The sequence below is a fragment of the Parachlamydia sp. genome (assembly GCF_050255895.1).
GTDB classification, from domain to species: domain Bacteria; phylum Chlamydiota; class Chlamydiia; order Chlamydiales; family Parachlamydiaceae; genus Parachlamydia; species Parachlamydia acanthamoebae.
In genome coordinates this window covers 1-49008 of the sequence record NZ_JBFWIR010000010.1, presented here as the reverse complement: position 1 = coordinate 49008, position 49008 = coordinate 1, and the positions used below count along the sequence as shown (strand labels likewise).

Below are 49008 nucleotides of genomic sequence, written 5' to 3'. Positions count from 1 at the left end.
TATGACAGAGTGCCTTTATGCTTATGAACTTCGATTATGAATATGAAGATCCGCTGTTTTAGAGAGCTGCGACCAGGTTTTAAATTAAAAATTACGTGTTGTATATTGACCTATGCCACCTATTTTATATAAATAGTTATTTCCCATTTTAAATTTTCCGAAAAATTGTTGATTGATCCCATCCTGCTGTGAAATTCAGCTTTAAAATTTTGATGCATTCTCAAAAGAATGCGGGTGTTTTAAAAAAAAGCGTGAATAAAGGGGATTTTGGGTGATAAAATATTTTTAGCTACCCGAGAACTCCAATTTTTTGTATGTTAAGAATAATTTTTTAGGCTCATAATCCTTACGAGATCATTATATTTTATCCAGAATGTTCAATTAAGAATACTTTAGCTTTTTGATTGAAAATTATAAGGAATTAAGGTATAGTCTCTCTATGGATAAAATCCTGTTTATATGATTCTATTATCTTAAATTTTAGGAATCCTCATGGCACATGCTCTTCATCAGATCTTAGATATCCAAGAACTGGATATGCAAATGATCCAACTTATGCGTTTAAAAAAAGAAAGACAAAATGAGTTGGCAAATCTGCAAGCAATTAAAGCAGATCTTCACAAGAAATCTTCAGTTAAAGAAGGCGAAATTATCGAATTGAAAAAAGCAATTCGCTTGGCTGAAGGAGAAATTTCTCTAATTCAAGATAAAATCAAGAAGTTTGAATCGCAGCAGCATTCAATTAAAAAAGTAGAAGAGTTTAATGCTTTGAGTCATGAAATTTCTCAAGCTGAAAGAGAAAAGCAAACTAAAGAGCAGCGATTAAGCGATTTATATGATAAATTGGCTGCGGAAGAAGAATTGATGAAAAGTTTAGCGGAAAGTCTTTCATCCACAGAAGAAAGTTCTAAAGTTTTAGAAGGTGAAATTCGTGAAGGAATTGACCGAATTAATTCTGAAGGAAAAGAGCTAAAAGCTGAAAGAGATCGCCTCGTTGAAAAAGTTGATCCTGAAATTTTCGGTATTTATGAGAGACTCTTGCGCAACAAACGAGATAGAGTTGTTGTTGCAATCGAAAATCGTTGCTGCAGTGGTTGTCATATTATGTTAACTGCGCAGGATGAAAATCTTGTTCGCAAAGGTGAGAGAATTGTCTTCTGCGAACATTGCTCACGTATTCATTATTGGCCAGAAAGCCAGGCTTTGGAAGGAACAGTTGCGGCACCAAAACAAAGACGCCGTCGTTCAGTAAAAGCTTAACATTTATTCTGAGAAGACAAGCAATCGCTTTTACATGAAAGTGTAGAGGAGGAAAGTCTGGACTTTATAGGAGAGGATGCCAGTGAAAGACTGGGGGCCGCAAGGCTACGGAAAGTGCCACAGAAAACAAACCGCTAACAAGCTATGCTTGTTAGATAGGGTGAAATGCCTGCTTTAGGAGCATGGCCTTATCTAGAGAAATTTAGAAAGTGGTAAACCCCATCCAAAGCAAGACGGAAATAAAGCGATACAGTTCTCCGCTGTGCTTTAGAAAAGTCGCTTGAGGGTTTCGGTGACGGCGCCCCTAGAGGAATGATTGCTCGTCTGCTTTGCAGACCGACAGAATCCGGCTTATCGTCTTCTCAGATCTTTTTTCCTAATTCCTGATTACGCTTATAAGTAGCCAAAAATGTTTCCATCAAAGCAGATCGCAGTCCTTTTTCCTCTAGCTTGAAAAGCCCTGCGATGGTTGTCCCTCCTGGCGATGAAACTTTCCATTTAAGCTGACCTGGATGCATTCCGGTTTCTTTCAAAGTTGTAATAGTCCCAGTAAAAGTTTCGATAAGAATATTTAAACCTTCTTCAGCATTTAAACCCATGGCAATTGATGCCTCCGTTCCGGCTTCCATGATGGCAGCAGCAAAAGCCATTCCAGATCCCGCCAGTGCAGAAAGGGCGTCAATTTTGGCTTCATCTACCCAATGTATCCAGCCTAGCAATCCGAAAAGTTCTTCTATGATTTCTTTTGAAAAAGGTGGATGAAATTGTTGATTTGTCAATCCTATAACACCTTGTCCATAATTTAACGCAATGTTAGGCATGACTCGAAGTAATTGGCCATGGGGGAAATAGCGTCTTAGAGTATCAAGTGTAACTCCTGCTAAAACACTAGCTAGAAGTTGGTTAGATGTTAAAGCTTGAGAAAAAGATTCTGTAGCAGAAGTAAGATTTTGGGGCTTGAAAGCCAGAAGGATCAGGTCGTTATCTTTAATCGCTTCGAGAATTGTTGGACAAGCCGCACAATTCGAAGAAAGATCGGCATTGAGCTTTTGGGCAAGCTTTTCAGCCTTTGCAAAAGTACGGTCGAACAAAAAAAGTTGGTGGGATTTAGCCCATTGAGAGGCCATGCCGCTTCCGATAGTCCCACAGCCGATAATTGCAATTTTCATTTTACGATTTCCTTGTATGATAGTTTCCTCGAGCAATCCATTTATAGCTTGTTAACTCTTTCAATGCCATTGGACCCCGTGCATGAATTTTTTGTGTGCTAATGGCGACTTCGGCTCCCAAGCCAAATTGGGCTCCATCGCTAAAGCGAGTCGATGCATTGACATAAACGCATGCTGAATCTACTTTTTTGATAAATTCTTCGGCATGTTTATCATTTTCTGTCAAAATGCCATCACTATGCCCTTGACTATGCTTTTGAATGTGCTGAATTGCTTCCTCCAGATTCTTTACGACGTGCAGACCCAAGGTCAAGCCTAACCATTCAGTATCCCAATCCTGATCTTGAGCCAAGTGGCAGCATGCTGGGAATGCCAAATTTTTTAAAGCCATCTCAGTTTCTTTGCTAACTGGAAAAACCACGCCTTTTTTACCAAGCCTTTCTAAAACCGCCGGAATAAATTCTTGGGCAATGTCTTGATGAATCAAAAGCGTGTCTAAGGCATTGCATGCACTAGGTTTTTGCAATTTCGCATTACAAATAACCTCTAAGGCTTTAGATTGATCGGCTGAAGAGTCGACAAACAAATGGCAGATACCCATGCCACCGGTAATGACTGGAATCATGCTATTTTCTTTGCAATATTGATGGAGACCTACGCCACCCCGGGGAATAATTAAATCGATATATTCATGTGCATGAAGCAGATCTTTAATATAGTGACGCTCTGTTTTATCAATAAATTGGACAGCATTTAGGGGGATAGCAGCTTCCGCAAGGGAATTCTGTATAACCTCAACAAGCTTTAAGTTAGTTCGTAGAGTTTCCGATCCACCACGCAAAATGACGCTATTGCCTGTTTTTATCGTAAGGGAGGCAATGTCAATTGTTACGTTAGGTCTAGCTTCATAAATGACACCAATGACACCGATTGGAGTTCTTTGTTTATATAGATGCAACCCATTTGCTAAAACAGTTGAATCAAAAATCTCCCCAACAGGATCTGGAAGTTTAGCGACTTGCTTGACGTCATGGGCTATTCCTTCTAAACGATCTTTAAGACTTAGACGATCTAAAAATGCATCTTGAAGACCTGCATTGAGAGCTGTATCCAAATCCAATTGGTTTGCTTCCAATATAGTTTTTTGATGTTTAAGCAAGTTATCTGCAAGTGTATTTAAGGCCGCATTTTTTTGTTGTGTTGAGATTGTGGCAAGTTGATAGGCTGCTTCTTTGGAAGCTTTTCCGATTTTTTGGATAAAAGCAGGGTCTTTCATGTTAGCTCGACTCTTTTATTATTTAATCATTGTCATATTATCTCGGTGAACGACTTCCGGTCCATAGCTGAATCCTAGTACTTCTTCAATAGATTGTGAGTGAATTTTTTTTATCGTTTCTATTTCTGAAGAAGAATAATTTGTGATTCCTACAGCTAGAGGGTGTGTTTCTGATTCTATAGATATAATATTGCCTCTTTCAAAATTAGAAATCGCTTTTATAATTCCTGCAGGGAGAAGGCTTGCTCCGGCATCCATTAGATGTTTTGCAGCACCGTGGTCTATCACGATTTTACCCTGAGGTTTTTCTGAAAGCAACCAACGTTTGCGGCTTTCTCGGAGTGTTGTAGTCGCCAAAAATCGAGACCCAACAGATTTTCCTGCCACAATATCTAATAAAATATCCGGATGGTTTGAAGATCCAATTATTGTCGAGGTACCACTTTGTGAGGCTAATTGGGCGGCCTCAATTTTTGTAATCATTCCGCCCGTACCTTGGCCTAAAGCATCGGATGGTTTGCCAGCAAGGCGATAAATGTTTGCGTCAATTTTTTCAATGAGGGGAATTAATTGGGCTGTAGGATTTAGGCGAGGATCTGCTGTGAATAAGCCCCCCTGGTCAGTTAACAAAATCAAGTATTCAGCGGCAATAAGATTGGCCACGAGAGCAGATAAGTTGTCATTATCGCCAACTCTAATTTCTTGTGTTGCGACCGTATCGTTTTCATTAATGATAGGGATAACATGGTGTTTCAGCAAAGAATGAAGAGTATCACGACTATTGAGATATCGTTTGCGATTTGAAACATCATCACGGGTTAATAAAACTTGTCCAACAACAATATCGAATAAAGCAAATAGTTCACTCCAGATGTGCATTAAGTGAACTTGTCCTACGGATGCAAGCATCTGTTTTCGAGGGAGCAGGCGGTCTAATTTGGGGTCTTTCATTATTTCTCTACCGGCAGCCATAGCTCCTGAGGAAACAATGACAATTTGCTTTCCTTGTTCGTGAAGTATCGAAATTTGTCGTACGATATCCAACATTTTTTTACGGCAAAGCTTTTTAGTACCTTGGGTCAAGGTGCTGGTTCCAAGCTTAATGACGATGGGGCGACTATGTTTCATACCATTTTCCTGATTAAATCGAATGCATGGACCATACAAGACCGGGGGGATTAACACCTCCCAAGCTTAAATTAATCGTTAATCCACTTGAAACATAGAATAGTCCGACGACATCATTTTGTGAAAGGTTTACATCTCCTGCTAAGACGACCTGTCCTGTTCCTAAAATCACTCTTAAAGTTAGAAGAAGGAGAATATTGACATCTAATACCGGAATGTTTCCCGTAAGTAAAGTTGTTGTTGTCGGAGAGGTTCTTCTGATAGCGAAAGCAGGGTTTACTCCTGCGCCAATTTGAGCGCTAAGAGCCGCAGTTGCGTTGTAGTTGATTGTGACTTTAATCGCATATCTACCGGTTGAAGGAACTGTAAAATTCCCAGTGGTGGCGTTGAATCCTGTCCCTGTGTAATAGGGGTCAGCTGTCGACCAACCTGCGATTTGTGTCGTGGCGGAAGTTAGGCTAAATGATGAAATGGATGCAGAAAACTGTAAAGAGGTTCCAGATGGTCCAGTAGGACCCGTGGCCCCGGTAGCTCCAGTTGCCCCAGTAGCACCTGTTGGACCTGCATCTCCGGTTGCTCCAGTTGCACCGATCGGGCCGGTTGGCCCTGTAGGACCTGTGGTTCCGGTAGCACCAGTGTCGCCAGTAGCACCTGTGGGTCCTGTTGGACCTGCATCTCCAGTTGCCCCAGTGGCTCCGGTTGGGCCGATTGGCCCAGTAGGACCCGTGGCTCCAGTATCGCCTGTGTTGCCAGTAGCACCTGTGGGTCCTGTTGGACCTGCGCCTCCGGTAGCACCTGTTGCCCCAGTAGGACCCGTGGCTCCAGTAGCTCCAGTGTTACCGGTAGCGCCTGTTGGTCCTGTTGGACCTGCGCCTCCGGTAGCACCTGTTGCCCCAGTAGCACCTGTTGGTCCTGTCGGACCTGCGTCTCCGGTTGCTCCGATTGGCCCAGTAGGACCCGTGGCTCCAGTAGCTCCAGTGTCGCCAGTCGCACCTGTGGGTCCTGTTGGACCTGCATCTCCAGTTGTCCCAGTGGCTCCGGTTGGGCCGATTGGCCCTGTAGGACCCGTAGCTCCGGTAGCTCCAGTGTTACCGGTAGCGCCTGTTGGTCCTGCTGGACCTGCATCTCCAGTTGCCCCAGTGGCCCCGGTAGCGCCTGTGTCGCCAGTAGCACCTGTTGGTCCTGTCGGACCTGCATCTCCGGTGGCTCCAGTTGCACCGGTTGGGCCGGCTGGCCCTGTAGGACCCGTGGCTCCAGTAGCTCCAGTGTCGCCAGTCGCACCTGTGGGTCCTGTTGGACCTGCATCTCCAGTTGTCCCAGTGGCTCCGGTTGGGCCGATTGGCCCAGTAGGACCCGTAGCTCCGGTAGCTCCAGTGTTACCGGTAGCACCTGTTGCCCCAGTAGCACCTGTTGGTCCTGTCGGACCTGCATCTCCAGTTGTCCCAGTGGCTCCGGTTGGGCCGACTGGCCCTGTAGGACCTGTGGTTCCGGTTGCCCCAGTAGCTCCAGTAGCTCCAGTATCACCTGTGTTACCGGTAGCGCCTGTTGGTCCTGCTGGACCTGCATCTCCAGTTGCCCCAGTGGCTCCGGTTGGGCCGATTGGCCCAGTAGGACCCGTGGTTCCGGTAGCGCCTGTGTCGCCAGTAGCACCTGTGGGTCCAGTTGTCCCAGTGGCTCCGGTTGGACCGGTTGGTCCTGTCGGACCTGCATCTCCGGTTGCCCCGGTGGCTCCGGTCGGGCCGGCTGGCCCAGTAGGACCCGTGGCTCCGGTAGCTCCAGTGTCGCCAGTAGCACCTATGGGTCCTGTTGGACCTGCATCTCCGGTTGCTCCAGTGTTACCGGTAGCGCCTGTTGGTCCTGCTGGACCTGCATCTCCAGTTGCCCCAGTGGCTCCGGTTGGGCCGATTGGCCCAGTAGGACCCGTGGTTCCGGTAGCGCCTGTGTTACCAGTCGCACCTGTCGAGCCGGTTAATCCAGTGGGACCTGTAGCTCCGGTAGCGCCTGTGTTGCCAGTAGCACCTGTGGGTCCTGTCGGACCTGCATCTCCGGTTGCTCCAGTTGCACCGGTTGGGCCGATTGGCCCTGTAGGACCCGTAGCTCCGGTAGCTCCAGTGTTACCGGTAGCGCCTGTTGGTCCTGCTGGACCTGCATCTCCGGTTGGCCCGGTGGCTCCGGTCGGACCGGCTGGCCCTGTAGGACCCGTGGCCCCGGTAGCTCCAGTATCGCCTGTGTTACCAGTCGCACCTGTCGAGCCGGTTAATCCAGTGGGACCCGTGGCTCCAGTAGCTCCAGTGTTACCGGTAGCGCCTGTTGGTCCTGTTGGACCTGCGTCTCCGGTAGCTCCAGTATCGCCTGTGTTACCAGTCGCACCTGTCGAGCCGGTTAATCCAGTGGGACCTGTAGCTCCGGTAGCGCCTGTGTTGCCAGTAGCACCTGTGGGTCCTGTCGGACCTGCATCTCCGGTTGCTCCAGTTGCGCCGGTCGGGCCGATTGGCCCAGTAGGACCCGTGGCTCCAGTAGCTCCAGTATCGCCTGTGTTACCAGTCGCACCTGTCGAGCCGGTTAATCCAGTGGGACCTGTAGCTCCGGTAGCGCCTGTGTTGCCAATAGCACCTGTGGGTCCTGTCGGACCTGCATCTCCGGTTGCTCCAGTGGCTCCGGTTGGGCCGATTGGCCCAATAGGACCTGCGTCTCCGGTTGCCCCGGTTGCGCCGGTCGGGCCGGCTGGCCCAGTAGGACCTGTAGCTCCCATTAATCCTGGTGCTCCAGGATCTCCTTTCGGTCCTGTGGGACCTGTTGGACCGACAGGACCAGGAGGGCCTCTTTTAGGTTGTTTGCATCCGCTGAATAGATCGACAAAATTTTCGGCTAATTCATGCCCATATTCAATCTTTGTGATTTCATCGATTGCGAAAAGTTGTTCATATGACTTTAAAGAAATCAGATGGTTCGTGATTATAACCGCTAGTTCATTAACAAATGCTTTTTCATTAAGATGGGCTAAATAATTTTTAGTTGTAGAGGAGGGAGTGGAAGGAATATTTTCAGCGGAATGTACATGGGCGTTTTCATCGACTTCGTAATAAAGGCAATTGTAAGGCTTCCCTTGATTGAAAAATTCTTTTTTTAAAAGTAAGTTGGAGCCATTTTTATATTGATTAACAACTTGGTTCCCTTCGGAGTCAAATTCTTTGATTAATAGATTAAGTCCATCATTTGAATATATTTTTGTAAGAATCCGACAGTTTGCATTTTTTGACTTTAGAAGCTGTCCGCGTGGATCGACATCCAAAAACGCCATTTTAGCATCACCATCAATGGAATATTCTCTTTCTTCAACAACATTTCCATTTAAATCGTATTTATAAGATGTGTAGGCGAATACGTTATCTTCCCCATCAGATGAGCTTTTGGCTAGCAATAGGCCTACGTTTTGTTCAGTATTTCCCCAAAATTTCCGATCGATTTGATAGGGTGTATTTTTTGAGTCAAATTTGATAATTGCGAGTAATTGTTCACGTTCATCAAACTCGTAACGGTATCGATTTTTATAATGGTCGTATACATCTGTATATTGATCCTCGTACAGGAAGTAGTGACTTTTGGAATTAGCCTGATTAAAATCTGAATGGTGAATGTTGCTGACTTTTCCTAAATGGTTATATTGAATGTCAACGGAATTCAAATCTTCGGATGTCTCCTTCACAAGTAAACAAAGATGATCTTTGATTTGGTATTCATATGTTTTGTCATTTAGGTTTGTTCCAGTAACTTGTATCAATTCACAAATCTCAGTACCATCAGCAAAATGAAATGAACTAAAAAGATATTCGATTGTTTGCTGATCACTTGTTGTAATCGTAACAAACGGTTGTTGTTGATCGAAAACATATTCAAAATGGAGATCAAAAAGATTTTGTTGTGATGAAGAAAGAATTTCAATGGTTTTGAGGTGTCCATTTACATCATACGAAAAGACTGCTCGATTGCCATTTGGGAAGTTTTGTTGAATTAAATGAAAGTATTCAGGGATGTCTACTTTTTGGGCGAGGCAAGGAAGTAGCTCTTGTCCTAGCATGGGATTAGAAGGTTCTACGCATTTCTCATATATTTTTTTTGTCCCATCTCCAAGGTGCAAAATACATCGATTCTCCTCACAATATAAACGACTATTTCGGTGGTTGTATTTACCACTCATTTCCTGTGTCGATGTATTGACAATTCCCATCCCATCCTGAAGCATGTTAATGGCTAAGGGGCCTTTCCCAGTCCCACTAAAGCTTAGTATTCCGCCAGACGGCATTCCGACAAAAGCATATTTTTGTGCAAAAGTACGCTCTTTTAGAGTTTCTGGGGCGTTGCCTTTGATCAGAAAAAATTGAGAAAAAAGTCGCCAGCATCCGGATCCTTGTCCAGTCACATAGTTTCTTGCATTGTAATGTCTTTCTAAACAAAAATTATCTGCGTATGGAATTTCTAAATCGACTACAGATTCGCAATAGTCCCCGTTCACGACATTCACAGAATTCATGATGCAGGCATCTAGATCTGACTCCGTTGACGAAATAAGGTAAATGGGTAAATTTGTATAAGCGTTAAAATTCAAGGCAATGAATATGCAAATCAAACTTGTATAATGTTTAAATGTAAGAAATAAATGCATGTGACATCCATTTGTCTAATTTAAAATATAGATTGGTGGAATGGTAACACGATTAAATTTTTTTATATAGGTATTTTTTGTTTCTAATCACCCTCTGTTTAAAAGTGAAAAAATGACTCTCACCAGAGGGGGATAAATTGAGCGGATGCAAATCCATCTGTAAAAAATTTACAGCTACTGATTTGACTTATACGAATTCTGAAAGACATTTTACGAAGATTCGTTTAATCAAATAAAAGTTTTAAATGTCTTATAAGGAATACGATTCTTATGGAATGCGCATCATGATTTTTTATTTGCATTTTTATGGAAATAATCCGCGACGTCTACAGATTTTTTGATGCAGTCATTCACAGAAACGCCAAAAAAAGAAGATCCTAAAACTTGGAAATGCGGGTGTATGTTGGCCGCGATCTGTTGGATCATTTTCACTTTTTCATGATGTCCAACTAAATACTGAGGAATCGCCTGTGGGATTATTTTAACGGCGCACGTATCAGGTGGTTGAAAAATGTCTAAGTGTTTTTCAACGGCTTTACAGGCAAGAGCAATAAATTGTGAAGCATCTAAGGTTGCAAAATGGTGTGGGCAAAAAAGGGCGCCTCCGATCATGACAGTTAAACGCGTTTGGTTGGGAATCGTATTTTGTGTGGGGAATACAGAAGAATCCCAAACAATACCTAAAATCTTTTCTTTTTCTCTAGACGGAATCAGAAAACCAAATCCTTGCTGTTTCAAAATAGGTTGATGCCAGCCTAGATTAACGACGGCAATTGGAACGTGTGGGATAGACGTTAGCTGCTCGATGAAGGGGGCGTGATCAGTAAGCTTGGCTAAAGCATGAGAGGGGAGTGTGGAGAATAAATAATTGGCTTCTAGTGAGCGCTTATCGTTGAGCTGAATTCGAATGGCATCGTGATCGAAATTCAAAGCTGTAACAGTGTGGTTTAATTTAAGCTCAGCAGTAAGGTGTTTCGAAAGCTCTTTTGGTAGAGTCTCAATCCCTTTTCGAAATGAAAAAAGACTCGTTTTTTGCATTTTACTCTGAAAATCGCTTAAGGAATAACTTTTTTTGGGAGAAAGTAAAAATCCTTTTACTAGCGAGCCGTAGGTTTGCTCCATTTCATGAAAAAGGGGAAAACAGGATCGGATGGAAAGTTTTCGAATATCTCCTGCGTAAATGCCGTTGACAAGCGGATCAATGAGCGTTTCAGCGATTTCGGGTGAAAAGCGACGATTAAAAAAAGAAAAAATGCTTTCGTCAGCTACTTTTGTTTTAGGCCTTAGAAATTCTCTTGCGATCGGCCAAATGGTTTTTTTTGTAAGAGGAGAAGTCAAAAATGAAAAAAAACCATTCGGAAGAGGATGTAAAGTTTGATCCTTCCAAAGGTATCTTTTTTTTGCTTCAACATTTTCGGTAATGATGTCATTTTGCAGCTGCAAACTTTCGATAAGTTTGAGCGTTTCCAATCCTGCTCCAGACGGGCGACAACTTCTAGGGCCATATTCAAATAAAAAACCATCTTGATGGTGTGTATGCATATATCCACCAGATCGATTTTCTTTTTCAAGAATCGAAATGTGGATATTTGTGCCCAATCTTTGTTTTAGCGACCATGCGAGAGTGAGCCCACTAATGCCCGCTCCGAGTATGACGATATGAGGCTTTTTAACGGTCATTTTGGACACAATCCACTAAAGTATGAACCGCTTCCATGGGAGTATCAGGATGAATTCCGTGACCTAAATTAAAGATATAGCCAGGGTCTTGGTGCATATCTTTGAGCATTTGTGAGACATGTTGCCGGATTGTTGGGTTTGGGGCGTACAAGATGTCAGGGTCCAGATTTCCTTGTAGGGCAATCTTGGAAGGAAGCATTTGTCGCACAGCTTTTAAATCGCTATTCCAGTCCAAACTAATGGCAGCAGGTCGGAGTGAGGCAAGTGAGGGTGCAAATACTGAAGAACCTCGGCAAAAGAGAATAATGGGAATGTTGGTCGAAGCAAGTGCATCTACGATTTTTTTGAGATATCCAAGGGAAAATTCTTGAAATTGAAAATGTCCCAAAACGTGCGCCCAAGAATCGAAAATTTGGAGGGCTTTTACACCCGACTCAATTTGGAGTTTCAGATAATCAACGGTTAAATCAGCCAGACGATTCAAAAGTTGATGAAAACTCGCAGGCTCTCGCAGCATCCATTGTTTTGTTTTCTTTAGGGTTTTGCTTGATCCTCCCTCTATGAGGTAGCTGGCTAGTGTAAAAGGTGCGCCGCAAAAACCTATAAGGGGGACTTTTAGATGCGGAAGCATTGTTTTGATTGCTTCGGAAACGTAGCTCAAGGCCTCGGGAATGTGGACGTTAGGAAGATTTTGAATATCCTCTAAAGTATTAAGAGGACGTTCTATGATAGGGCCTTTCGTTTCTTCAAATCGAAGCCCCACTCTGAGGGCTTCTGGAATAACCAGAATGTCAGAAAATAGAATGGCTGCATCCATACCAAATGTTTGAATTGGCATTAATGTGACTTCAGTCGCCAGCTCGGGTTGGTGGCACATGTCTAAGAAAGAATATTTTTCTCGCATGGCTCGATACTGAGGCATATAGCGACCCGCTTGGCGCATGAGCCAAACGGGAGGGCGAGCCTGATTTTTGCAGTTTAGGGCATCAAGAAAAAACGAATGGCTCATGGAGTCCTTCAATTTAGAGGATTTGTTCTAGGATTGCATTAACAGTAAATCCAAATTCAGTTGCTAGCGCACTAGCAGGAGCCGAAGCACCATAACTTTCCATGCTGATTGCAATGCCTGATCGGCCAATATATTTATGCCATCCTTGCTCTACCCCTGCTTCGATGCTTACCCTTTGACCAAGATCTCCACCAAAAATGGACTCTTTGTATTCTGGGTTTTGTTTTTCATAAAGTTCCCAACAAGGCATAGAAATGACTCGCACGGATTTACCAATTTTTTCTAGTTCTTTGGACACATCTAGCGCTAGGGAAACTTCAGAACCTGTTGCGATAAGTGTAAAGTTAGGAGGAGAAGAGACCTCTTTCTTGATGATGTACGCACCTCTTACAACACCTTCCGAATAAGGCACATTTGTGGAATCAAGTGTTGGAAGATTTTGTCTTGATAAAATGAGAGCTGTCGGTCCTTTATAATTGAGCGCTGCAATCCATGCCATACGCACTTCATTGGCATCGGCTGGGCGAATCACATGCAATTGTGGCATTGCGCGTAAAGCCGCCAGATGTTCAATCGGTTGGTGTGTTGGACCATCTTCTCCTAAGAAAATCGAATCGTGTGTGAATTGGTAGATAACCTGTTGTCTCATCAAAGAAGCTAAGCGGATGGCATTTCTCATATAATCGGAGAATGTTAAAAATGTTCCGACAAAAGGAATGATCATTCCCGTTTGCGACATCCCCGTTGCCATTGTTGCCATTCCAAATTCGCGGATTCCAAATTTGATGTTGCGTCCTTTAAAGTTGCCTGGTGTGACAATCGGGAATTGCTGAATCATTGTTAAATCGGATACCGACAAGTCCGCTGAACCACCATAGAGGAAGGGAAGAAGATCTGCCAATTTTTCTAAAACAACTTGGGACGCTTTTCGGCCCGCAACAGGACTCTTGATTTCTATAGCTTTCAGTTGCTCTTCCAGATTAACTGGCAGCTTTTTATGAATCATGATTTCCATTTCTTTTAAAAGCTGAGGATTTGTTTTTGCCCATTCTTCAAATTCTTTTTTCCAATCCTCTTCCACTTGAGCTTGTTGCTTTTGTCTTACTTTAAAGAAATCGTAAACAGCTTGTGGAACAAAAAAAGGCTCTTCAGGAATCCCTAAAGCAATTTTTGACGCTTTAACTTCTTCTACACCAAGAGGTGAGCCGTGGGCCTGAGATGTCCCTGCTTTATGTGGAGAGCCTTTCCCGATGATTGTATGGGCAATAATGAGCGTGGGTTTTGTTTGATTTTCTCTGATGTGCGAAATGGTTGTATGTAGTTCATCTAAATCATTGCCATCAATTTCATACACATCCCATCCATAGGATTTATACCGTTCAAACGTATTTTCGGAGCCAGATTCCTGGAGAGGACCATCCAGTGTGACATGGTTTGCATCATAGATGGCGATTAAATTGTCGAGTTGAAGGTGTCCCGCGAATGCCGAAACTTCTGAAGTCACACCTTCCATGACACAGCCATCACCCATCAAAACAAAAACTTTAGGGTTCAGAATTTTTTGCTTAGGCGTATTAAAGCGGGCTTCCAAAAGTTTTAGACCTAAAGCTTGTCCAACGCCATTTCCTAATCCTTGGCCGAGCGGACCCGTTGTTGTTTCAACACCATCTGTATCGAGAGATTCAGGATGACCTGGAGTTTTAGAGTGAAGTTGTCTAAAATTTTTGATGTCTTCGAGGGTGACTTGGTAGCCAGCTAAGTGCAAGCAGGAATAAAGAAGCATAGATCCATGACCGGCGGAAAGGATAAAGCGGTCACGATTCATCCATTTGGAATCTTTGGGGTTTTGTTGAAGGGTGTGTCCCCATAAATAGGCCCCAATTTCTGCGCAACCCATGGGAAGTCCTGGATGTCCAGAATTGGCTTTTTGAACAGCATCCATCGATAATCCGCGGATCGTGTTCGCGATCTTACTTAGAATTTGTTTAAGATTGGGGTCTAAAATCTTTTTCTCCATGGAGGGCTCCAGCTATTGTTAAATGGGATTAATTCCTACACTGTAGCTGCCTTTCTCAAATCCAGCAAGCATGTTTTTATTTTTGAGAGCCTCAGAAAGGCAAAATCGAGCAGTGATATTTATTTTTAATTGTAAAGTATTTGTATATGGGGTTGTTAATTAACAATAATGCTTATTTATTGGTATAATATAATAAAATAGGGGTGTTTATGAAAGTGTCATTTGATCAAAATCGTTGCTATTTCGGTTCTTTTACAGCAGAAGATGATGAAGGATCCAAACACAGGAAAAAGTGGGGTTCGTTATTATAAATTTCCGGTTAAATTATGGGGCGCGATTCCTGGGTTACTCAAAAATTGTCTATGTCAACCGTAATAGTTTAGTTAACTGGTTAGATCGACACAAAAAAGAGGCTTCGAATCCACAGGAATTTGCTGGATATCTAAAAAAGAACGCATTTCAAAAAGCCATTGAAATGATCTGCAAAAATGTTCAAAAACCATCGACCAATTCTGTTCCTGTAAAAAATCCTAAAGGGAGAGACTTTGGAGCTTCTTCTGTCACAAAAAATCCTGAAGTCCGAAATGAAGAAAAACGAGGAGAAACTCTGCCTCCGGCTGTTGTCTATGTGCAGGATCCTAGTGATGCTCCATTCTTTAATCGCATAGAAGGATTAGGGAAGATTTTTGAAAAGCTGACTGGTTCTAAAGCTGTTGAGTATAGACCCATTCAAGTAACCCAAGAAAAAAATATCATTTTCCCTTTTGTGATAAATGACCGAATTCAGGATTTTTTTAAGTTTGAAAAATTTATTCAAGATCTCAAACATAATAATCCTCATGCAAAGATCATTTTATTAGTGATCAGCCAATCATCAGAGGTCTTCAAGAAACTAGAGGATTATGGGCAACATGAGAATGTTTTAGGGCTTTATTCTAGTACGCCGGACATGAGTGGTCTAGGGGGGCCAGGGACTGCACGTCTTCACGATACAGATCAAGTTTTAGCTGACCTAACAGCAGCCGTTACAGCTAAGAAATAAATTTAGCTTTTTTTTGTTTTTCTATAAGGCTTTGAATGCCTCGACGCATATTTTCCGCGCCATTGAGGTTGATGTCGATAGTGGGAAAAGAGGAATTCAAAGCTTTTTCAATAATTCTACGTAACCGATCGGGAGCTAACTCCTCTGGAGAAATCACCTGCAGAATGTTTTTAAGTGCAAACTGTTCTGCACGTATCCGTTGCTTGCTGAATTTTGAAGGATAAGGATAGATAATTCCTGGTGTTTTGGTTTCACACAAATCAATAATCGTGCTCCCTCCTAAGCTGATCGAAAGTGCACATTTCTGTAATTCCTCTGTGAAATTTGAAAGAAAAGGAACAATGCGGATATTGCCTCCAATGATCTGTTGAAATTGCCATAAATCTTTTGCCAAGTTTGGGTGGGCCTGGGGTCCAATGACTAGCAAAAATTCATAATCAGGAAAAAAAATCGAAACTTCTGCGGCTGCTCGCAGGAGTTCTCCCCCAATAGATCCTCCTCCCATCGTCACCATAATGCGTTTTAACCGTTCGCCTGTCGATTGTGGTACTGCGTGACCACTGGAAACGTAGCCTGTGTAAACAAGTTTATTCCCTAGCTTTTGAGCTAGCGAGGATGTTTCATGGAGATTGAGAATTTGCGGATCACAATGAATGAAGACTTTGTCATAATAGCGATCAAGGATGGGATAAATCGATTCGATTTGTTTGGAATCCGTGGGGATATAATCTAAGCATGAGCAAATGATTAGGCAATCTGGGTTGATTTTTTTTACACGCGAGATGATATCTAAAACTTCATTCTTAAAATCGTGTTTTCCCATGGGAAAGGATTGAGAAACAAAGAACTGATAAGGAAGTGTTAAAAATGCCTCCAGATAATCACGTCGTTTTTTTAAGATATATTCGTAGGATTCTACCGCACTAGGGATGTGGGAAATAGCAGGAAGAGGAATTTTATGAAAACGAGGGGATGGAAGGGTTTGATGGATCTCTCGACCACCCTGAAGGAAATCGATATCAAAATTTTGCACAAGGCTTTGGCACAGACGTAACCCTCGTACTAGGTGGCCTATTCCCAAAAGATACTGACACCAAAAAAGTCCTCTCATCGGGTATCCTTATTCATTATGAAATGTGGATCACTTTTAAAAGATTGTCATTCACCACAATAATTTTATTCCCATCGCAATACTCTTCTTTGAAAAAGACAAGCACTTGGGCTACCGGCTCTTGTCCCTTAAACGGAGGCAACTGACCCCAGTAATAAAACTGACCTCCAGGGGCTTTGAGCCATTTGGGGACAATCTGTTTCGTTTTTCCCGCATTAAAATTCAAAAAAAACCGCTTGATATAATCATCGTGAGCCTTCTCTAAAACCGGATGATAGACGTAATATCCGCATTGTTTTCTGATCATTTCAATTTTTCTTGGATCTCCATTTGAGGCAATAATAGCATCCCTTAATTCAAGCGAATTAACCTCTCCAAGGTGCCCATGGAACATCGGATGTGGAATCAAAAAAAATGGCGTATGGCGTCCAAAAAACCGTTCATGCGGATCCATAAAATTATTGTAAAGCCCATAACGTTTACCACTTTTCCCGACAACATACCAGTGTACACGGCCTTCAAAAGGAGAATCCCACCAAGCCAACTTCTGTGCATTCCAAAGGATTTTTTTAGGTAAGAGGAAAATCAAAAGAAGCGCAAAGATAACCGCATTCCACGGTTTAAATAAGGCACTTGAAGCCTCGAAAGGAAGAAAATGGAGAATGTTCATAAAGGCAAAATGGATCAAAATCGACTGCCAAAAAAAGATTCCCGACAAGGCAAACACCAGAAAATGAAAAAGGATTGCTTGGAAACACCATATTTGAGCCAATAGGGAGGAAAAGCCGCAGACAACCCATCCACACTCGAAAAAGAGCGTGCCAAATTGAAAAAGACGATCATAAGGAGCGATTTTTTGAATCCATTGTAATCTAGTTTGAACATTCTGTTGACGCATCCATCCCCAAAGATAAGCTGAAATGGCTAGGTAGTGAATCCGATTATCCATGGCCCAGCTATACCAATGTTTGCCCAACTTCATTTTTGCCACACCCGAATAAAAGTAATGGGCGGCAATCACCCATAAAAAGAGAAACATAGGGACTGCCAAGTGTGGAGGGTAGGGGGTGCGCAAGAAAAATTGAATTCCATTAATTAAGGCTGTTGTCGCGATTAAAGAGGCAAACATTTGCAATATTCGTAGAGCCATAAGCTGGTGATGATACCAGGAGCGGTTATAATGGATGGCGAGAAAGATGAATAGCACAATGAATCCAGGGTAAAAATAGACACCACATAAGGCGCCTATTAAAGCTAAGCGGGATGGGATGCTTGGCTTATCCGTGACAAGATCGCGATCTAACGTCGCTGCTTTCCAGGTGATAATGGCGCAGATGAAAACAATAAAAAATCGCACAATTTCTGTGTCATCAAATGTCTGCCAGTTTAAAAACGGCCAAAATATACCGCTCAATCCAGTTAAAAAAAGGGGGGGAACCCATCGATAAAAAAAAATATCGTCGATTTTGCTTAGGTGTTTTTCGGTCTGCGCTCTAAAAAGATCAGATTCTGAATGTAACTTAGTGAGATCGCCTGAAAAGCACAGAATGCCTCTGTTGACTAAAGGAAATAAAACAAAAGAACAAAGAATGAGGACATAATCAATAGGATTCATGTTTGCAGCTCACTGAAGAAGTATGCCGTTACGTTTTCCTCATTCAATTTTTTTAATAACAGATCGAGAAAAGAAAAATCTAAATCATCCATCATGGCATGATGTAAGAGGATTCCATAGGGATGTAAGGAGCTTTTCCTCACTTCGTCAAGAATGAATGTATGAGGAATATATAACTTGCGTTTACTTGAATGTAAGCTTAATGCGACGTCCAGATTTTGAATGCCTACAGCAGGCGTTGTGTGAGAAGCATCGCTTCGAGACAAAATTTTATATCCGACCTTAATCAAAGTAGGTACGAATTTATCCGGAAGGTTATTCCAAGGAGGGGTAAAAGCAGGAAAATAGAGATTTGGAAATAGCTTTTCCAGGATTTCTTTCCCCTCGCCCATTTCTTTTTCAACATCTTCCAGTGAGCGGGTTTCGTCAAATTCACAACGTTTGCCAATGGGGATACGATTGACGTGCGCATAGCCATGTGTGTGGATTTGAAGAATATTTTGTTGATCTGCAAAAGTTTTTGGAAGATAAAGCTCTTCGCAACTGCGTGGAATAGCAGCGACATTTAACTTTGTTTGATGAGAAGCAAAAAGATTGAGCAGCTTTTGAAAGCGCTCTCGATTCCATCCTAAATCATCATCACGAAAAAAGATTTTCATTTTTTATTTAAAAGCTCAAGTAATAGTTTAGCTGAATTTTCTGCACCATTCCCATTGATTTGAATGTCGGGGAACGGTGTCGCAATTCGATCTCGAATGAGTTTGATTAATCTTTCTGGTTTTAAATCTTCAGCGCTTAACACAGTCACAACTCCTTTTTCTGCAAATTTTTGAGCTCGAAAAGGTTGTTCACGCGTTTTGGGTGATACATAAGGATAGACAAGACCAGGTGTACGTGTCTGACACATATCTGCAAGAGTACTTCCTCCAAGAGTGATCAATAAAGCGCTGCGACTTAAATGCTCGGTAAAATTCGGTAAAAAATGGGAGATTTGGATGTTGGAGGGATGGAGCATTTTTTGCATCACTTGCAAATCATGATGAATCGTTTTGGGAGAATTAGGGCCTAAGACAAAGTTAAATTCATAATCGGGAAAGAAAATCGTGATTTGCGCAACTGCGTGCAAAAGCTCAGAACATACAGCTCCGCCACCCGCAGATATCAGAATTTTTTTGGATTTTTCTTTCGGGATATGCTCTGGAGGTGGTGTTGCAACGTAGCCTGTGTAAAAGATTTGATTTTGGGACTCTCGTACGACACTTGAGGTTTCTTCTAAGCGGACAAAATTAGGATCTGAGTGGACAAACAGATAGTCATAGAAATTATGTAAAATATCACCTGCTTCTTTACAATTTCCTCCTCCATTATAACAGACGTCGTTGACTGAGCTGATGATTAGACAATGGGGATTAGCTTTTTTGAGAATGTCTATAATTTCCAAAATTTCTTCCGTAAAGGCTAATTTTCCCAAGGGGAAGGAATCTGTAAAGAAAAAGGAGTAAGGTTCCTGGGTTTCTTCTAATAGCGAACGAATTAAACGTCTTCTTGCTTCGAAAGTACTAAAAATATTGCGTTTGGAAGCGAGAACCCCAACAATTGGGTCTTGGTCAATATTTGAAATAGCAGGAAGAATGAATTTATTGAAACGAGGGGAATCGAAGGATAGATAAACATCCCTTCCTCCTTGAAAAAAATCGATATCAAAATGCTTTGTAAGCGCTTGACATATGCGTAAGCCTCGGACAAGATGGCCGATCCCCAAGACATATTGACACCAAAAAAGTCCTTTCACCGTCTATACCCCATCGCTATTTTTTGTCTGTCAATTAAACGTCACATTGCGGGTTCAAAATTTTAAAATCAAATTAAAATTTGTCTTTTTGAGGTTTTGCTGAATAGGCATTTTTTTTGTTTTGATTGACTGAGATTTCCAAGAGGTTTCTATCAATTTATTCAAGAGATTAGGTATAGTCAAAAGATGCGAAAAATGGAAAAAGTAGGAAAATAGCGATGCCAGATAATAAGTCTCCCTCCCACTTTAAAGGAAAAGATGCCATTGACCATGTTGTCGAAGCGCAGGCTGAAGGATTAATGGCTTCTGCTGAAATTCACGGGGTAGAAATGCCAGGTCATTTATCCGCGGGAACAGATGCCGCACGAGAAATGGCGCTAGGGCTTTTACTCCTTGGAATTGTGCTATTTAAAAGCGGATTGTATCTGGGCACAACATGGAAATTACTGCTCATTTTTGCTCTATCCTGGGCGATCTGGAAAGCAGGGCGTAGCGCTTGGCTTGGTTGGTCAAGGCTTGAGCGGTTACACCGGGTGCTTAAGCAAGAGAAATGGGAAATTGAACACAATCGAGCACAAGAGAAAGAAGAGCTTAAAGATTTATACGCCGCGAAAGGATTTGATGGTCAGCTATTAGAGGATGCTGTGGATGTCTTGATGGCCGATGGAGATCGTCTCCTACGTGTGATGGTTGAAGAGGAATTGGGTCTATCCCTAGAAAAAACAGAACATCCTTTGATGCAGGGCGTTGGTGCTCTGGTGGGAGCTCTTCTTGGCGCTACGATTTGTTTGCTGACTGAATGGTTAGTCCCCTATTATGGCCTGATAGTTGGAAGCTTTGTTGTTGGTGGTGTGGCTTCAGCTTACGCGGCTTATCAAATTGGCAATCGTTATATCCCCGCTATCGTATGGAATTTAGGCCTTTTCTGCTTAAGCGCTGGTTTTCTCTACTTTTTAATCCCCTATGTTTTAGGTTGATCGATACATGCATCCTTCTATTCCCGCAGAATCTGCACATTTAAAACGTCCTGTTGTGTTTGATGACTTTTTTGATTTTGATGAACAGGAATCCGCCAGCCCTTTTCTGACTCCAGAATCAAGATCTTGGGCAATTAATCTCACATTAAAAGCCTCCATTTGTGCTGCATTTTTGTTGGCCGCTGCTTTTATTTGTTCCTTTTATGCGCATTTACAGCCTATTTCCCATATTTTGCTTGTATCCGTGTATTTTTTAGCGGGTATTCCAGCCTTAATTGAGTCTTTGGAAGATTTGGTTGATCTGGATATTAATATTGATATCTTAATGACACTGGCGGCTTTCTCCTCTATTTTAATCGGAAGTGGGATGGAAGGGGGCTTGCTTTTGGTTTTGTTTGCTTTGTCGGGATCTATGGAAGATGCGGTGACAACGAAAGCCAAAGGGGCCATGAGTAGTTTATATAAGCTTTCTCCTACACTGGCTTGTGTGGTGACACCAAAAGGAACTTTAATTGAAAGATCTGTCAAAGAAATTCTGGTCGGAACACGCATTCTCGTTAAAGCGGGCCAAATTGTTCCGCTAGATGGCAAGGTCATTGATGGGATTTCATCTGTCAATTTAGTGCATTTAACGGGTGAGAATTTTCCTATTACAAAAAAAGTGGGGGATTCGGTGCCGGCTGGAGCGCGTAATCTGGATGGGTTTTTGACTTTGGAAGTGACTCATACAAGCAACGATTCGACCTTGTCTAAAATCATTCAATTAGTGACCCAAGCGCAAGAAGCTCGACCGAGATTGCAGCGCTGGTTTGATGCGGTCAGTCGTCGCTATGCCATTACTATTATCTTAGTCTCCTTTCTTTTTGCCATCAGTTTGCCCTGGCTGTTAAATCTACCCTTTTTGGGAATGGAAGGCTCCATTTATCGGGCGCTGGCCTTTTTAATCGCGGCTTCACCTTGTGCTCTGATTATTGCCATTCCCATCGCTTATTTAAGTGCAATAAGTGCTTGTGCGCGTCGGGGAATTTTGCTTAAGGGAGGCCTTTCGTTAGATGCTTTAGCTTCATGTGCGGCGATTGCTTTTGACAAAACGGGCACATTGACGACAGGGGATTTAACATTTGAAGCAATGGAGCCCGTCGGGCAGACTACCCATGCTTTTGAAGAGGCCCTTAATGTGGCCTATACCTTGGAAATGAATGCCGTCCACCCAATAGCTAAAGCCATTTTAAAACATGGTCATCAAACGAAGGCTTCTCCCTTGCCAATCAGTGCCTTCAAAAGCGTTCCTGGATATGGATTGGAAGCTTATATTTCAAGCTCTAACGGGGAAATGAAAACTTATTTAGGACGTGCTGAATACATGCTACCTCATTTGCCTGCAGATAAAGTGCAGATGCTCCAAGCCAAAATTGCAGAGCATCAACAAAAAGGAGAGCTTATTGCGGTTCTATTGATCGGGCAAGATGTTTTTCTTTTACGTTTTCGGGACACCCCACGCGATTTGATCAAGGAAACATTGCAAAAGATTAAAGAAGAATGGCATTTGCTTTTAGTGATGTTGACGGGGGATCACCAAGCTAGTGCAAAGCGTGTGGCAGATGATTTAGGTATTTCGGAATATCATGCTGACCTGACGCCCGAAGATAAACTTAGGCACGTCTCTCAATTAGCTCAGTCAAAAGGGCTTGCCATGATTGGAGATGGGGTTAATGATGCTCCTGCGTTAGCGCGTGCAACTGTCGGAATTTGTATGGGGAAAGTGGGAAGTACAAGTGCAATCGATGCCTCGGATATTGTCTTGTTGCAGGATAACATCGAACAGCTGAACTGGTTGATTGGGAAAGCTCATCAAACTCAAAAAATTGTGCGACAAAATTTAACGCTTGCAGGATTAGCCATTGTACTGGCCAGTTTGCCTGCCCTATTAGGATTTATTCCCCTTTGGCTAGCCGTAATTTTGCATGAAGGCGGCACTGTACTTGTTGGGCTTAATGGATTACGTCTTATGCGAGATTGAAATAAAATGGGTTGACATTTTGTCATGCTTAATTTACGTTTCCCATACAAAAAACTTTTTGGAGGTTGTACTATGTTTGAGCAGTACACAACATTAGATTGTATAGGAGATGTGGTAAGTATTCTTCCTGTTTCTCAGCAGCTCGTTGGAGGAGTTGGAGTTCCTTTAAACTGTGCAAAATTGTTTTGGCATACTTCGATTTTAATTCGTAAGCACAGTCTACTGTGGATGCAGTCGATTGGTGTTGATGCAGAAAGAATGGCAAAAATTCAGTTGAAGAAAAAAATGTTGAATAAGCAAGCTGTTTCAGCGTTAAATTCTGATTTAGAAAGAATCATCGTGAATATTTTTCGCATTATTCCAATCGTTGGGACATTGACTTCAGCCATGCGCTTAGGTTTTAATACTTTTGTTTTCTTAGTAGATGCAAGAGATTAAGATTCTTGTGAGGATCTAAAAAAAACTTTGATCCTTCCTTCCTTCATAAATTCCTTCGTCTCTATCTCTGCCATTTAATTTTTAAATATGTGAGATTGATCAAATTACCATGAATAACTATGATCCAAATTAGGATTAATCGTTAAAAAGACTCTCTTTGCTCCAGGAGCTCGCATGGAAAATACAAAGCCTCTTACATTATCTCATGAGCAACTTGCCATCGCTGTGCAAAATGAAAGCCAGAAATTTCAGGGGTATTATCAGTGGCTTGAACGCGCCATGTCCCCTGCTTTTTTTGAAGATATCAGCGAAGAAAATATTATGCTGATCACCCACAGTTTAATGGGGTTCCACGTCCAGGAGTTTTTTTCTACCATCCACTTAAAGCACGCCGCTATTGTGATGTGCTTAGACAGTGCAGATGCTGATTTACGTATTTTGAAAGATTATGCTCTGTACGGAATCAAAAATTATCAAACGTACGTTTCCAAAATTGCATTGCCATTTCCAGGTGTAACCGCTAATTTACGCATCGCCTCGCTTTATTTTACTGAAGCCATTGAGCCAGCGGCTCCAGCTTATCCCCCTAAAGAAAAAGAGGAATTACGCGCGCTTGTGAAAGAGCGTAATCCGCAAGTTTCGGATGAAGAATTTGAGCGCCTTTTATCAGGGATCAATAATCGTTTTCTACGCGCTCTTCCTGTTGATCGTTTGATTCTGGCACTAGACATGTTTTTCAGAGCCAAAACACGCGACAATTGCCAATATGAAGTTCGCTACAATGAAGATTGGCAAGAAAAAGGGTCGGCTTCGATGCAAATCGTTTTGGCATGGCGTAATACTCCAAAATACAATTTCTTATATCGTTTAGCGCGTACCATTCAGCGGCATGGACTTGTCATGAAAAGGGTCAATGCATGCTATATCGATCCCTACAGTAAAAATAGCATTTTGCTCATGGTGCTAAGCCTGCATGGAAGTAACGGAGAGGCTGCTTGGGATGTGGCCGATATCCCTAACTTTTTACGTGAATTTGTGACAGTGAAATACTTCGCGAGTTTTGATGCAATCGACCAGCAATTAATTAGTAGAGGCGTCATCACGGGGGCGATGGGGAATTTTCTTAGAGCCGCCGTCAGCTTTATTCACCAGGGATTGATGAATATCGATGCACACTTGTATACACCTGAAAAAATAGAAGAGGATTTGTGTCGACATCCCGAACTCACGGCACAGATTTGTGAGGCATTTAAATCGAAATTCGATCCAGATACTTGCAATGTAGAAGCGTATTTGAAAATTCGGAAGAAGTTCTTGGAAGATGTCGCGAATTTGGATACGGGACATGAAGAGAATGACTTGCGTCGTAAAAATGTTTTAAGGCAGGGAATGAATTTGGTGCATTATTGCTATAAAACTAATTTCTATCGCGTCAACTATACCGCTTTAAGTTTTCGATTGGATCCCCATTATCTGGATGATATTCCTTTTGATAGACAAAAGAAATTTCCAGAGCTTCCTTTCGCCATTATTTTCATCAAAGGGATGCATTTTTTTGGTTATCATATTCGCTTTAAAGATTTATCGCGCGGTGGATTAAGAACGGTTTTCCCTTCTCAGACAGAACACATGGTAAGTGAAAGAAATAAGGTCTTCGCAGAATGCTACAACTTAGCCTATACTCAACATAAAAAGAATAAAGATATTCCAGAAGGGGGAGCGAAAGGGGTTCTATTTATCAAGCCATTCGATCGTTTAGATTCGGAAACGTTGATCTTGAAAAAAGAATTAGAGGCTTCCTTAACGGATCCGTTGGGGATTGAAGAGAACCTCGAAATGTTTAGAAAAGAGCAATCAGAGGAATTTCTTTATCAGGCTCAGAGATCCTATATTGAAAGTCTGCTAACGATTGTCAATTGTAATCCCGATGGCACATTGCGAGCCAAGTATATTGTTGATTATTGGAAAAGGCCTGAATATATTTATTTAGGGCCGGACGAAAATATGCACGATTCCATGATTCAATGGATTGCCGCTTTTAGCAAGAAATATGGGTATAAACCGGGCGGTGCATTTATCTCAGGTAAGCCTATCGTAGGGATTAACCACAAAGAGTATGGTGTGACATCTTTAGGTGTGAACGTCTACATGGAAGCTTTGCTTCGCTTTGTTGGGATTGATCCCACGAAGGATAAATTTACAGTGAAAATGTCTGGTGGGCCTGATGGCGATGTGGCGGGTAATCAGATTTGCAATTTACATCGTTATTTTCCAAATACAGCTAAGTTGTTAGCCTTAACCGATATTTCTGGGACCATTCATGATCCCTATGGATTGGATCTGTCCATTTTAGTCGAGCTTTTTAAAGAACGAAAGTCCATTCGTTACTACCCACCAGAAAAATTGAATGATGGGGGCTTTTTAGTCGATAAGGAGTCAAAACGAAGTCAAACAGCTTTTACTCAGCAGGTGCTTTGTTGGAAAAAGCAAGATGGTAAGTTGGTGGAAGACTGGATTTCTGGAAGTGATATGAATCATTTGTTAAGACATAACGTGCATCAGACCAAAACAGACGTTTTTATTCCGTCAGGAGGAAGGCCGCGTACGTTAAATCAATCGAATATCGATGATTTCTTGGATGATACAGGGATTCCGACTTCTCGTTTGATTATTGAAGGAGCGAATCTGTATTTAACACCTCAAGCTCGTCGTTTTTTAGAAGAGAATGGGGTTCTGATAGTCAAAGATAGTTCCGCCAATAAAACAGGTGTGATTTGCTCTTCTTTTGAAATTTTATGTGGTTTGGCTCTCAGTGATGAGGAGTTTATCGCCAACAAAGATCAACTTGTCATGGAGATTTTAGACCGTTTAAAAAAATGTGCATCTAACGAGGCGCAGCTGCTTTTGCGTACATTGGCGGAGCAAGGGGGGTATTTAACGGATATATCTGAGCTAATCTCTAAACGGATCAATCAGTTTACCTATCAATTGTTGGATTTTCTCGATGAAATGGAACTTTCGAAAGATCCACATGATCCCTTAATTCGTCGGTTTTTACGTTATTGCTTGCCAACTCTGCGAGAAAAATTTCAGGAAGACTTGTTGCGTGAAATTCCAGAACACCACAAAAAAGCGATCGTTGCCTGTTCCATTGCATCGGATTTAGTGTATTCGCGCGGCGTATCTTGGTTACCTACGATTGTTGATAACCTTCCTCTTTTGCTCGAGCAAAAGGAGGAACATCTCTATCCTCCGAGAGGAAAAGCCTTGCAAAACAAGGAAATCAGCACTTAAGTGCCTAGACTGCTAAATCTGACTTGACCTGTTTTTGCTTTCTTTGTATACTTGGGTATAGAAAACAAGGAGAGCTTTTGTGAAAGTGCCAGTCGCTTCTAAGAAAAGTCATAAGTCTAGTCGAGAAAAGCAAGTTTTGCTGGGATTGGTCGAGTTTTACCTCAATACAGGGAAACCCGTCGGTTCGCATACTTTGCAAGGAGCTGGATTTGATAATATTAGCTCCGCGACTATTCGCAATTACTTTGCAAATCTCGAGCAAGAGGGATATCTTTCTCAGCAGCATGCTTCTAGTGGAAGAATTCCAACGAATAAAGCTTTTAGACTTTATACCGAGGAATATATCGATGCAGCAGTTATTGCGCCCGAAGATGAAAAAGTTTTACAGGCTTTACGGCAAGTTGAGACGCGCGAGATAGCCTCTTATTTGCAGTACGCCGCAGAAACGTTATCTCAATTAAGCAATCAAGCCGTTTTTTTATCGGCTCCTCGTTTTGATCAAGATTACTTAGTGGAATTAAAGCTCGTTTCAATCGATCATTCCCGCTGTTTATGCGTCCTCGTGACAGGATTTGGAATCATTCAAACAGAAATCCTTTACGTGAACAAGAAATTAAATGCTTTTACTGTTAAAAGGCTTGAGCTTTACTTTCATTGGCGTTTGACAGGACTTGATAAGCCCACTTCCTTGACAAAAGAAGAAGAGCTCTTAGGGCAAAAAATGTATAATGAGTTGATGGTTCGCTATATCGTCGGCTACTCCAATTTTACAGATGAAGAAGTCTACCGTACAGGATTTTCTAAACTAGCGACCTATGCAGACTACCAGACACCCACATCCCTTGCAGTAAATTTGGCGTTATTCGAAGATGCTCAAAGCATGCGATTGCTCTTGCGCGATTGCATGAAGCATAATCGCTTAAAAGTTTGGATAGGAGAGGATTTACTTCCGTTTTCTACCGAGACTCCCACATGCAGTGTGCTTGCGATTCCCTATCGCATTAATCAACATAATGTAGGTGCTATCGGGATTTTAGGTCCCGTGCAAATGCCCTATCGAAGATTATTTGGAATTTTAAAAGTTTTTTCAGAATATATTAGCGAAACGCTGACCAGACATGTTTTTAAATTTAAACTCAGTTTTCGTCAGCCTCACCGAGCCACGTCAGAAAAAGAACTTCCGCTTTTTAACCACTCTAGCTTTTTGTTAGAAGATAAGCGGTAAGACTGGCGAGGGTGCAGTAATAGCTTAAGAAAAGAGGTTTACCATGGCAAAAGCCGACAATAAAAATCATGAAAAGGATGAACGCGAAATGGATAATGGGAATGCGGAATGTGCGTGCTCGCATGAGTGTCATGCAGACCAAGGCGAAGCAAATGCTTCTCCGCAAAAAGAAGAGGCAGAGCCAAAGGTTATTTCAATTGATGAAAAAGAAATTGAAGCTCTTCGCCGAGATGCCGCAGACAATAAAGATAAATATTTGCGCATACTTGCGGAATCGGACAATCAAAGAAAAAGACTGCAAAAAGAACGGCAAGAACTCATTCAGTATGCTATTCAGAATGTAATCGCAGATTTTTTAAATCCGATTGATCACATGGAGAATGCTTTAAAATTTAAAGATCAGATGTCCCCCGAAGTCAAAGGGTGGGCTCTTGGATTTGAAATGATTTTGAATCAATTTAAAGATGTGTTAGCCAACAATGGAGTCATCCCGATGACTTCCGTCGGCACGCCATTTGACCCACATTTCCATGAAGCGATTGAAATGGTAGAAACAAACGAGTTCGCTCCAGGAACTGTCGTAGAAGAAAATTTGAAAGGTTACAAAATGGGAGATAAAGTCATTCGACCTGCCCGTGTTAAAGTCGCAAAAGCAGTCAATGGCCAAACTTCCGAACAAACCGAATAAAAAGAGCAAGAGATAAAAGGAGATCATATGAATAAAAAGAAAGGAAAAATTATTGGGATTGACCTTGGAACAACCAACTCCTGCGTTGCTGTGATGGAAGGCGGAGTTCCAAAGGTGATTGCTTCGGCGGAAGGAAGCCGCACAACACCCTCAGTCGTTGCTTTTAAAGGAAACGAAAGATTGGTGGGCATCCCTGCAAAACGTCAAGCAGTGACAAATCCAGAAAACACCATTTTCTCATCCAAACGTTTTATTGGACATAAATACAGCGAAGTCGTCAACGAAATCAAAACAGTGCCCTACAAAGTGACCGAAAATGCAAAAGGGGATGCTGTTTTTGAAGTTCAAGGCAAAATTGTAACGCCAGAAGAAATTGCGGCTCAAATTTTGATCAAAATGAAAGAGACCGCAGAGGCTTATCTCGGTGAAAAAGTAACAGAAGCTGTGATTACAGTGCCTGCCTACTTTAATGATTCTCAGCGGCAGTCCACAAAAGATGCGGGACGTATTGCAGGCTTAGATGTTAAGCGTATTATCCCAGAACCAACAGCAGCCGCGCTCGCTTATGGTTTAGATAAAGAGAAAACCGAGAAAAAAATTGCGGTATTCGACCTTGGCGGTGGTACCTTCGATATTTCGATTCTTGAGATTGGGGAAGGTGTTTTTGAAGTTTTAGCGACAAACGGAGACACGCACCTTGGTGGTGATGACTTTGACCATGCGATTTTGAATTGGATGCTTGAAACATTCAAACAAGAAACAGGTATTGATCTACACAATGACAAAATGGCGTTGCAACGCTTGCGTGATGCAGCAGAGAAAGCGAAGATTGAATTATCTGGAACACAGTCCACAGAGATCAATCAGCCATTTATCACGATGGATGCCACAGGCCCTAAACACTTGTCACTGAATTTGACCCGTGCAAAGTTGGAAAGTCTAACAGCAGAACTTATTGACCGTACACGTGAGCCTTGCATCAAAGCGTTAAAGGATTCCGGTCTTTCAAAGGACGATATCGGAGAAGTTATCCTCGTTGGCGGGATGACTCGTATGCCTGCCGTGCAAGAAGTGGTCAAATCCATTTTCGGTAAAGAAGGACACAAAGGGGTAAATCCAGATGAGGTTGTGGCTGTCGGTGCTGCGATTCAGGGTGGAGTTCTAGCGGGTGATGTGAAGGATGTTCTTCTATTGGACGTGACACCTTTGACGCTTGGAATTGAAACGATGGGTGGCGTTATGACACCACTAGTTGAAAGAAACACCACAATTCCAACACAAAAGAAACAAGTCTTCTCAACAGCCGCAGACAATCAGCCTGCAGTGACCATTCGAGTTCTCCAAGGGGAGCGTAAAATGGCGAACGACAACAAAGAAATCGGCAGATTTGATTTGGCTGACATCCCTCCTGCTCCACGTGGAGTTCCTCAAATCGAAGTCGCATTCGACATCGATGCGGATGGAATCTTGCATGTATCAGCGAAGGATAATTCTTCAGGGAAAGAACAAAAAATCCGTATTGAAGCGCAGTCAGGATTGCGTGAAGAAGATATTCAGAACATGTTAAAAGATGCGGAATTACATTCGGAAGAAGATAAAAAGCGTAAAGAGGAAGTGGAAATCCGCAATGAAGCAGATTCTCAAGCTTTCCGTGCTTCTAAGGCTCTTGATGAATACAAAGACAAGCTTCCAGCAGAGATTGTAAGCGAAGTCCAAGGTAAAATTGATGCTGTAAAGAAAGCTCTTGAAGGCACTGATTCAGCTCGTATCAAATCAGCTAAAGAAGATCTTGAAAAGAGTATGCAACACATCGGGGAAGCGATGGCAAAAGCTGGTGCAGCTGGAGGTGCTCATGCATCCGCAGCAGCTCATGAAGGCCAAGCTCATCAGCAATCTTCTTCTTTTGAAGGTGGACAGTCACATGGCGGCCATCACCACGAGCATTCAAAAGATGATGATCAAATAGAGGAAGCCGAAGTTGAAATTATCGATGATAAAGATAAATAACTCGCGCAAGACACAGTGATTGTCTTATCGAAGACCTTCCTATCGTTAGCTAAGCTTACGAAGGAAGGTCTTTTTGCTGCATACTTTTCCAACCCATTCCACTAAAATTTGAGATTCTTGCTTATCAAATATTTTGGTACAGCGAGTGCTTAGATCCAAACATTTTTGGCTATTAGATGTTCGGTCTCGGTTTCCTTTATTTGATAGGGAATAAAGAGCCTTGGAATGATATTTTTCCATGGAAGAAGTGCAATTCCTTAAATAAGAGTAGATCCCCAGAAAAGAATCGTTCAATTGTATTTTGCTTGCCTCTGCTGCTAGAGAAAGCTTAAAAGAATCTAAGTAAAGAATTTCACATAGTAGAGAGCAAAAAGATGAGCTTTTAATATTTCGATGCAGGAACAGGTTGAAAATTTTGTTTACAACGCATAGTTTGAAAATAAGATTTTAACATATGTAAAAGGAGCTCCTATGAATCTGAATGCGATTTATTCTTTCTTGGCCTTTATGCTGATGCTCTCAGCAATTGGTTGTGCGTTAACGCCTGATGAAGCTATTCAACGTTTGATGGAAGGCAATCAGCGCTATGTAAAGGACCAACTTTTACATCCCGACAGAAATTTAATTAGACGAGAAGCTATTGGTTCTAGACAAGAACCCTTTGCAGTCATTTTAGGGTGTGCAGATTCTCGCGTTTCACCTGAAATCATTTTTGACCAAGGAATTGGGGATCTTTTTATTGTGAGAGTGGCAGGAAATGTTGCGGGCCCTGTTGAAGTCGATAGTATCGATTTTTCTGCGGAGTATCTACATTCCTCAGTCATTCTAGTTTTGGGACATGAAAGTTGCGGAGCTGTAAATGCTGTTTTAAATAAGCAAACCCAAGATATCGAAGCTGTTGCTGCACTGATCGAGCCGGCTATTCAATCTGTTCGGGGTAAAGAAGGAGATTTACTTGCTAATGCAGTGAAAGCAAATGTTAGAGCGATTGTTGCACAATTAAAAGAAACATCTGTAGTTAAAAGGCTTATGAAAGAGAATAAAATCAAGGTCATTGGGGGATATTACGAGCTAGTGAGTGGGAAAGTGGTTTTACTAGATTAATTAACTGAGAAAGCCCCTTCTCGTCAGGGTGAGAGGGGGCTGATTTTAAAGTTAAGCTTGGCTATCGTTAGACGCTGAAGAATTAAAATGATGATTGTTTTCAGAATGTTCTTCTGCATGCTCATCTTCTTGTTCTTCTTCTACAGCTTCTGGGAGAGATTCAGGCTCACAACTTTCAGTGGTTTCTTCATGATTAACCTCTTCAGGTTCATGAGAAGCTTCTTCAGGGATTTTTTCTTCTTCCGGAGTTTCTTCTTCTGGCGTTTCTATTTCGATTTCTTCTTCGTAAAGCCCCAATTCTTCGACCATACCTTCTTCCAGAGGAGGGAAAGCGATTTCCAGTTGCTCCAAATCCCGAAAGGGATCTTTATCAAATTCGTTCTCCTCTTCTCGAAAGGCTTGTGAATCTGAATCTTGAGAGGTCAAAGGTAGCTCTAGAGGAATTTTTTCCTCTCCTTCAGAACTTTCACCTTCTTGCTCTTCTTTAAGATCTTTCTTAGGTGTAAAGAAAACATTTTTAAACAATTCATTTTCTTTATAAAGGGCAATTGTCTCTGAGATAAGTGTTGGAGGGGGAGCCAACAAGGATGAAAAGAGAGATGTTGTAGGAGATCCTGCAGGTTGTACAGGAAGGCCTTCTATTTCTTCACCTAAATCTAAAGGCGCAATGAGATCAATTTTCTTTTCTTCTTTTTTGATCTCGCCTTCGGCACCTTCTTCTTTTTCATCGAAAGTTTGTTCTTCTTTTCCTTCTTCCCTTCCTCGCTTACGTCTATAATGACGTCTACGATCCCGTTTTTTATCTAAACGTGTTTCGCCTTTAGCGGCGACAGAAGGTTCTTCTGTTTTTGATTCGGCGCTTTCATCAGAAGTTGATTCGATCATTTTTTCAGCAGCAGGCTCTTTATAAGACTTAGGAGCTTGTTCCTTGCCTCCGCCAATTTTAATTGAACGATCCAATCCGACACTTTTCAAGACCATGCGAGTCTCTCTAACTTCAAGAATTTCGTAATCAGTGACAGGGACTAAAAAAGCCTTAGGTCGCTCAAGAGACCGAAAGAAAAATGAGTTTCCAAAAGATACGACTTCTACTGCATCAACAAAATATTCTTCCTGCCCAACACTTTTACTGCTGCGGACGACTATTTTGCACCCTTCTCGAGGGGTAATAACAGTTTCTATAATAGGTTCTCGTGTAAAATCCACGTATGCATTCCATCCATTTTAAGGTTTGTATGATTCAGAATAACGAGAGAATGATCAATGAGTAAACGAACACTCAGCATTCTGAATATTATTTTTTTAATGTTCTAGAGCTTTATATTTGCACCAACATTCATTTATCGTTGTGCAGCTAAATGCTCTCGAGATGCCATGTAAACTACAAGATCGACAATTCGGGATGCATATCCCATCTCATTGTCATACCATGCAATAATTTTATAAAAAGAGTCGTTCAAGGCAATACCAGCATCTTTATCAAAAATAGCTGAATAAGAGCTGCTGATGAAATCGCTTGAAACAACTTGTTCGTCGCAGTAAGCAAGAATTCCTTTCATTTCATTTTCAGAGGCCAATTTCATGGCTTTGCAAATGTCTTCATAAGAAGTAGGTTTACTTAAGCGAACGGTTAAATCTACTACAGAAACATCGGCTGTGGGGACTCTTAAAGCCATCCCCGTTAATTTCCCTTTAATTTCAGGGAGACATAAAGCAACAGCTTTAGCGGCTCCTGTAGAGGCTGGGATGATATTCTGACTTGCTCCGCGTCCTCCGCGCCAATCTTTTTTAGAAGGTCCGTCCACGGTTGGTTGACTAGAAGTCACTGAGTGGACAGTGGTCATTAAACCTTCTTCAATACCGAAATTATCTAATAAAACCTTTGTAATCGGGGCCAAACAGTTAGTTGTACAAGAGGCGTTTGAGATAATTCGATGAAGTTCTGGGTTATAGTTTTGATGGTTTACGCCCATCACAAAAGTGGGAATATCTCCTTTTGCGGGTGCTGAAATGATGACTCGAGAAGCCCCAGCTGTCAAATGTTTTTGCGCAAGCTCTGGAGTCGTGAAGAGACCAGTACATTCAAGCACATAATCAATTTTTAAATCTTTCCATGGCAGTTTTTCAGGGTCTTTTTCTGAAAGTACAATTGTTTTTTTCCCGTTAGCAACGATATGATTTCCTTCCGCATAAATATCTCCATCAAATCTGCCATGCGTAGAGTCAAATTTTAAAAGATAAGCAAGATTATCAGCGGGAACAACATCATTTATTGCGACAATGTTGATGTCGTTAAGTTTCGAGGCAATTCTGAATGCTAGTCTTCCAATTCGTCCAAATCCATTAATCGCAATATTTACAGACATGACTTTCCTCCGGTTTCAAAAATTAATACTTTCGATTTGTCCTAGCTTGGATGAGAGAAAAACACTGAGTCAAATAGAAAGTTTTGCGTTAACTCGAACTGATGATAACTCAAGCTTTAAAGAGCCATTACCTATGTAAAATAATAAAGCACCAAGGTGCATAATGTAAAGGGAAAGATCACCCCACTTTCCCTCACTCTTGCAGATTTTTATACGGTTAGTTGGTAAAAAAAGAAACAATCTTCTAGCATTGCTATTTTCTTTATATTCAAGGCTATTTATTAGCTTTTATTAGGCAAACCTATCATCAATAAAGGTTTTTATGTCATCTCCTATTTCGTTTGATACCGTTGGACAAAAATATTTGGATTTCGTCGTAACAAAGGTCATTCCCATCAAAGAAATTAATTGCGATTTGGTGGAGTTAGTTCACACACCAACAGGCGCAGAAGTTTTGCATTTAGCGAACGATGACCCTGAAAATATGTTTTGCTTATCTTTTCGAACAATTCCCAAGACTTCTAATGGGGTTGCGCACATTTTAGAGCATCTCGTGCTTTGTGGATCCAAGAAATTTCCGCTAAAAGACCCCTTTTTTAGCATGACACACCGCAGTTTAAATACATTTATGAATGCTTTTACGGGCGCTGATTTCACCTGTTATCCCGCTGCAAGTCAATTGCCTAAAGATTTTTATAATTTATTAGATGTTTATTTGGACGCCGTTTTTAAACCCAACTTGGCCTATCTTAGCTTTTTACAAGAAGGGCATCGACTGGACTTTACAGATCCATCAAATCTCGATTCCCCGTTAGAATTTAAAGGTGTGGTATTCAACGAAATGAAGGGGGCTCTATCTTCGGCAACAGCCCGTTTATCCGAGGCCATGTCGAGTGTGCTTTTTCCCACTCTGACCTATGGAATTAATTCAGGCGGAGATCCAAAAGAGATCCCTCAATTGACACATGAAGATCTTCGTCATTTTCATGAAGAGTTCTATCACCCTAGTCGTTGCTTATTCTTTTTTTATGGAAACATGCCTTTAGCTGGTCATTTAGATTTTATTACAAAAAATGCGTTGGTAAATAGTCGTAAAAAAGATCCTCTGTCCCTTTTGCCAAGGGAGAAACGATTTACGGCACCAAAAAAAGTGGAGATGAGCTATCCCATCGGTCAAGATGAGTCTGAAGAGAAAAAAACAATATTTGGTCTAGGGTGGCTAACAACACATATTCTAGAGCAGAAAGAATTGTTGGCCTTAACCATCTTAGATATTATTTTGATGGATACAGATGCCGCCTTGCTTAAATTGCCACTTTTAAAATCAGGTTTATGTACACAAGTGACATCCTCCTTGGATGGAGAAATTAGCGAAGTTCCTTATATTTTGGTATTCAAGGGATGTGAAAAAGGAAACGTTGAGCAACTCGAAGAAATCGTTTTAAAAGTTTTGAAAGAAATTAAAGAGGCTGGAATCCCTTGGAATTTGATTGAAAGTGCGATCCATCAGCTTGAATTTCATCGAACAGAGATAACCGGAAATCATGCCCCTTATGGCCTATCTCTTTATTTTAGAAGTGCTTTGATGAAGCAGCACGGAGCATCAGCAGAAGATGGATTATTGATTCACTCATTATTTAATACGCTTCGCGAAGAATTGGAAAAAAATCCAAATCTATTACTAGATGTCATGGAAAAACATTTGATTGGCAATCAGCATCGGGCAACAGTGATCATGACGCCAGATAAAGGTTTGGCGGCGGCTGAATTAGAAAATGAAAAGGCTGTTTTAAAGCAGATTCAAGAAAAATTAACTCCTGAAGAAAAACAAACAATTGCCAAACAAGCCAAAGATCTAGCAGCTTATCAAGAGAAAGAAGAAGATGTGGATATTCTCCCATCCGTTTCTTTATCGGATGTGCCAAAAAAATCGCAGGTATTTCCTTTGACAAAAGAGAAAGTCGGTATATTGGACGTTTTTTCACATCCCTGCTTTACCAACCAAATTGTTTATGCAGAACTCGTTTTCCCTCTGCCAAAAATTGCCCAAGAAGATCTCTATCTTCTTCGTTTACTCACTCTTTTGATGCCTCAAATGGGATGTGGAGGGCGGTCTTATGTGGAAAACCTTGAGTATATTCAAGCCCATACAGGTGGAATTGACACGATTCTCAATTTTACCCATAAAGTTGATCATGCAGAAGCTTTTACACCAAGTTTTCTGATTCGAGGAAAGTCGCTTTCACGTAAAACAGATAAACTATTTCCTCTCTTAAAAGAGATGGTGACTTCTATTGATTTAACAGACAAAGAGCGAATTAAAGAATTGTTAGCCAAGCATTACACTGGCTTGGAAATGAGCATCAATCAGAATGCTTTAAAGTATGCCATTAATCTTTCTGCAAGCGGTTTGGATATTGGTTCAAGCATTGCTAACTCACTCTACGGCTTGGAATATTTCTGGAAAATCAAAGAATTGGCTTCTAATTTTGATACAAAGGTCGATTGGCTTATTGAAAAACTGCAAACCTTGCAAAATCAAATCACAGGTTTGAAAGGGGCTCATCTTATTTTAGCATCTGATCAAGAAAAGTATGCAGATTTAAAAGCAAAGGGATTTTATGGGTTAGATCAACTTCCTGAGAAGTCTTTTACGTCTTGGGATCACTCATCTTATCAGTTAATTAAAGCTGGTTCACAAGGGCGCACGATTTCATCGCCGGTTGCTTTCACGAGTATGATGTTTAAGACATTGAATTACACGCATCCTGATATGCCCGCTTTAGCAGTTGTGGCACCGCTTTTTGACAATTTGATTTTGCATCCCAAATTGCGTGAGCAAGGGGGGGCGTACGGAGGAGGAGCTTCCTGTAATTCCTTAACAGGCAAATTTTATTTCTTTGCTTACCGCGATCCTAATATTGCAAGCTCTCTCAATGCCTTTGATGAAGCCGTACAAAGTATCTTGAGTGGAGATTTTGAAGATTCCGATTTGGAAGAAGCGAAGTTTGAAATTGTGCAGGGCATGGATTCTCCCGTTGCTCCTGGAAGTCGAGCCAGTGTTTCTTATGATTGGATGATTCAAGGAAAAACTCCCGAGATTAGACAATCTTTTAGAGATCGCTTACTGGCTTTGACCAAAGAAGATGTGCAGAATGCTGTGCAAACGCATATTCTTCCTAAAATGTCTACAGCTACTACAGTCGTATTTGCTTCAAAAGAGCTGTTTGAGCAAGAAAACCAAGTTCTCGCTAAAAATGGAAGAACTGTTTTACCGGTTGAATCTGTGTAATGAATGGGGGCAATCACAGGTCAAATCCTGTCATTGCCCTAAATTTTTTGGGAAAAGCGAATTTTATTTGACGATTAATAGGCAAAAAAAGTACCTTATTGTTTCTTCATCTGCTCGGATGGTGAAATGGTAGACACTAGGGACTTAAAATCCCTTGGGAGCAATCCCGTGCTGGTTCGAGTCCAGTTCCGAGCAATCTTATAACTCAATGAGTTATGCAAATGCTGCATAACCTCCTAACGATTAGTGCAAAACGCTGTGGCTCTACAGGGCCACTGCGAAAATCAATAGGAGGATTTAGCATGGCATATATTGAAGAAAGAATATTACCAGCCGAAGCTGGTAAAAAACCGAAAAAAGTCTATCGGGCCCGCATCCGTATCAAAGGAAAGCCTGAAGTTTCCGACACCTTCAATTCGAAATCTAAGGCGATTGCCTGGGCTAAGAAAATGGAGGACAACATTCGGGAAGGTCGCCTACTTCCAAGAAAGGAAGATTTAGAGCGGACTTTTGGTAATCTGATCGAACGCTACATCGAAAATGAACTTCCTAAAAAGCCTAAAAGCCTTGCCAAGCAAAAGATGCAGCTTTTGTGGTGGAAGTCTCATTTAGGTTCTTATTTTCTCAATCACATCACTCCAGCTTTGATTATCGAAGTGCGAGACAAGCTGTTTCATGGACTTTCCCGTAGAGGTAAGCCTAGAAGCACGTCTACAGCTAATCGTTATTTAGCTGCCTTAACCCATGTCTATACGATCGCCGTGAAGGAATGGGGATGGTGCAGTGAAAACATCGCTCTTAAGATTAGGCGCTCAAAAGAAGGTAAGGCACGCGATAGATTTCTTGAGAAAGAGGAAATTTCTCGTTTGCTTTCCGCTTGCAAGAAAAGTAAAAGCCCTTATCTTTACCCAATAGTTCTCATTGCATTAACAACCTGTGCAAGAAAAGGTGAAATTTTATCGTTGAAATGGAGAGATATCCAATTTGATAGGAGAAAGATGACATTTAGAGATACTAAAAATGGAGAAACGAGATCTGTTGCTTTGAGCGATGTCGTCATCGATTGCTTGCGAAAAGAACAATCTAAGCGAATTGTGACGAGCGAGTATGTTTTTCCCTTTATCATGCGAAGCAATGTTTTTTGGTGATTTCATGACAAACATTCTTTTAGACCCCTGTCGTTGTAACATGCTTGATATAGATGGGAAAATCTATGACTGTGTGTTCAGGCGTTTTCACTAAATTGTATAAGTATGGGAGAGTGAAATTAGAAGCATTTCTAGATGTTGAAGTCATTCACGGCGAAGAAAAGTGAAGGTCGTATACCAAGCAGCGGAGAAGCATTTAGAGAGATTGGCAAGTTTCTTTGCAAAATATCCAGCTCAGTTACTTGGGCAGTCAAATCCAACTGCAAATAGAGTAAGGAAACCAAATGAAGTATCATATCGAAGAGAATCTTTTAACAGAAGAAATGAAGAAGAGGATTTTTCAAGGATTCGCTCGGCAAGCAACCAATGCAATAAGCATCGATGGTCCTAGTGAAGACCTGATCTCTTTTGAAATTTATGATGGTTCCGATTTTGTCGGGACTGTTGTCGTACAGCTTTTTTGGGAACAACTCCACATCAAATTTCTTTTTATAGAAGAAAGATATCGCGGGCAAGGAATAGGTCGGTATTTGATGAATCATGCTCTGGAACATGGGAAAAAGCGAGGATGTCATTTTGCTTTTGTGGAAACGATGAATTTTCAAGCTGTGGAATTTTATCAAAGGTTAGGCTTTGTCACTGAATCTTCACGGGGTGGATATGCAAAAGATACTATCCTCCATTACCTCAAAAAGAGTTTGGCTGGTGCTTCAGTTATCAAAAAAATCACTAGGACGGGTGTTTATGGATTAGCCATAGCAGAGGACAAAGTTCTTTTGATCGAACAAAAGCATGGCCCATTTGCGGGGCGGCTAGATTTTCCTGGTGGGAGGATTGAATTTGGCGAATCCGTTGAGCAAGCGCTGCGTCGGGAATTTGCAGAAGAAGTGGCCATGTCGTTTATGTCATGTATTCTTTTTGATAATTTGACAACGACTACCGACGTTCCAAAAACTTCAGCACATGAATCCTATTGCTTTTATCAAATTGGAATGATTTATCGAATTGAAGGTCTTTTGCCTCTAAACAACGTGGAGCAAGAATTACAGCATATTTGGATTGATCCTAAAATGTTATCTAAAGAGAAATGTTCTTCACTGCTTTGGCAATTTTTGCAGTCTCATACATGGCATATCTACATCAAATAGCATTTTGCAGAGTTCTTCTCTAGCTTATGGATGACCTCTTGGGAATAATGCCTAAGCCTTGCAATTTTGAGCGCTTGTTTGGATAGTTCCCCTTTTTTGAATCTTTCAAATAGGTATAGGACCAATTTATCTGAATATCCATATAGTAAAACATGTTCAAAATGAAGAGGTAGAACACTAATATTTTGCTTTAATAAGAACCACAACATTTCTTCATCTACTTGTCCTAATACACGACCGATATCAAATGAAAGAGCGGGACATTTATGGATAACCTTCCGAATGAATGTGTTTGGGAAAGGAGTTAAATGAGGAAGGTAGGGCTTTGGCTTATCTTTAAAATGCTCCCAATAAAGATCAAAGAATCTGGGTGGCAAAAGGTCATCCTCGGTTCCTTCTTTAAATTTAGCCAGCTGTTCTTCAAAAAAATCAAGCATGCTATGTGTTTCAGGAAAGATGTAATTCCATATCTCATCCTCCAATTCAGGAATCTTGTCGACCAAAATTTCTATCGTTTTCAAGGAAAAGGTTAGTTTAAATGCTTTGGGGAGATGTCTAAATTCTATTTCTGATGCATACATAATAAATAAACGAATGAGCTTTTCGGGATAACCATGACAAAATAACCACGGGAGACATTCTTTTGTATCAACATCCTGATGGATGCAGGCTTGTTGAAGCATCAATTGCATCGTTTTTGGTGAATAACTCTTCGAAAGAGCATTTTCCAAATGTATGGTGGTGACGGGATAGATCAAGGCCATTCTTTGAACAGCTATCTCTGGGTTTTCACCTTGATGATTTATAATATAATCAAGAGGGTTATTTAACGTGTTTTTCTCTTCGTGAATCACAACTTGTTTTACTAGATCGCATAGCTCTTCATCAGGGACAGAGCGACACATCGCTTCAGCGAGATCATTCGCATATAGGTTTAAGATTATTTTAGAAGGTCCAGGTTTTTCAGGTATTTGTTCAATTTGATCTTTAAGTTTGGCGATTTCCCTTTGGTAGGCCATCTCTTTCTTTTTTAACTTTTTAATTTTTCGTTTCAATTGATGCTCATTGAGGTCTTCATAAGAGGTTTGTTTTTGCTTACCTTTTGAAATACTTTTTGAAACTTTATGGAAATATTCAACAATATCAAGATGTCCTTGCATTTCCGCCATTTTTACAGGGGTGACGTTATTTAGCCTCATACGGGAGGCGTCTACTTTGCCGGCGAAGTAACGGTAAGCATTTAAATCGCAAAATCCTTCTTTAATGACTTTTTGACAGGTTTTTAAATCACCCAAATTAGCTGCATTAAAAATTTTTACAAATTGTATTAGAAATTCTCGATCTTGTTTTGTCCGTCCCAGGATATCTATAGGTTTACTTGAGTTTTTTTCTTCAATTGGAAGAGATCTAACAATATAAGAGTCCCCGCTATCAAAAGGGATAATGGTTGCATAAGTCATATTTCGTTTTTTCTCATTGTCGAATTGCTAAATTTCAATCTTCGTCAAATCGGTTTTTTTTGAAAGAATTAAGATGAGTGATTAGATTTGACCTATTAGATCAATAAACATCTGTGCATTTCTAGAGAGCTTCCTATTTTTCGGGGAGATTGCTAAAATTCGATAGGGGATTTTAGGAATTGAGTATTCATAAGGGATCAGTGCTCGTTTGCCTGCAATATAGTCAGGAAGAAAGCCAATTCCCATACCCTGTTCAACCAAGCTTGCAATCACTTCCCAGCTGGATACTTCCATATAAGCATGTATTTCAACTCCGTTATTCTGGAAATGCTGCTTTAATAATGAAACCTCTTTTCGTTCTTCACTGAGGATAAATTTGTTCTTAGCATTTGCTGTGAATTTTTTTGCTGTGTATAAATGATATTCACCCCTGTAAATTTCGCGAGAATGAAATAGCGAAAAATCCTCGTTGTCCAAAACGATTCCAAAATCGACATCTCCTTTTTTAACAAGTTCCACAATGGTACCTGTATGTCCAAATCTTAGAATGGGTTCAATTTTTTCCCATGTTTGAGAAAGTTTACTTAAATAGGCGGGGAGTAACGATAGGGCAAAACTGTGGGTGCAAGCAAAAGAGAGTTTTCCTTTGAACACACTATCTGTCTCATTAAACGCATCTTCGATTTCCGAAAATACCGTGAAAATTTGCTTACACTTGTCTAGGAGTAATAAGCCATCTGCTGTTAGTTGAAAGCGATTTTTTTCGTGCGTGATCAGTTGCTTCCCTAAAGTTTTTTCCAATTTGCTTATGGCTTGGCTGATAGCCGATTGACTGACAAAGTTTTCTTTAGATGCTCTGGAGATACTTTTGGATTGTCCAGCACTAAAAAAGTAGCGAAGAAAGGTAATGTTTGGAATGAACTTCATTTGACCTCATGTATAAGTATTGCTTATACAGGGTATCACATTAATTAATTTTCGCTAAATCTAATCCCTCTATACACTCTTCATTTAATGCACTCAAACAATAGGGATGAGAGATGAGAAAATTTTGGTTAATCCTTCTGATCGTACGCAGTTTTTTATGTCATGCGCAAATTACAACTGTCTACAATATGGAAGAAGTTTTTCAGCATTTTAGCGATGCCGATTCGAAAACATGGGCGATATTTGACGTGGATATGGTTTTGATCCAGCCAAGCAATCCGGCTTTTCAAATGGCAAATATGAAACGTTTTGGGGCGATTTCCAAGACTATTATGAAAAATATACCAGTTGACAAGCAAATGATGTTCTTGAGTTTGATGACAACTAGTTGTCCTTCAGTCTTGATAGATGAACGAACGCCACAATATCTATCGAATATCATAGGAAAGAATATCCCTACAATGGCACTTACGGCCCATTTAACAGGACAATTTGGTGGAATAGAGAATATGGGGAAATGGCGGATAGAAGGATTAAAACAGCTGGGAATTGATTTTTCCAAGGCTTCTCCCTATCCACACACACTGGTTTTTGACAATTTGACAGCCTATCGAGGAAACTATTCGATTTATCAAGACGGAATTCTTTTCGTCAATGGCAATGCAGTTTCTAAAGGTGAGGTTTTCGTGACGTTCCTTGAAAAGGCTGGCAAATATCCTGATAAGGTTATCTTTATTGATGACCGAGAAGATAATCTCAAAAGCCTTGAGAATGCTATCCAACAGCTTGAAAAGCCTATTGAATATCAGGGATTGCATTTTCTTGGAGCTCAAAATTATCCTTCACAAAGGATTTCAGAGGATGAATTTGAATTGCAATGGTTGAAATATGCCTCTGAAGTAAAGGAACTTAAGTAATATGAAAAAGATAACGATTCTATTAATTGCACTCTATCTTTCACAGGCAACAGCTCAAGCTTTGATTGTGGAAGCTCCAAATTTAGCCGCTTTTGAAAAAGTCACACAGAATATTGGCCAAGATAGCCTTGTCTTATTTGATGTTGATGATACCTTAATTGTTTCGAAAGATCACATTTTGCGCCCCGCAGCAAGACATATCTGGTTTCAACTTGCGAAAAAAACATTGGAAAATCCCGCAATAGTACCTCCAGGTAAACATGATGGGGACTATTTTTTCGGTCAAATCTTGTCAGCAATCGAGTACGAAATTGTCGATCCTAAAGTGGTAGACATTATCCATTCTTTACAACAACGTCATATCAAAACCATTGCTTTTACAAGAATGGGTACAGGTCCTTGTGGAGCCATTTCTTCGATGGAGGACTGGCGTATCGCGCACCTTAAAAAATTTTGTCTTGATTTCAGCCAGGCTTTACCCGAATTCCAGAATTTAAAAATTCAGGTTCCGGGAAACCAAGCATCTCTATTTAAACAAGGCATCTTGTGTTCAAACAAACAAGCCAAAGGACCAGTTTTCATTGCATTCTTAAATAGCATCGGCTGGAAGCCATCCAAAGTCATTTTTATTGATAACAGTTTTGATTATCTCAAATCGGTAGAAGATGCTCTGGAAGGTACGGGAATTGAATTTATCGGTTTCCATTATACAGATGTGGAGAATCGTCCATGTATTGTTGACGAGGCCTTAGCTGAATTTCAGCTCATGCATCTCGCTAAAACAGGTGTTTGGCTAAGCGATAGCGAAGCTTTAAAGAAGATGAATGGCCCCCAACAAATTCAACACATCAATGAAATCAATGCATATATAGAAAATATCGATGAAGATGCTTTAGTTGTTTTTGATGTTGATGAAGTCTTGATTTCGACCACAGATATTTTTTTACATCCAGAATGCGATGAAATTTTTTTAGGGCTTATTTACGATGCATTTGAGAAAGCAAAAACAGATAAAGAAAAGGACGAATTAGAAAATCAGCTTAGCTTAACTATGCTTCTTCCAAAACGGGTTTTAGTGGAAGGATCTACTCCAGGCTTTATTGAAAGTCTGCAAGTCAAAGGAATAAAAACCATGGCTTTGACAAGCTGTCCAACAGGACGCTTTGGAGTTATTCCATCTGTTGAGCAATGGCGGATTCGACATCTAAAAACTCTAGGCATTGATTTTTCTGCCGAGGCACCTTGTCAAGAAAGTTTTAGCCTTACCGAAATCTGCAAAAAAAATCGTCCTGCTCCTTTATTTGAAAATGGCATTTTATTTTCGAAAGGGTATTCGAAAGGTGAAGTGTTAATCGCTTTTTTAAAACGGATAAATTGGAAGCCTTCCAACGTTCTATTTATAGATGACTTAGCAGATAATCTTGAGAGTGTGAAGCAATATTTAGATGAGTTTGACATCCCTTTTGTTGGATTTCACTATTTGGGTGCTAGCTTGCCAAAAGACAAAATTGATCCGGATTTAATTAAGTTTCAGTTTGATTACTTATTAAAGCATGGCAAGTGGTTAAGTGATGAAGAAATCCGGCGCAATGATTTGCACCGGATGCATGAGTAGGGATTCTTTAAATATTTTCTAAAAATTGCTTGATTTTCTGCTTCGAGGAGAGTTCCTCTGTGTGTTTGTCCCACTCTTCCACAAGTTCTCCTTTTTCCATAAAGTAGACACAATCCATGATACGTCGAATAAAGGGCATGTCATGGCTTGATAGGGCAATGGTGATTCCACGAGCATTTAAATCGAGCAGTAGGTCTTCGAGATTTTTTTTGCTTTCGGGATCTAAGGCTGATGTGGGCTCATCCAGAAGTAAAACTTCTGGATGTAAAACGAGTGCACGTGCAATGGCGACCCTCTGTTGCTGTCCTCCCGATAATTGTGATGGGTATGCATGTATATGCGCATGCATTCCCAATGAAGTCAGAATTTCGATTGCTTTGCGCTCTGCTTCGGCTGGACACATGCCCATGGCATGTATGGGAGCATATGTGCAATTTTGGAGAACCGTAAGATGAGGAAACAGATGGAATTGTTGTAAAACAAAACCAATAGATGTTGCCCTTTCGATAGAAGAAAGGGTTTTAACATCCTTTCCGTTACATGTAATGAGCCCTTCGTACGCAGAATGCAAATTGGCGATACATTTCAGTAAAGTCGTTTTACCGGCCCCGCTGTGACCCATAAACGTTGTGATTCTTCCCGGTTTTAACTCAAACGAGACGTCATCTAAGATAAGTGTAGAGCCTTTTTTATGCTTGTATTTCCATACGATATTTTTTCCTGAAATCATGCTTGCCCTCTTTTTTGTATGAATTGTGCGAGAATGGAAACGCTGCTTGTCATCACCAGGTAGAGACATGCGGCCGTTAAGTAGATCGTCATGGGATCAAGTTCGCGAGTGACAATGTCTTTGCTGACTTTTGTTAACTCGGCCACTCCGATGACCATGAGAATACTTGTCTCTTTAATCAATGCGGTCAGCTCATTCGTTAAGCTCGGAAGGGTAATACGAAGCATTTGAGGTAAAATAATGCCTTTTAAAGTTTGCCAGGGTTTGAGTCCAATGACATGTGCGGCTTCCCATTGACCTTCAGGAATGGCATTAATTCCGCCACGCACAATTTCTGAAATATAGGCTGTTGAGTTAATGCCTAGAGCGGTAACTCCAGCTACAAAAGGAGATAATGAGAGACCAATCACTTCGGGCAAAGCATAATAGACAATTAGCACTTGGACAAATAGGGGGGTGCCTCTGACTATCCAGACAAAGCCATTAATGAGACATGACGAAGTAGGATTACGCATTTTATGGCAATTCAGGATTCCTAGTATAATTCCACAGCACAGGCCTATAAGTATAGAGACTATGGCTATTTGGATCGTTGAAAAAGCTCCCTGAAGGAGTAATGGCAAGGACTTTATGAGTAACAATTCTTCTGACATTATTGCACTTCCTTGAACCATTTGTTTTCTAACAGCTTGAGTTCGCCTGAGGCTTTTAGTTCTTGGATGATGTGTTGAACTTGCTGAAACAGTCCTTGGTTCTCTTTCTTGACTCCGATGCCAAAGCCTAAAATAGCGTCATCTTTTGAAAGAGGGATGCTCAATATTTTGATTTCAGGATGTTTTTCTTGCAGATATGTTGCAACGTCAGTTTGGACTAGGTTGGCAACAGATTTGCCATATTTGACGTCCATTAAAGGAGCAAGAGAGCCTTGGAAAGATTTGGCATGAATATTTTTGTAATGGTTAATGTAATCTTCAGGAAGACTGCCCGATTCCACTGTAATGGAGGGGTTGGGTAATTTGGCGATATCTTCAATGGAATGAACTCCTTGCGGAATTTCATTCCAGAAAACTAAACTCAGAGATGTGGCAGCCTCTCCATGGTAAGGAATCATCGCAATCTCCTTAAGTCGGCTAGGTGTGATGTTCATCCCACTCACAATCAAATCAATTTTGCCTTGTTTAAGAGAGAGGATTTCACCTTCAAATTCCATATCTTTGATGACAAGTGTTTTGCCTAATTTTGAGGCAATCTGCTCCGCAAGCTCTACGTCAAAGCCGATAATTTTTCCGTTGGCGTCCATGAATTCAAAAGGAGGATAGCCACTTTGCAGGCCGATCACAAGTGTTTGCTGGGCAAAGGAGTCATCTGTTTGAAAAGGTTTCATCTTAGTCCACCCAAGGACAAGCATGATTGTCAAAACAAGGGCGAAAATAATTTTAAAATTGGAAGGCATAATAAGTCCTTAATTGCATAAGAGTTTGGGCAATGAAGTCCAAATACTTATTAAAGTTTAGAAAAAATAAAATAATAAACTTAGAGAACAAACAGATGATAAAAATAGGTTTGTTAGCTAGCTATTGTTTGAAATAAAAAAGTAAAAGGAAAAAAAGAATGGTATTAACGCCGACGGCGAAAAGAAAGAGCAAATGAAGACAAGAAAAGGGAACATAATGAATGAGAAAACGGCTTGGATGTATTCTCTGGCTCTAAAAGAGTGCTTATGTGAATGTTCATGATTTGCAACCTATTGTTCATTGCAATTTGGTAAAGGAATTCATTTTAAACTATTTCTAATTTGAAGGTCAATCTATATTTTGTTTAGTTAAAGCAAAAACAGACTTAAGTATTTCAGCTGTTTTCCTGCTAAAAAATTGCATGTGTGGCCCAAACCGCGTTTCGCTTCTCCTCGATTGGGTGGTTTAATGTCTTCATTCCAAAATTGTTTAAATCAAGCTTTGTTACGAAATATAGGTGCTAGACCATACAATTTTTTTAATAAATTTTTTATCGTTTCGCAAATGTGTAAGAAGATTATACCATTGATGGTCATGCAAAACCACGGCTATTCCATGCTTTAAAAGCTTTTGTTGATTGAATTCTAGTTTTCAAATTTGAAGATCGCATGTCGGATGGCTGGCGAAGTAGCTTTTTGACAAATGCCCAGAATCAGTTCTAGGCATTTGTCAAAATGTTATATAGTAGTGAAACCCCGTTTTGAGAGAGCTTTATTCACTTTTTTCACAAAGTAATTTTCATCTAAAGCTGCTTTGATTGGATTTACCCGAATTCCAATGATACCTTTTGCATTCCATGATACTGGTCGGCCATACACGTCAATGGGGAAGGCGATATTTTGTTCTTGTGGATCAGCAGGAAGATCATTTTTTATTTTTTTTAGATTGTCATCAAAAATGATGGATATGATTGTTCTTCCTTTGAAGTGGCTGTCAGAAACACAATAAATTCGTTTTCCAGATTCTGCTTTTCGATCGTTATTAAACCATTCTTGAACGTGATCTTTACCTAATGTATTAGTCTCTAGCATTGATTCTAATAGTTTTTCACCATTTAATACGGTTGTTTGATCACTCAATTGCATCCCTGCAGAGCTAAATATGGCTGTACGATCTAAAGTGATTCCTTTTTCTTTAAATGCGGCTGCTATGAGAGGGCCATCATTGCCAAAAGTCCGAATAATACAGGTATAAAGGCATCTTTTTTCAATTGTTTGAATCAGCTTAAAAACCGAATCAAAGGGAGTAAATACGGCTCTTTCTGTTGCTGGATGGAGATATTTTTCTGCGAGCTTTCGATAGAGAACAGAAGCTTCATGATAAAGTTTTGCACGCTCTGCACTTGTAGAGGCTTTTTCTTCTAAATATAGAAGAAATTTTCCAATTTCTTCTTCCTGTTTTTCTTTAATGTCTTTTTGGTATTTGTTTCCAGGGAAACGAACTTTTTGAATGTAGTCTTTGTAAGACATTCTTGCAGAACCATTCCAACAAGAAAAAATGGCTTCAGCTACTTCGTAAATGATTTCATTGACATTCTTGGTTGTATCTGCAAATGTGACAGTTCCATTCAAATCTAAATTTAGCAAAATGAAGTTAGGAATGACTACATTTGTTTGTGAAATATGCATGTTGTGGCTCGATGTTAAAATATTATTGAAAGTTTTTTTCGTAGGCGAAGCTTGCTCGTGTATGGCTTTGGCCTCAAACCATAGTTTAGGTGTAAGTATTCAAACTCTTCGACGCTGGGAGGAGACGGGCTATCTAGAATCGCATCCTTAGTTATTTGAAAAAGGGATTTTAATTGATTATGCAGAAAGTATGTATATCGCTAGCTTGCAGAAATACATGTTACAAGCAAACCAACAGCTGTTAAAAATACAGGCTGAGTTAGCTGCATGGAAAGTTGTGGTGCATTTTACAGAAATGAGTATTGGAATTGGTTTTTTCCCTGATTACATTGTGGCGAATAATCGTTATACAAGTTTGAAGGTCTTTCCTATTGATCTCTCCATTTTTGAATATGAAATTTGTGCGATACAATAAAGGGCATGCTTTATCACGACCATCATGTGCTTTTCTTGATCAATTTTTTCTATGAAATGAGAGCCTCGTTTGAGGGCTTGAGCTTTTTGGCTATTTTGAAAATGTGCTTAGCTAAAACGGAGTGCAATTTTCCCCTTCTGGCAGGTATTCCTTTATTGATTTCTGTTCCAATTTGTTCTCCGCGAGCATTGGAATTTTGTTCTGTGTTATTTTGGCTAGCCGAATATAGATTAATCGCGACTGCATAGGTTTGCACTTTCTCCGCATCTAGTGAGCCTGGAAAACGCCCATGTAGAGCCTGAAAGACTAGGCTTTCCTGCATTCTATCAACTA

At 40.9% G+C, this 49008-nt stretch carries 35 protein-coding genes, 1 tRNA gene, 1 other RNA gene and 1 pseudogene; 18 read left to right on the top strand and 20 right to left on the bottom strand.

Annotated features, from left to right (window positions below):
• Nucleotides 1-492 precede the first annotated feature (492 nt).
• Entirely contained in the window at nt 493-1260 is a 768-nt protein-coding gene (cdsZ, locus tag AB7E63_RS03020) for a zinc ribbon domain regulatory protein CdsZ (protein WP_006341914.1), read from the top strand.
• Between the two features lie 8 nt (nt 1261-1268).
• Nucleotides 1269-1630: RNase P RNA component class A (gene rnpB / locus AB7E63_RS03015), an RNA gene on the top strand.
• Here rnpB and proC read toward each other — a convergent pair.
• From proC to tkt, 7 genes are all read right to left on the bottom strand, one after another.
• Nucleotides 1623-2429 (bottom strand): pyrroline-5-carboxylate reductase, encoded by an 807-nt coding sequence (gene proC / locus AB7E63_RS03010; protein ID WP_428418697.1) that lies wholly within the window; start codon nt 2427-2429, stop codon nt 1623-1625. The genes rnpB and proC overlap by 8 nt on opposite strands.
• 1 nt (nt 2430) lies before the next feature.
• Entirely contained in the window at nt 2431-3705 is a 1275-nt protein-coding gene (locus AB7E63_RS03005; protein ID WP_006341916.1) for a glutamate-5-semialdehyde dehydrogenase, read from the bottom strand.
• Between the two features lie 18 nt (nt 3706-3723).
• Nucleotides 3724-4833 (bottom strand): glutamate 5-kinase, encoded by a 1110-nt coding sequence (gene proB / locus AB7E63_RS03000; RefSeq protein ID WP_006341917.1) that lies wholly within the window; start codon nt 4831-4833, stop codon nt 3724-3726.
• A 13-nt stretch (nt 4834-4846) separates the two neighbouring features.
• A complete protein-coding gene (locus AB7E63_RS02995; protein WP_428418695.1) occupies nt 4847-9496 on the bottom strand; it encodes a hypothetical protein in 4650 nt (1549 codons plus the stop codon).
• A 282-nt stretch (nt 9497-9778) separates the two neighbouring features.
• A complete protein-coding gene (hemG, locus tag AB7E63_RS02990; protein WP_428418694.1) occupies nt 9779-11176 on the bottom strand; it encodes a protoporphyrinogen oxidase in 1398 nt (465 codons plus the stop codon).
• The gene (gene hemE / locus AB7E63_RS02985) at nt 11166-12185 is read right to left on the bottom strand and encodes a uroporphyrinogen decarboxylase (RefSeq protein WP_006341411.1); all 1020 of its coding nucleotides are present in this window, start codon (nt 12183-12185) and stop codon (nt 11166-11168) included. The genes hemG and hemE overlap by 11 nt, the downstream gene beginning before the upstream one ends.
• Before the next feature lie 13 nt (nt 12186-12198).
• Nucleotides 12199-14202, bottom strand: a complete 2004-nt coding sequence (gene tkt / locus AB7E63_RS02980) for a transketolase (RefSeq protein ID WP_428418693.1) — start codon at nt 14200-14202, stop codon at nt 12199-12201.
• A gap of 292 nt (nt 14203-14494) precedes the next feature.
• On the opposite strand from tkt, the gene AB7E63_RS02975 reads away from it, so the two are divergent.
• Complete coding sequence (locus AB7E63_RS02975) at nt 14495-15244, top strand: hypothetical protein (RefSeq protein ID WP_428418691.1); 750 nt, start codon at nt 14495-14497, stop codon at nt 15242-15244.
• On the opposite strand, the gene AB7E63_RS02970 is transcribed toward AB7E63_RS02975, so the two are convergent.
• Genes AB7E63_RS02970 through AB7E63_RS02955 form a run of 4 tightly spaced genes read right to left on the bottom strand, consistent with a single transcriptional unit; the run spans nt 15234 to nt 19762 of the window.
• Nucleotides 15234-16355, bottom strand: coding sequence for a glycosyltransferase family protein (locus tag AB7E63_RS02970; RefSeq protein ID WP_006341407.1), 1122 nt, complete (start codon nt 16353-16355; stop codon nt 15234-15236). The genes AB7E63_RS02975 and AB7E63_RS02970 overlap by 11 nt on opposite strands.
• 16 nt (nt 16356-16371) lie before the next feature.
• Nucleotides 16372-17970, bottom strand: a complete 1599-nt coding sequence (locus AB7E63_RS02965) for a hypothetical protein (RefSeq protein WP_006341406.1) — start codon at nt 17968-17970, stop codon at nt 16372-16374.
• The gene (locus tag AB7E63_RS02960) at nt 17967-18629 is read right to left on the bottom strand and encodes a polysaccharide deacetylase family protein (protein WP_013924466.1); all 663 of its coding nucleotides are present in this window, start codon (nt 18627-18629) and stop codon (nt 17967-17969) included. The genes AB7E63_RS02965 and AB7E63_RS02960 overlap by 4 nt, the downstream gene beginning before the upstream one ends.
• The gene (locus tag AB7E63_RS02955) at nt 18626-19762 is read right to left on the bottom strand and encodes a glycosyltransferase family protein (RefSeq protein ID WP_006341404.1); all 1137 of its coding nucleotides are present in this window, start codon (nt 19760-19762) and stop codon (nt 18626-18628) included. The genes AB7E63_RS02960 and AB7E63_RS02955 overlap by 4 nt, the downstream gene beginning before the upstream one ends.
• 218 nt (nt 19763-19980) lie before the next feature.
• On the opposite strand from AB7E63_RS02955, the gene AB7E63_RS02950 reads away from it, so the two are divergent.
• From AB7E63_RS02950 to AB7E63_RS02915, 8 genes are all read left to right on the top strand, one after another.
• Nucleotides 19981-20739: a VIT1/CCC1 transporter family protein gene (locus tag AB7E63_RS02950; RefSeq protein ID WP_006341402.1), complete on the top strand. Its 759-nt coding sequence runs from the start codon at nt 19981-19983 to the stop codon at nt 20737-20739.
• Nucleotides 20740-20746: 7 nt separating this feature from the next.
• Complete coding sequence (locus AB7E63_RS02945) at nt 20747-22759, top strand: heavy metal translocating P-type ATPase (RefSeq protein ID WP_006341401.1); 2013 nt, start codon at nt 20747-20749, stop codon at nt 22757-22759.
• Nucleotides 22760-22831: 72 nt separating this feature from the next.
• Nucleotides 22832-23197 (top strand): hypothetical protein, encoded by a 366-nt coding sequence (locus AB7E63_RS02940; RefSeq protein ID WP_039376363.1) that lies wholly within the window; start codon nt 22832-22834, stop codon nt 23195-23197.
• 174 nt (nt 23198-23371) lie between these two features.
• Complete coding sequence (locus AB7E63_RS02935) at nt 23372-26491, top strand: NAD-glutamate dehydrogenase domain-containing protein (protein ID WP_428418689.1); 3120 nt, start codon at nt 23372-23374, stop codon at nt 26489-26491.
• A 79-nt stretch (nt 26492-26570) separates the two neighbouring features.
• Nucleotides 26571-27716, top strand: a complete 1146-nt coding sequence (hrcA, locus tag AB7E63_RS02930) for a heat-inducible transcriptional repressor HrcA (protein WP_013924468.1) — start codon at nt 26571-26573, stop codon at nt 27714-27716.
• An 88-nt stretch (nt 27717-27804) separates the two neighbouring features.
• The gene (grpE, locus tag AB7E63_RS02925) at nt 27805-28404 is read left to right on the top strand and encodes a nucleotide exchange factor GrpE (RefSeq protein ID WP_408633521.1); all 600 of its coding nucleotides are present in this window, start codon (nt 27805-27807) and stop codon (nt 28402-28404) included.
• A 27-nt stretch (nt 28405-28431) separates the two neighbouring features.
• Complete coding sequence (dnaK, locus tag AB7E63_RS02920) at nt 28432-30411, top strand: molecular chaperone DnaK (RefSeq protein WP_006341396.1); 1980 nt, start codon at nt 28432-28434, stop codon at nt 30409-30411.
• Between the two features lie 471 nt (nt 30412-30882).
• Entirely contained in the window at nt 30883-31515 is a 633-nt protein-coding gene (locus AB7E63_RS02915) for a carbonic anhydrase (protein WP_006341395.1), read from the top strand.
• 51 nt (nt 31516-31566) lie between these two features.
• Here AB7E63_RS02915 and AB7E63_RS02910 read toward each other — a convergent pair whose 3' ends face one another.
• Together AB7E63_RS02910 and gap are read right to left on the bottom strand one after the other, a co-directional pair.
• Nucleotides 31567-32721 carry a hypothetical protein gene (locus tag AB7E63_RS02910; RefSeq protein ID WP_006341394.1) on the bottom strand — a complete coding sequence of 385 codons (1155 nt, stop codon included), beginning with the start codon at nt 32719-32721 and terminating at the stop codon, nt 31567-31569.
• Between the two features lie 134 nt (nt 32722-32855).
• Nucleotides 32856-33881 (bottom strand): type I glyceraldehyde-3-phosphate dehydrogenase, encoded by a 1026-nt coding sequence (gene gap / locus AB7E63_RS02905; protein WP_013924470.1) that lies wholly within the window; start codon nt 33879-33881, stop codon nt 32856-32858.
• A 322-nt stretch (nt 33882-34203) separates the two neighbouring features.
• Between gap and AB7E63_RS02900 the strand changes: the two genes are divergently transcribed.
• The 4 genes from AB7E63_RS02900 to AB7E63_RS02885 all read left to right on the top strand — a co-directional run bounded on the left by AB7E63_RS02900 (nt 34204) and on the right by AB7E63_RS02885 (nt 39469).
• Nucleotides 34204-37173, top strand: coding sequence for an insulinase family protein (locus AB7E63_RS02900; RefSeq protein WP_013924471.1), 2970 nt, complete (start codon nt 34204-34206; stop codon nt 37171-37173).
• 112 nt (nt 37174-37285) lie between these two features.
• Nucleotides 37286-37368: transfer RNA gene (locus tag AB7E63_RS02895), tRNA-Leu, on the top strand.
• A gap of 107 nt (nt 37369-37475) precedes the next feature.
• Complete coding sequence (locus AB7E63_RS02890; RefSeq protein ID WP_428418686.1) at nt 37476-38321, top strand: tyrosine-type recombinase/integrase; 846 nt, start codon at nt 37476-37478, stop codon at nt 38319-38321.
• Between the two features lie 284 nt (nt 38322-38605).
• Nucleotides 38606-39469: a bifunctional GNAT family N-acetyltransferase/NUDIX hydrolase gene (locus tag AB7E63_RS02885; protein WP_006341388.1), complete on the top strand. Its 864-nt coding sequence runs from the start codon at nt 38606-38608 to the stop codon at nt 39467-39469.
• On the opposite strand, the gene AB7E63_RS02880 is transcribed toward AB7E63_RS02885, so the two are convergent.
• Nucleotides 39457-40929 carry a hypothetical protein gene (locus AB7E63_RS02880; RefSeq protein WP_428418683.1) on the bottom strand — a complete coding sequence of 491 codons (1473 nt, stop codon included), beginning with the start codon at nt 40927-40929 and terminating at the stop codon, nt 39457-39459. The two genes, AB7E63_RS02885 and AB7E63_RS02880, sit on opposite strands and share 13 nt — an antisense overlap.
• An 81-nt stretch (nt 40930-41010) precedes the next feature.
• Nucleotides 41011-41856, bottom strand: coding sequence for a LysR family transcriptional regulator (locus AB7E63_RS02875; RefSeq protein ID WP_006341386.1), 846 nt, complete (start codon nt 41854-41856; stop codon nt 41011-41013).
• A gap of 113 nt (nt 41857-41969) precedes the next feature.
• On the opposite strand from AB7E63_RS02875, the gene AB7E63_RS02870 reads away from it, so the two are divergent.
• Both AB7E63_RS02870 and AB7E63_RS02865 read left to right on the top strand, forming a co-directional pair.
• Nucleotides 41970-42773: a DUF2608 domain-containing protein gene (locus AB7E63_RS02870; protein ID WP_013924475.1), complete on the top strand. Its 804-nt coding sequence runs from the start codon at nt 41970-41972 to the stop codon at nt 42771-42773.
• A 1-nt stretch (nt 42774) separates the two neighbouring features.
• On the top strand, nt 42775-44388 hold the full coding sequence (locus AB7E63_RS02865) for a DUF2608 domain-containing protein (protein WP_428418681.1): 1614 nt from the start codon (nt 42775-42777) through the stop codon (nt 44386-44388).
• A 7-nt stretch (nt 44389-44395) separates the two neighbouring features.
• On the opposite strand, the gene AB7E63_RS02860 is transcribed toward AB7E63_RS02865, so the two are convergent.
• The 4 genes from AB7E63_RS02860 to AB7E63_RS02845 all read right to left on the bottom strand — a co-directional run bounded on the left by AB7E63_RS02860 (nt 44396) and on the right by AB7E63_RS02845 (nt 48260).
• Nucleotides 44396-45118, bottom strand: a complete 723-nt coding sequence (locus tag AB7E63_RS02860; protein WP_006341383.1) for an amino acid ABC transporter ATP-binding protein — start codon at nt 45116-45118, stop codon at nt 44396-44398.
• Nucleotides 45115-45771 carry an amino acid ABC transporter permease gene (locus AB7E63_RS02855; protein WP_059359945.1) on the bottom strand — a complete coding sequence of 219 codons (657 nt, stop codon included), beginning with the start codon at nt 45769-45771 and terminating at the stop codon, nt 45115-45117. The genes AB7E63_RS02860 and AB7E63_RS02855 overlap by 4 nt, the downstream gene beginning before the upstream one ends.
• Complete coding sequence (locus tag AB7E63_RS02850) at nt 45771-46502, bottom strand: transporter substrate-binding domain-containing protein (RefSeq protein ID WP_428418678.1); 732 nt, start codon at nt 46500-46502, stop codon at nt 45771-45773. The genes AB7E63_RS02855 and AB7E63_RS02850 overlap by 1 nt, the downstream gene beginning before the upstream one ends.
• Before the next feature lie 807 nt (nt 46503-47309).
• Nucleotides 47310-48260, bottom strand: a complete 951-nt coding sequence (locus tag AB7E63_RS02845; protein ID WP_428418676.1) for a hypothetical protein — start codon at nt 48258-48260, stop codon at nt 47310-47312.
• Nucleotides 48261-48450: 190 nt separating this feature from the next.
• On the opposite strand from AB7E63_RS02845, the gene AB7E63_RS02840 reads away from it, so the two are divergent.
• Nucleotides 48451-48675, top strand: coding sequence for a hypothetical protein (locus tag AB7E63_RS02840; RefSeq protein WP_428418674.1), 225 nt, complete (start codon nt 48451-48453; stop codon nt 48673-48675).
• Between the two features lie 49 nt (nt 48676-48724).
• On the opposite strand, the pseudogene AB7E63_RS02835 reads toward AB7E63_RS02840, so the two are convergent.
• A pseudogene (locus AB7E63_RS02835) lies at nt 48725-49008 on the bottom strand (hypothetical protein); the annotation flags it as partial.

Coding starts and splice junctions, on each gene's coding strand:
- AB7E63_RS02860 (WP_006341383.1), bottom strand. CDS start 45,118: ATGATTTCAGGAAAAAATATCGTATGGAAATACAAGCATAAAAAAGGC.
- AB7E63_RS02915 (WP_006341395.1), top strand. CDS start 30,883: ATGAATCTGAATGCGATTTATTCTTTCTTGGCCTTTATGCTGATGCTC.
- AB7E63_RS02885 (WP_006341388.1), top strand. CDS start 38,606: ATGAAGTATCATATCGAAGAGAATCTTTTAACAGAAGAAATGAAGAAG.
- grpE (WP_408633521.1), top strand. CDS start 27,805: ATGGATAATGGGAATGCGGAATGTGCGTGCTCGCATGAGTGTCATGCA.
- AB7E63_RS02940 (WP_039376363.1), top strand. CDS start 22,832: ATGTTTGAGCAGTACACAACATTAGATTGTATAGGAGATGTGGTAAGT.
- tkt (WP_428418693.1), bottom strand. CDS start 14,202: ATGGAGAAAAAGATTTTAGACCCCAATCTTAAACAAATTCTAAGTAAG.
- AB7E63_RS02960 (WP_013924466.1), bottom strand. CDS start 18,629: ATGAAAATCTTTTTTCGTGATGATGATTTAGGATGGAATCGAGAGCGC.
- AB7E63_RS02935 (WP_428418689.1), top strand. CDS start 23,372: ATGGAAAATACAAAGCCTCTTACATTATCTCATGAGCAACTTGCCATC.
- proB (WP_006341917.1), bottom strand. CDS start 4,833: ATGAAACATAGTCGCCCCATCGTCATTAAGCTTGGAACCAGCACCTTG.
- AB7E63_RS02875 (WP_006341386.1), bottom strand. CDS start 41,856: ATGAAGTTCATTCCAAACATTACCTTTCTTCGCTACTTTTTTAGTGCT.
- AB7E63_RS02945 (WP_006341401.1), top strand. CDS start 20,747: ATGCATCCTTCTATTCCCGCAGAATCTGCACATTTAAAACGTCCTGTT.
- AB7E63_RS02845 (WP_428418676.1), bottom strand. CDS start 48,260: ATGCATATTTCACAAACAAATGTAGTCATTCCTAACTTCATTTTGCTA.
- AB7E63_RS02880 (WP_428418683.1), bottom strand. CDS start 40,929: ATGACTTATGCAACCATTATCCCTTTTGATAGCGGGGACTCTTATATT.
- AB7E63_RS02865 (WP_428418681.1), top strand. CDS start 42,775: ATGAAAAAGATAACGATTCTATTAATTGCACTCTATCTTTCACAGGCA.
- AB7E63_RS02870 (WP_013924475.1), top strand. CDS start 41,970: ATGAGAAAATTTTGGTTAATCCTTCTGATCGTACGCAGTTTTTTATGT.
- AB7E63_RS02855 (WP_059359945.1), bottom strand. CDS start 45,771: ATGTCAGAAGAATTGTTACTCATAAAGTCCTTGCCATTACTCCTTCAG.
- AB7E63_RS02970 (WP_006341407.1), bottom strand. CDS start 16,355: ATGAGAGGACTTTTTTGGTGTCAGTATCTTTTGGGAATAGGCCACCTA.
- AB7E63_RS02900 (WP_013924471.1), top strand. CDS start 34,204: ATGTCATCTCCTATTTCGTTTGATACCGTTGGACAAAAATATTTGGAT.
- AB7E63_RS02995 (WP_428418695.1), bottom strand. CDS start 9,496: ATGCATTTATTTCTTACATTTAAACATTATACAAGTTTGATTTGCATA.
- hemE (WP_006341411.1), bottom strand. CDS start 12,185: ATGAGCCATTCGTTTTTTCTTGATGCCCTAAACTGCAAAAATCAGGCT.
- hemG (WP_428418694.1), bottom strand. CDS start 11,176: ATGACCGTTAAAAAGCCTCATATCGTCATACTCGGAGCGGGCATTAGT.
- cdsZ (WP_006341914.1), top strand. CDS start 493: ATGGCACATGCTCTTCATCAGATCTTAGATATCCAAGAACTGGATATG.
- AB7E63_RS03005 (WP_006341916.1), bottom strand. CDS start 3,705: ATGAAAGACCCTGCTTTTATCCAAAAAATCGGAAAAGCTTCCAAAGAA.
- gap (WP_013924470.1), bottom strand. CDS start 33,881: ATGTCTGTAAATATTGCGATTAATGGATTTGGACGAATTGGAAGACTA.
- AB7E63_RS02850 (WP_428418678.1), bottom strand. CDS start 46,502: ATGAAACCTTTTCAAACAGATGACTCCTTTGCCCAGCAAACACTTGTG.
- dnaK (WP_006341396.1), top strand. CDS start 28,432: ATGAATAAAAAGAAAGGAAAAATTATTGGGATTGACCTTGGAACAACC.
- AB7E63_RS02890 (WP_428418686.1), top strand. CDS start 37,476: ATGGCATATATTGAAGAAAGAATATTACCAGCCGAAGCTGGTAAAAAA.
- proC (WP_428418697.1), bottom strand. CDS start 2,429: ATGAAAATTGCAATTATCGGCTGTGGGACTATCGGAAGCGGCATGGCC.
- AB7E63_RS02950 (WP_006341402.1), top strand. CDS start 19,981: ATGCCAGATAATAAGTCTCCCTCCCACTTTAAAGGAAAAGATGCCATT.
- AB7E63_RS02965 (WP_006341406.1), bottom strand. CDS start 17,970: ATGAATCCTATTGATTATGTCCTCATTCTTTGTTCTTTTGTTTTATTT.
- AB7E63_RS02840 (WP_428418674.1), top strand. CDS start 48,451: ATGTATATCGCTAGCTTGCAGAAATACATGTTACAAGCAAACCAACAG.